Annotated in this window: 60 protein-coding genes, 3 tRNA genes and 1 pseudogene (2 of these 64 cut by a window edge); 25 read left to right on the forward strand and 39 right to left on the reverse strand. The window is 66.6% G+C overall.

The window, feature by feature from the left end; genetic code table 11:
• Positions 1-283: the 5' end (the start) of a type II secretion system secretin GspD gene (gspD, locus tag FHS94_RS11120; protein ID WP_184057767.1), read on the reverse strand. The gene continues 1,919 nt to the left of window position 1, outside the view; 283 of the gene's 2,202 nt are visible here — the first part of the coding sequence; its start codon is at positions 281-283; the stop codon falls past the left edge of the window.
• 11 nt (positions 284-294) lie between these two features.
• Positions 295-1,131, reverse strand: coding sequence for a type II secretion system protein N (locus FHS94_RS11125; protein WP_184057769.1), 837 nt, complete (start codon positions 1,129-1,131; stop codon positions 295-297).
• Positions 1,132-1,246: 115 nt separating this feature from the next.
• Between FHS94_RS11125 and FHS94_RS11130 the strand changes: the two genes are divergently transcribed.
• A complete protein-coding gene (locus tag FHS94_RS11130) occupies positions 1,247-1,903 on the forward strand; it encodes a prolyl hydroxylase family protein (protein ID WP_184057771.1) in 657 nt (218 codons plus the stop codon).
• A 53-nt stretch (positions 1,904-1,956) separates the two neighbouring features.
• Here the strand turns inward: FHS94_RS11130 and FHS94_RS11135 are convergent, their stop codons facing one another.
• Complete coding sequence (locus FHS94_RS11135) at positions 1,957-4,809, reverse strand: TonB-dependent receptor domain-containing protein (RefSeq protein ID WP_184057772.1); 2,853 nt, start codon at positions 4,807-4,809, stop codon at positions 1,957-1,959.
• A gap of 82 nt (positions 4,810-4,891) precedes the next feature.
• Complete coding sequence (locus tag FHS94_RS11140) at positions 4,892-6,562, reverse strand: hypothetical protein (protein WP_184057775.1); 1,671 nt, start codon at positions 6,560-6,562, stop codon at positions 4,892-4,894.
• A 234-nt stretch (positions 6,563-6,796) separates the two neighbouring features.
• Here FHS94_RS11140 and FHS94_RS11145 point away from each other — a divergent pair, with 234 nt between their 5' ends.
• Entirely contained in the window at positions 6,797-7,270 is a 474-nt protein-coding gene (locus FHS94_RS11145) for a DUF4126 domain-containing protein (protein WP_184057777.1), read from the forward strand.
• Here the strand turns inward: FHS94_RS11145 and FHS94_RS11150 are convergent.
• From FHS94_RS11150 to lon, 5 genes and pseudogenes are all read right to left on the reverse strand, one after another.
• On the reverse strand, positions 7,267-8,511 hold the full coding sequence (locus FHS94_RS11150; protein WP_184057779.1) for a metal-dependent hydrolase family protein: 1,245 nt from the start codon (positions 8,509-8,511) through the stop codon (positions 7,267-7,269). The genes FHS94_RS11145 and FHS94_RS11150 overlap by 4 nt on opposite strands.
• A 28-nt stretch (positions 8,512-8,539) precedes the next feature.
• Complete coding sequence (locus FHS94_RS11155; protein WP_184057781.1) at positions 8,540-9,517, reverse strand: NADP-dependent oxidoreductase; 978 nt, start codon at positions 9,515-9,517, stop codon at positions 8,540-8,542.
• A 451-nt stretch (positions 9,518-9,968) separates the two neighbouring features.
• Positions 9,969-10,043: transfer RNA gene (locus FHS94_RS11160), tRNA-Val, on the reverse strand.
• 232 nt (positions 10,044-10,275) lie between these two features.
• Positions 10,276-10,581, reverse strand: a pseudogene (locus tag FHS94_RS11165) (HU family DNA-binding protein); the annotation flags it as partial.
• A gap of 91 nt (positions 10,582-10,672) precedes the next feature.
• Positions 10,673-13,066, reverse strand: coding sequence for an endopeptidase La (gene lon / locus FHS94_RS11170; protein WP_184057785.1), 2,394 nt, complete (start codon positions 13,064-13,066; stop codon positions 10,673-10,675).
• 152 nt (positions 13,067-13,218) lie between these two features.
• Between lon and FHS94_RS11175 the strand changes: the two genes are divergently transcribed.
• The gene (locus tag FHS94_RS11175) at positions 13,219-14,934 is read left to right on the forward strand and encodes a M1 family metallopeptidase (protein ID WP_184057787.1); all 1,716 of its coding nucleotides are present in this window, start codon (positions 13,219-13,221) and stop codon (positions 14,932-14,934) included.
• A 519-nt stretch (positions 14,935-15,453) separates the two neighbouring features.
• On the opposite strand, the gene FHS94_RS11180 is transcribed toward FHS94_RS11175, so the two are convergent.
• The 5 genes from FHS94_RS11180 to FHS94_RS11200 form a co-directional block, all read right to left on the reverse strand.
• Positions 15,454-15,786, reverse strand: a complete 333-nt coding sequence (locus FHS94_RS11180) for a PilZ domain-containing protein (protein WP_184057789.1) — start codon at positions 15,784-15,786, stop codon at positions 15,454-15,456.
• A 36-nt stretch (positions 15,787-15,822) separates the two neighbouring features.
• Positions 15,823-16,419, reverse strand: a complete 597-nt coding sequence (locus FHS94_RS11185; RefSeq protein ID WP_343055254.1) for a GNAT family N-acetyltransferase — start codon at positions 16,417-16,419, stop codon at positions 15,823-15,825.
• A complete protein-coding gene (locus tag FHS94_RS11190; RefSeq protein WP_184057791.1) occupies positions 16,416-16,901 on the reverse strand; it encodes a CPBP family glutamic-type intramembrane protease in 486 nt (161 codons plus the stop codon). Before FHS94_RS11190 ends, FHS94_RS11185 begins: the two co-directional genes overlap by 4 nt.
• A gap of 16 nt (positions 16,902-16,917) precedes the next feature.
• Positions 16,918-18,189, reverse strand: a complete 1,272-nt coding sequence (clpX, locus tag FHS94_RS11195; protein ID WP_184057794.1) for an ATP-dependent Clp protease ATP-binding subunit ClpX — start codon at positions 18,187-18,189, stop codon at positions 16,918-16,920.
• A gap of 107 nt (positions 18,190-18,296) precedes the next feature.
• Positions 18,297-18,986: an ATP-dependent Clp protease proteolytic subunit gene (locus FHS94_RS11200; protein ID WP_184057795.1), complete on the reverse strand. Its 690-nt coding sequence runs from the start codon at positions 18,984-18,986 to the stop codon at positions 18,297-18,299.
• Here FHS94_RS11200 and FHS94_RS11205 point away from each other — a divergent pair.
• Entirely contained in the window at positions 18,985-19,122 is a 138-nt protein-coding gene (locus tag FHS94_RS11205; protein ID WP_184057797.1) for a hypothetical protein, read from the forward strand. The two genes, FHS94_RS11200 and FHS94_RS11205, sit on opposite strands and share 2 nt — an antisense overlap.
• Here FHS94_RS11205 and FHS94_RS11210 read toward each other — a convergent pair.
• The 3 genes from FHS94_RS11210 to FHS94_RS11220 form a co-directional block, all read right to left on the reverse strand.
• The gene (locus tag FHS94_RS11210; protein ID WP_184057799.1) at positions 19,119-20,099 is read right to left on the reverse strand and encodes a glycosyltransferase family 2 protein; all 981 of its coding nucleotides are present in this window, start codon (positions 20,097-20,099) and stop codon (positions 19,119-19,121) included. The genes FHS94_RS11205 and FHS94_RS11210 overlap by 4 nt on opposite strands.
• Before the next feature lie 128 nt (positions 20,100-20,227).
• Positions 20,228-22,003: a trigger factor gene (gene tig / locus FHS94_RS11215; protein WP_184057801.1), complete on the reverse strand. Its 1,776-nt coding sequence runs from the start codon at positions 22,001-22,003 to the stop codon at positions 20,228-20,230.
• 57 nt (positions 22,004-22,060) lie between these two features.
• Positions 22,061-22,145, reverse strand: a tRNA-Leu gene (locus FHS94_RS11220).
• A gap of 120 nt (positions 22,146-22,265) precedes the next feature.
• Between FHS94_RS11220 and FHS94_RS11225 the strand changes: the two genes are divergently transcribed.
• Both FHS94_RS11225 and FHS94_RS11230 read left to right on the forward strand, forming a co-directional pair.
• Entirely contained in the window at positions 22,266-22,427 is a 162-nt protein-coding gene (locus FHS94_RS11225) for a hypothetical protein (RefSeq protein WP_184057803.1), read from the forward strand.
• A gap of 3 nt (positions 22,428-22,430) precedes the next feature.
• The gene (locus FHS94_RS11230; protein ID WP_184057805.1) at positions 22,431-22,628 is read left to right on the forward strand and encodes a hypothetical protein; all 198 of its coding nucleotides are present in this window, start codon (positions 22,431-22,433) and stop codon (positions 22,626-22,628) included.
• A gap of 92 nt (positions 22,629-22,720) precedes the next feature.
• Here FHS94_RS11230 and FHS94_RS11235 read toward each other — a convergent pair whose 3' ends face one another.
• From FHS94_RS11235 to gatC, 7 genes are all read right to left on the reverse strand, one after another.
• On the reverse strand, positions 22,721-23,404 hold the full coding sequence (locus FHS94_RS11235) for a peptidylprolyl isomerase (RefSeq protein ID WP_184058001.1): 684 nt from the start codon (positions 23,402-23,404) through the stop codon (positions 22,721-22,723).
• A 110-nt stretch (positions 23,405-23,514) separates the two neighbouring features.
• On the reverse strand, positions 23,515-23,817 hold the full coding sequence (locus FHS94_RS11240; RefSeq protein WP_184057807.1) for a barstar family protein: 303 nt from the start codon (positions 23,815-23,817) through the stop codon (positions 23,515-23,517).
• Positions 23,801-24,193, reverse strand: coding sequence for a GFA family protein (locus tag FHS94_RS11245; protein WP_184057809.1), 393 nt, complete (start codon positions 24,191-24,193; stop codon positions 23,801-23,803). The genes FHS94_RS11240 and FHS94_RS11245 overlap by 17 nt, the downstream gene beginning before the upstream one ends.
• 1 nt (position 24,194) lies before the next feature.
• Positions 24,195-25,658 carry an Asp-tRNA(Asn)/Glu-tRNA(Gln) amidotransferase subunit GatB gene (gene gatB, locus FHS94_RS11250; protein WP_184057811.1) on the reverse strand — a complete coding sequence of 488 codons (1,464 nt, stop codon included), beginning with the start codon at positions 25,656-25,658 and terminating at the stop codon, positions 24,195-24,197.
• The gene (locus tag FHS94_RS11255; RefSeq protein ID WP_184057813.1) at positions 25,655-26,074 is read right to left on the reverse strand and encodes a hypothetical protein; all 420 of its coding nucleotides are present in this window, start codon (positions 26,072-26,074) and stop codon (positions 25,655-25,657) included. The genes gatB and FHS94_RS11255 overlap by 4 nt, the downstream gene beginning before the upstream one ends.
• Complete coding sequence (gene gatA / locus FHS94_RS11260; RefSeq protein WP_184057815.1) at positions 26,065-27,549, reverse strand: Asp-tRNA(Asn)/Glu-tRNA(Gln) amidotransferase subunit GatA; 1,485 nt, start codon at positions 27,547-27,549, stop codon at positions 26,065-26,067. The genes FHS94_RS11255 and gatA overlap by 10 nt, the downstream gene beginning before the upstream one ends.
• Complete coding sequence (gene gatC, locus FHS94_RS11265) at positions 27,549-27,836, reverse strand: Asp-tRNA(Asn)/Glu-tRNA(Gln) amidotransferase subunit GatC (RefSeq protein ID WP_184057817.1); 288 nt, start codon at positions 27,834-27,836, stop codon at positions 27,549-27,551. The genes gatA and gatC overlap by 1 nt, the downstream gene beginning before the upstream one ends.
• Before the next feature lie 87 nt (positions 27,837-27,923).
• On the opposite strand from gatC, the gene FHS94_RS11270 reads away from it, so the two are divergent.
• Positions 27,924-29,030, forward strand: a complete 1,107-nt coding sequence (locus tag FHS94_RS11270; RefSeq protein ID WP_184057819.1) for a DUF3089 domain-containing protein — start codon at positions 27,924-27,926, stop codon at positions 29,028-29,030.
• Complete coding sequence (ruvX, locus tag FHS94_RS11275) at positions 29,027-29,491, forward strand: Holliday junction resolvase RuvX (protein ID WP_184057821.1); 465 nt, start codon at positions 29,027-29,029, stop codon at positions 29,489-29,491. Before FHS94_RS11270 ends, ruvX begins: the two co-directional genes overlap by 4 nt.
• Here the strand turns inward: ruvX and FHS94_RS11280 are convergent.
• Positions 29,488-29,931: a hypothetical protein gene (locus FHS94_RS11280; protein ID WP_184057823.1), complete on the reverse strand. Its 444-nt coding sequence runs from the start codon at positions 29,929-29,931 to the stop codon at positions 29,488-29,490. The genes ruvX and FHS94_RS11280 overlap by 4 nt on opposite strands.
• A gap of 164 nt (positions 29,932-30,095) precedes the next feature.
• Between FHS94_RS11280 and FHS94_RS11285 the strand changes: the two genes are divergently transcribed.
• Positions 30,096-31,079, forward strand: a complete 984-nt coding sequence (locus FHS94_RS11285; RefSeq protein ID WP_184057825.1) for an aspartate carbamoyltransferase catalytic subunit — start codon at positions 30,096-30,098, stop codon at positions 31,077-31,079.
• A complete protein-coding gene (locus tag FHS94_RS11290) occupies positions 31,076-32,308 on the forward strand; it encodes a dihydroorotase (RefSeq protein WP_184057827.1) in 1,233 nt (410 codons plus the stop codon). Before FHS94_RS11285 ends, FHS94_RS11290 begins: the two co-directional genes overlap by 4 nt.
• Positions 32,309-32,311: 3 nt before the next feature.
• Here the strand turns inward: FHS94_RS11290 and FHS94_RS11295 are convergent, their stop codons facing one another.
• From FHS94_RS11295 to FHS94_RS11305, 3 genes are read right to left on the reverse strand one after another with little or no spacing between them, the layout of a single operon-like run.
• Entirely contained in the window at positions 32,312-33,628 is a 1,317-nt protein-coding gene (locus FHS94_RS11295) for an SPOR domain-containing protein (protein ID WP_184057829.1), read from the reverse strand.
• Between the two features lie 15 nt (positions 33,629-33,643).
• On the reverse strand, positions 33,644-34,270 hold the full coding sequence (locus FHS94_RS11300) for a hypothetical protein (RefSeq protein ID WP_184057831.1): 627 nt from the start codon (positions 34,268-34,270) through the stop codon (positions 33,644-33,646).
• Entirely contained in the window at positions 34,270-34,983 is a 714-nt protein-coding gene (locus FHS94_RS11305; RefSeq protein ID WP_184057833.1) for a ParA family protein, read from the reverse strand. The genes FHS94_RS11300 and FHS94_RS11305 overlap by 1 nt, the downstream gene beginning before the upstream one ends.
• Before the next feature lie 146 nt (positions 34,984-35,129).
• Between FHS94_RS11305 and FHS94_RS11310 the strand changes: the two genes are divergently transcribed.
• Positions 35,130-36,176: an SPOR domain-containing protein gene (locus FHS94_RS11310; protein ID WP_246348550.1), complete on the forward strand. Its 1,047-nt coding sequence runs from the start codon at positions 35,130-35,132 to the stop codon at positions 36,174-36,176.
• 70 nt (positions 36,177-36,246) lie between these two features.
• On the opposite strand, the gene serB is transcribed toward FHS94_RS11310, so the two are convergent.
• Positions 36,247-37,128 (reverse strand): phosphoserine phosphatase SerB, encoded by an 882-nt coding sequence (serB, locus tag FHS94_RS11315; protein WP_184057835.1) that lies wholly within the window; start codon positions 37,126-37,128, stop codon positions 36,247-36,249.
• Here serB and miaA point away from each other — a divergent pair.
• The 5 genes from miaA (at position 37,121) to FHS94_RS11340 (ending at position 42,280) form a co-directional block, all read left to right on the forward strand.
• Positions 37,121-38,056, forward strand: coding sequence for a tRNA (adenosine(37)-N6)-dimethylallyltransferase MiaA (gene miaA / locus FHS94_RS11320; RefSeq protein ID WP_184057837.1), 936 nt, complete (start codon positions 37,121-37,123; stop codon positions 38,054-38,056). The genes serB and miaA overlap by 8 nt on opposite strands.
• A gap of 67 nt (positions 38,057-38,123) precedes the next feature.
• Complete coding sequence (gene ilvB / locus FHS94_RS11325; RefSeq protein WP_246348556.1) at positions 38,124-39,899, forward strand: biosynthetic-type acetolactate synthase large subunit; 1,776 nt, start codon at positions 38,124-38,126, stop codon at positions 39,897-39,899.
• On the forward strand, positions 39,899-40,414 hold the full coding sequence (gene ilvN, locus FHS94_RS11330) for an acetolactate synthase small subunit (protein WP_184057839.1): 516 nt from the start codon (positions 39,899-39,901) through the stop codon (positions 40,412-40,414). Before ilvB ends, ilvN begins: the two co-directional genes overlap by 1 nt.
• A 123-nt stretch (positions 40,415-40,537) precedes the next feature.
• The gene (gene ilvC, locus FHS94_RS11335) at positions 40,538-41,557 is read left to right on the forward strand and encodes a ketol-acid reductoisomerase (RefSeq protein ID WP_184057841.1); all 1,020 of its coding nucleotides are present in this window, start codon (positions 40,538-40,540) and stop codon (positions 41,555-41,557) included.
• Between the two features lie 126 nt (positions 41,558-41,683).
• Positions 41,684-42,280 carry a YceI family protein gene (locus tag FHS94_RS11340; protein ID WP_184057843.1) on the forward strand — a complete coding sequence of 199 codons (597 nt, stop codon included), beginning with the start codon at positions 41,684-41,686 and terminating at the stop codon, positions 42,278-42,280.
• A gap of 7 nt (positions 42,281-42,287) precedes the next feature.
• Here FHS94_RS11340 and FHS94_RS11345 read toward each other — a convergent pair whose 3' ends face one another.
• A complete protein-coding gene (locus FHS94_RS11345; protein ID WP_184057845.1) occupies positions 42,288-42,677 on the reverse strand; it encodes a BLUF domain-containing protein in 390 nt (129 codons plus the stop codon).
• 258 nt (positions 42,678-42,935) lie between these two features.
• On the opposite strand from FHS94_RS11345, the gene leuA reads away from it, so the two are divergent.
• Positions 42,936-44,594 (forward strand): 2-isopropylmalate synthase, encoded by a 1,659-nt coding sequence (gene leuA, locus FHS94_RS11350; RefSeq protein WP_184057847.1) that lies wholly within the window; start codon positions 42,936-42,938, stop codon positions 44,592-44,594.
• A gap of 19 nt (positions 44,595-44,613) precedes the next feature.
• Here the strand turns inward: leuA and FHS94_RS11355 are convergent, their stop codons facing one another.
• Genes FHS94_RS11355 through FHS94_RS11380 form a run of 6 tightly spaced genes read right to left on the reverse strand, consistent with a single transcriptional unit; the run spans position 44,614 to position 48,653 of the window.
• On the reverse strand, positions 44,614-44,964 hold the full coding sequence (locus FHS94_RS11355; protein WP_184057849.1) for a dihydroneopterin aldolase: 351 nt from the start codon (positions 44,962-44,964) through the stop codon (positions 44,614-44,616).
• Complete coding sequence (locus FHS94_RS11360; protein ID WP_184057851.1) at positions 44,957-45,700, reverse strand: SDR family NAD(P)-dependent oxidoreductase; 744 nt, start codon at positions 45,698-45,700, stop codon at positions 44,957-44,959. Before FHS94_RS11360 ends, FHS94_RS11355 begins: the two co-directional genes overlap by 8 nt.
• On the reverse strand, positions 45,697-46,296 hold the full coding sequence (gene folE / locus FHS94_RS11365) for a GTP cyclohydrolase I FolE (protein ID WP_184057853.1): 600 nt from the start codon (positions 46,294-46,296) through the stop codon (positions 45,697-45,699). The genes FHS94_RS11360 and folE overlap by 4 nt, the downstream gene beginning before the upstream one ends.
• A 1-nt stretch (position 46,297) precedes the next feature.
• A complete protein-coding gene (gene fghA, locus FHS94_RS11370) occupies positions 46,298-47,131 on the reverse strand; it encodes an S-formylglutathione hydrolase (protein WP_184058007.1) in 834 nt (277 codons plus the stop codon).
• The gene (locus tag FHS94_RS11375; RefSeq protein ID WP_184057855.1) at positions 47,131-47,529 is read right to left on the reverse strand and encodes a VOC family protein; all 399 of its coding nucleotides are present in this window, start codon (positions 47,527-47,529) and stop codon (positions 47,131-47,133) included. The genes fghA and FHS94_RS11375 overlap by 1 nt, the downstream gene beginning before the upstream one ends.
• Positions 47,530-47,540: 11 nt before the next feature.
• Positions 47,541-48,653 carry an S-(hydroxymethyl)glutathione dehydrogenase/class III alcohol dehydrogenase gene (locus FHS94_RS11380; RefSeq protein ID WP_184057857.1) on the reverse strand — a complete coding sequence of 371 codons (1,113 nt, stop codon included), beginning with the start codon at positions 48,651-48,653 and terminating at the stop codon, positions 47,541-47,543.
• A gap of 68 nt (positions 48,654-48,721) precedes the next feature.
• Here FHS94_RS11380 and FHS94_RS11385 point away from each other — a divergent pair, with 68 nt between their 5' ends.
• Together FHS94_RS11385 and FHS94_RS11390 are read left to right on the forward strand one after the other, a co-directional pair.
• Entirely contained in the window at positions 48,722-48,925 is a 204-nt protein-coding gene (locus tag FHS94_RS11385) for a hypervirulence associated TUDOR domain-containing protein (protein ID WP_184057859.1), read from the forward strand.
• 44 nt (positions 48,926-48,969) lie between these two features.
• Positions 48,970-49,272 carry an SWIB/MDM2 domain-containing protein gene (locus FHS94_RS11390; RefSeq protein WP_184057861.1) on the forward strand — a complete coding sequence of 101 codons (303 nt, stop codon included), beginning with the start codon at positions 48,970-48,972 and terminating at the stop codon, positions 49,270-49,272.
• A gap of 305 nt (positions 49,273-49,577) precedes the next feature.
• Here FHS94_RS11390 and FHS94_RS11395 read toward each other — a convergent pair.
• Both FHS94_RS11395 and FHS94_RS11400 read right to left on the reverse strand, forming a co-directional pair.
• Positions 49,578-49,662, reverse strand: a tRNA-Leu gene (locus tag FHS94_RS11395).
• Between the two features lie 61 nt (positions 49,663-49,723).
• Positions 49,724-50,137, reverse strand: a complete 414-nt coding sequence (locus FHS94_RS11400) for a DUF805 domain-containing protein (protein WP_184057863.1) — start codon at positions 50,135-50,137, stop codon at positions 49,724-49,726.
• Between the two features lie 170 nt (positions 50,138-50,307).
• On the opposite strand from FHS94_RS11400, the gene FHS94_RS11405 reads away from it, so the two are divergent.
• Positions 50,308-50,610 carry a chorismate mutase gene (locus tag FHS94_RS11405; protein WP_184057865.1) on the forward strand — a complete coding sequence of 101 codons (303 nt, stop codon included), beginning with the start codon at positions 50,308-50,310 and terminating at the stop codon, positions 50,608-50,610.
• Between the two features lie 312 nt (positions 50,611-50,922).
• Here the strand turns inward: FHS94_RS11405 and FHS94_RS11410 are convergent, their stop codons facing one another.
• Positions 50,923-52,431, reverse strand: a complete 1,509-nt coding sequence (locus FHS94_RS11410) for a YifB family Mg chelatase-like AAA ATPase (RefSeq protein ID WP_184057867.1) — start codon at positions 52,429-52,431, stop codon at positions 50,923-50,925.
• A gap of 92 nt (positions 52,432-52,523) precedes the next feature.
• Here FHS94_RS11410 and FHS94_RS11415 point away from each other — a divergent pair, with 92 nt between their 5' ends.
• The 5 genes from FHS94_RS11415 to yidC form a co-directional block, all read left to right on the forward strand.
• Positions 52,524-52,823: a hypothetical protein gene (locus FHS94_RS11415; protein ID WP_246348557.1), complete on the forward strand. Its 300-nt coding sequence runs from the start codon at positions 52,524-52,526 to the stop codon at positions 52,821-52,823.
• An 85-nt stretch (positions 52,824-52,908) separates the two neighbouring features.
• Positions 52,909-53,043: a 50S ribosomal protein L34 gene (gene rpmH / locus FHS94_RS11420; protein ID WP_076743215.1), complete on the forward strand. Its 135-nt coding sequence runs from the start codon at positions 52,909-52,911 to the stop codon at positions 53,041-53,043.
• Between the two features lie 53 nt (positions 53,044-53,096).
• Positions 53,097-53,453 carry a ribonuclease P protein component gene (gene rnpA, locus FHS94_RS11425; protein ID WP_425506180.1) on the forward strand — a complete coding sequence of 119 codons (357 nt, stop codon included), beginning with the start codon at positions 53,097-53,099 and terminating at the stop codon, positions 53,451-53,453.
• On the forward strand, positions 53,450-53,662 hold the full coding sequence (gene yidD / locus FHS94_RS11430) for a membrane protein insertion efficiency factor YidD (protein ID WP_184057869.1): 213 nt from the start codon (positions 53,450-53,452) through the stop codon (positions 53,660-53,662). Before rnpA ends, yidD begins: the two co-directional genes overlap by 4 nt.
• A gap of 16 nt (positions 53,663-53,678) precedes the next feature.
• Positions 53,679-54,179: the start of a membrane protein insertase YidC gene (gene yidC / locus FHS94_RS11435; RefSeq protein ID WP_184057871.1), read on the forward strand. It continues 1,200 nt past the right edge of the window; 501 of the gene's 1,701 nt are visible here — the first part of the coding sequence; the start codon lies at positions 53,679-53,681; its stop codon lies beyond the right edge, outside the window.

Consider the following 54,179-nt stretch of genomic DNA (forward strand, 5'->3'; position numbering starts at 1 on the left):
GGATGCGCAACGCCCCGTTGGCGGTCGGCACCGCCACCAGGTTGTTGGCGCGCAGCGTCGACAGGAACACCTCGAAATATTGCGAACGGGACAGCGGCCGGTCGGTCACCACCGTCACCTTGCCCTGCACCCGGCTGTCGATGATGAAGGTGCGGCCCGTCACCTTGGCCGCGTCCGCGATGAACGCGCGGACATCGGCGTCACGGACATTCAGGGTCGTCTGGGCATGAGCACCCGCCGCGAGCGCAAGCGCCAGGGCGGAAGCAAGAAGGGTCTTTGTCATCGATCTCTGCGTCATTTTATGGGCGTGACCGGGATACCGAGCGGCATCGTCTGACCACCGCGTTCCACTGTCACGGGAATATTGCCACCGGCGGAAAAGTCGGCCGCGACCCGCTCGATATCGCCCGGACCGTTCACCGGGCGGCCACCAATGGCCGTGACCACGTCGCCATCCCGCAGGCCCGATCGCTGAAACAAGCCACCCGAACCCTGCGACCGTACCACCAACCCGCTGACCCGGCCATCGTCGATCCGCGGGATAAAGCCGATCTCGCTTCGGATCTGCGCGGCGATCTTTCCCGCCGGGCCCGCCGCCGGCGGCGGAGCGCCGGCCGTGGCGACGGCGCCCCCATCTGGCTGCACGGGCGTGACCGAACTCGACTGGTCAAGGAACAGGTCCTCGGTCGTGCCGCCGCGATCCAGGGTGACGTGATCGAACGCGACCGACTTCAGCCTTACGCCGAGGGCGACCTCCTCGCCCACCTCGATGCTCTTCTGCACGCCATCGGGCCCGGCAACGATCGCAGAGCCGCGCCCCATCGCCTCGTCCAGCCGAGTCCCGAACAACGTCAGCTGGAGCGACGTGACCGCCGCAGCCGACGCCTGGCCCGCAGACAACCGGAAAAACGGGTCAAAGCTGCCCAGCACATCCGCGGCCCCGCCAGGAAGCGCTATGTCGAGCGGGCGCCACTCGCCAACCGGGGACACGGGGGTCACCACCGCCCATACCAGCCGCGCGCCCTGCGTCGCGACCAGCGCCATCAGCGCGAGTTCGGCCACCGAGTACACATTGACGCGGGGCAGCCGCCGCAAGATGCGGCGCGCACGCGCGTCCATCATCAATCGCATCGCGTTTCACCCCACCGTCGCGGTGCCTACGCATGGCATGTTACGCTTCTGCGTCAATGCTCTGCGTTGGTGCCGGCACTGGCGCACGGTCGAGCGGGCTGGCAAATCGGACGGCATGAGCATCCTTCCCCTGCTAGGTAGCGGCCATCCGTCGGAGCCGATCGTGGACCGCATCCTGTCGCACCCGGGCGTTCAGCGGGTGCCCAGTCCCAAGCTGACCTTGTTCATCAACCGCGCCTTCCTGTCGCCCGACCTGTGTGAAGGCCTGGTGGAGCGCATCGATGCCGTGCGCCGGCCCTCGACCCTCAGCGACCCAAACGGGGACGCCAGCTACCGCACCAGTGAAACGGGCGACCTTGCCGGGACCGACCCGCTCGTGGCGGAGGTGGAAGCGCGCATCACCGGGCTGACCGGCCTGGACCCTGTGTTCGGGGAACCGATCCAGGGCCAGCGCTACGCGGTCGGGCAGGAGTTCAAGGGGCACACCGACTATTTCGAGCCCACCGGGATCGACTTCGACCGATATTGCGGGGTCGCCGGCAACCGCACCTGGACGGTCATGATCTACCTGAACGAGCCAGAGGCCGGCGGCGCTACCCGGTTCAAGAGCATCGACAAGATCGTGCAGCCAGAGGTGGGCAAGCTGCTCGCCTGGAACAATCGGCGGCCGGATGGAACGTTGAACCCCGCCACCCTTCATCAGGGAATGAAGGTGCGCAGCGGGACCAAATACGTCATCACCAAATGGTTTCGCGAGCGGCCCTGGCGCTGATCCGGCACCGAGCATCAAGGGGTGAACCACGCAAGTCCACCCCTCGCGCCTTCCTAGAAGGTCGTGCTCACCCCCAGGGAAAAGGTGCGACCCTGGATGTACTTGTTGATGAAGACCTGGTTGCCGCCCGGAAACACCTGCCGCTCGTTATAGCGGGTGCGGGTCAGGTTGCGCGCCTCCGCCTTGATCTCGAAACGGCCGCCAAAGGCCTCGATCCCCTGCCGTGCCACCACGTCCAACCGGATGCCGGGCCGCTCGATGATGTCCGGCTGGAACCCGACGCCCGACAGGTTGGTCGGCCCACGGTTGGTCACGCGATCGCTGGCATAGTTGAACAACACGGTCAGCTGCGACAGCCGATCCGTGTCATCGATCCCGAGTTGCAGGTTTACCAGGTGATCGGACTGCCCCGTCAACGGCGCGCCGTCGCGGAACTGGGCGCTTGCCGGGCCATAGCCGGTCGGGCACGCGCCCAGGGTCTGGTTGGTCACGTTCGGAACGCACCCGCCCGACGCGTTGATGCTGGACTGGGTGTAGGTGTAGTTGGCCAACGCGAACAGGCGGCGGGTCGCAAAGGCATCACCCAGCCCGCGCAACGGCAGATACTTCTGCACCTCGACCTCGCCGCCATACAGCGTCGCGCTCGGCAGGTAGCTGAAGCCCGTCTGCAACCGATCGTCGGACCCGGTGTAGAAGCCGACCTGCTCGATCGGATTGTCGATCCGCTTGTAGAAGCCCGCCAGCGTGAAGCGCTGGTCCCGACCGAAGAACCACTCGTATCGCGCTTCCAGGTTGTATAGCTCCGAATCCTTCAACAGCGGGTTGCCGAAGAATAGCCGGTCCGAATCCGGATCACGGAACTGCTGAGGCGCAAGCTCACGGAATTGCGGCCGCGAGATGGTCTTGGAGAAGGACGCGCGCGCCTGCATGTTGGCCGCGAAGTTCCAGGTCAGCGTCGCCGCCGGCAGGAAGTAATCGTTCTTCAACCGGGTGGGCGCCGTTCCGATCGGGGTAACGATCTCCCGGCCATTCTCGTACCGCACGCCGATGACCGCACGCAGCCCGTCGCTCGCCTCGGCCTCGGCCTGGACATAGCCTGCGTGGATGATCAGCCCGGCGTCATAGCGATATGCGCCCAGCGGCGTGTTGAACTGCAGCTCGATGGTGCACAGGTTTGCCGCGATCTGCGGGCATGCATTGTTGAGCGCGTCCGGACCCAGCAGGAAGTCTGGCCGCAACAGGTTCACCGGATACCCGGGCGCCGTTCCGCCGCCCAGGCTGGTCTGGTAGTTGAACTGCAGCCGGCTCGATGTGCGGTTCGTTTCCGAATAGAAATAGCCGGTCGACAAGGTGAACGGCCGTTCGGTGTCGAGCTTGTAGGAAAGGTCGCCCTGCCCGCTCCATAGGTTCTCGTTCAGGTCGCTGAAGATGATTGACGCGAACGGTGAGAAACGCTGGCTGACCTGGAACGCGCCGTTGCAGACGAACAGGTCCTGCCCGGACCCGGCATCGTTGTTCACGATCGCCTGCCCGGTCGTGGTGCGGTCCGAACAAAGATAATCGAACTGCCGCTCATACGGGGCCTTGCGCTTGGAATTGGCAAAGGCACCACGCGCGTCCAGGTGGAGCTGGTCGGTCAGCTTGAACTCGCCCACCAGCTGCGTTTCGACCAGCTGCCGCTCGAACCAGTTGGTGTTCTGCTGAAAGCGGAGCCCGCTCGAGTTGACATAGTTGGTCGCTGCCGACCCGCGACCCTGCTTCAGCGTGTCGTGCACATACACGTTGGTCCAGCGGATCGTGTTGTCGCCGAACTCGAAACCGACACCGATCAGTGCATTGGCAACCACGCGGTTGTCGGTCAGCAACGTCAGGAAGTCGTTGCGAAGCGCGCCGTTCTGCGCCGTGGTATCCTGCTGGGTGGACAGGCGCGACCGCCATGTGTTGCTTGCGGACAGAGACGCGACGACGCCCAGCCGGCTGCCGCCCAGGTCAAAGCTCGATCCGCCAGAGATCTCGCCCGACCAGTTGGCGGGCAGGTGGTTGTTACGCTGCAACAGCGTCGTGGACGCGTTCGACAGTTGCGCGACCTGCTCGACGGGGATCAGGCCATTGCTGTTCGGCGCGTTGCGGATGAAGCCCGGCACATCGCGCGTGCCGCTGTCAAAGCCCGTCCAGTCGGACTTGCTGCCGTAATAGGTATAGCCGAGCTCGCTGGTAGTGAAATCGTCCCCGCTCACGGTCGCGCCGGCGGACAGGAAGTTCTTGGTCGGGATCCCCTTGGTGGTCAGGTTGATGACGCCGCCGCCGAACTCGCCGGGGTAGTTCACCGAATAGGTCTTCTGCACCAGCGCCGACCCGACGATCGTGGTCGGGAAGATGTCCAGCGGTACCGACCGACGCAGCGGCTCCGGGCTCGGCAGCGGCGATCCGTTGAGCAACGATGAGGAGTAGCGGTCGCCCAGGCCGCGCACGAAGACGAATCCGTTGCCGACCACCGACAGGCCGGTGACCCGCGTCAGCGCGCCGGCGATGTCGCCCTCGCCCGTTCGCGCGATGTCGGCGGTCGACAGCACCGACACGATCTGTGCGGTGGCGCGCACCGTGTTGGGGATGTTGCGGCCGACCACGACCACTTCCTGCCCGGCGCTCGGGTCGGCACCCGGCGCGGACACCTCCACCGGCGCCTCCGCGCCCTCGGCAGCAGTTCCGCTCTGGGTGGTCGGGGTCTGCTCGTCCGTCGGCTCGCTGCCGGTCGGCGAACTGGTCGCGGGAGTGCTGGCCTGGGGCGGCGACTGCGCGCCTGCCGTGCCAGAGGTGCCGGCGCCGTTCGTCTGGGCCAGAACGGCCGGTGCGACGAGCTGCGACGTCAGGAGGAGAAGGGTGGCATAGGCGAGACGTCGCTGCATGGCCGGATCACTCAACGCAAATAGGGAAACGGACCGGAGCGGCTGTGACACCGCCCCGGCCGGGCTAGCCGAGGCGGGTGCCTCAGCGGCCGTTGCAGGCGAAGTAGACGGAGTTGAAGATCGGCGGCCCGTTGTCCTGGCGGCTCGCGTCCGCCGCACGGATGGTCGACCGATCGCCGGCACTCGCTTCCTGCGCGATCAAGTTCACGCAGGCGACGTTGGCCGGCGACTTCACCACGCCGTTGACGAAGCGCATGTCGGCGCCACCGCGCAGGCGGATGGCCGCAGGCGCCGCCGCGGTCTGGATGAAGGTGAAGTTGGCGTAGTTGCCGAACGTACGCGGCAGCAGGTCTTCGTTGAGGTTCGAGTCGATCTCGGTCGAGAAGCTGTCCGCGGTCGCGCCAATGGTGCGCTGGGCGGCAACCATGAACTGGATGAACCCGCGATAGCCGTTGTCGATGTCGAAGCCGTCGTCATCCGCGCCGGTCGCGACGAAGTACTTGATGTTGGTCGCGCCGCCAAAGATCTCGACCCCGTCGTCGGCGGAATTGTGGCTCTGGACGTGGTCGATGGTGGTGCCCGAACCCGTGCCGCCCAGCGTCAGGCCCTGCAGCTCGTTCCCGTCGGAGATCGCGATGCCCGAATAGCGGATCTGGACAAAGCTCATCCGGCCGCTCGAATCGGCAACGGTCGGGCCACCATAGAAGCGTCCGGTCACACCCTCGATCTGCTGCTGGCAGGTGGGTGAGCTGCCCGCGGCGTTGTTCGGCCCCGTGGTGCCCGCGCACACTGCCGTCGGCGCACGGCCCAGCAGGATGATGCCGCCCCACTGGCCCTGGCTCGCGTCGGACACGCCATTGTTGTTCAGGTTCTGCTGCGAGGTGATGATGATCGGATTGTTGACGTCGCCCACCGCGTTGATCTTCGATCCACGGTTGACCAGGATCAGGTCGTTGGTCGGCTCGTTCGCGTTGGCGAACAGCACCACGCCCGGCTCGATGTTCAGCGCGATGCCCGAGTCGCCGCCGGTCTGCCCCACGTCTGCGCCGACTTCCGTCTGGCCGGTAAAGCGATAGGCGATGCCGGGGATGCGCGGCAGGGTCAGGCTGGTGGTGATCTGCTGCGGAATGTCGCACACCTTGAACCCGCCCTGGGTGGCGGAGGTCGCCGTGGTGGCTGCGCCGGTCGGGGTGGTGGTGCCGGCCGGGCAAGCCGCGCCGGCCGCCAGTGTGCCAACGGCCGGAACCGCGGTGCAGCGCGCGCCCGAACCGCCGAATTCGGCCGAGCTCGAATTGCAGGTCCATCCCTGGAAGGACGTGTCCGTCGGGCCGTTCAGCGCGCCAACATAGTTGGTGGAGGTGAAGAAGCTGTTGATCGTGGACGGGTCAACCGCGGCCGCCAGCGACGTGCCGCCGGTCGGGTACACGCCGTTGAGCGTCGAGCCGGCGCCGTTGACGTTGTTGTTGCTCCCCGCGTTAACGATCGCCAATTGCTCGTCGGCGGTGATCGTGAACTGCTGGCTGACGCCGCCCGCGGTGAACGACTGGCCCGACGTGGACGCGAACTGCGCGGCGGTGATCGCGGACGGGGTCGGCGTGCTGGTGGGGGCCGGCGTCGGGCTCGGCGTGGGCGCACCGATGATGATGGTGCCCGCGCCCGGCGAAGCGACATTGTCGGCGCCATTACAGCCCGCCAGCGCGAGAACCGCACTGCCCGCGAGAAGACGCGCCGCCTTTTGCGTGAGGATCGCCATTGCCCAAAACTCCCTGTTCCGTGTCGTGGCGGGCGATTGCCCGGTTCGGTCGACCCAAAGGTTCCCCCCTCGTTCGACCCACGACAGGGCCGGTAGGCGCGCCGTGTGACGGCTACGTGCGACTTTGGAGACAGCGCCGTGACGCTTTCGTTGCGGTTACGTGACGGTCCCGGTGTGGGACCCGCCTGGGCTGCCAGCCGTTGTGGGAATACCTGCTGTGAAAGGATAAACCTGTTGATCCGTTCGGCCCTGATCGGCGCACTCGCCGGTGCCCGCGCCATCTCGCCCCTTGCCGCCGTCAGTGCCGCTGCATGGCGTGACGAACTGCCCCGCGACAACGGCGCGCCGCCGTTGCTCGGTCATCCGCTGCTCGCGGCGGGGACGCTGGCGCTGGCCGCTGGCGAAATGGCGGGCGACAAATGGTCGGAGGCGCCGGACCGGATTGTTGCGTCGGGCATGGCGGCGCGGATCGTGACGGGCGCGGTTGCCGGCATGGCGCTCGCGCCAAAGCACCAGCGGGTCGCGGCCGGGCTGATCGGTGCCGCTGCCGCCGCGGGTGCTGCCTATCTCACCTTCTCTGCCCGCATGGCGGCGCTGCGCCGCTATGGCCAGGTGACGACCGGCTTCGTCGAGGATGCCCTGCTGCTTGCGGGCACAGCAGCCGTGGTTCGCGGCGCCAAGGATCAGGCGACCACAACCAAGCCTTAGGGGCGGACGACGGCTCCGCCCTTCATCACCAGCCTGACCCGGCGCAGGGCGGACAAGTCGCGCGCCGGGTCGCCCTCGACCGCCACAAGGTCGGCCAGCAGGCCGGGCTTCACCGTGCCGACGCGATCGGCGATGCCGAGCACGCGGGCATTGCCTCCCGTCGCGATCGACAGGACGCGCGCTGGCGACAAGCCCCACGCGCTCATCAGGTCCAGCTCGCGCGCATTGTCGCCATGCGCGAACACTCCCGTGTCGCCGCCCACGCACAGCGTGACGCCGGACGTGATCGCGGCGGCATAGCTCGCCCGCTTGGCGGTAATCCGCGCAGGTTCAGGCGCAGCACCGTTCGAACCGGCGTAGCGGCTGGTCGCGTCCGTCGCGGCGAGCGTCGGGCAATACGCGACGCCACGGGCCTTCATCAGCGCGAAAACCTGCGCCGTGCCCTCATCGCCATGCTCGATCGTGTCGACCCCGGCCTCCGCCGCGCGGCGCATCCCCTCGGCGGTGCCGGCGTGAGCGGCGACGTGACGGCCGGCATCATGGGCGGCCTCAACAACCGCCCGCATCTCGGCGACGGAGAAGGTCGGGTGGGACGGCTCGCCCGGGCCCCAACGGTAGTCGGCGTACAGCTTCACCCAGTCCGCGCCCTCGCCCATCTGCCGGCGCGCGGCGGCGACCAGAGCGGGACCGTCCGCCTCCTCTGCGCCCTGCGGTACGGGAAAGGCATAGCCCTTGGGCCCGTATGCTCCCGACGCGACCAGCGCGCGGTTGGCGATCAGCAAGCGGGGACCGGGCACGATCCCCTGGTCGATCGCTTGTTTCAGGCTGCGGTCGGCATCCCCCGCCCCCTCGGTCCCAAGATCGCGGACGGTGGTGAACCCTGCGAACAGCGTCGCGCGGGCCGCGGCCACGGCGCGTGCGGTGCGCAGCGGCAGTGCCTCCTTCAGCACTTGGTCGTTCCAGCTCGCCTCGTCATAGGGATGGAGGAACAGGTGAACGTGCGCGTCGATCAGCCCGGGCAGCAGCGTCGTGCCCGGCAGCGGGACCGTTTCCGCTCCGGCCGGCGCGGTGACGGCCGGGCCGACGGCGGTGATGCGGTCGCCCGTCACCAGCACGCGCCAGCCGGGATGCCGCGCCTCCCCGTCGAACACCGCATCCGGCACCAGCAGCACCGCTCGGGGTGCAGCCTCGGCAGAGGCGAACAGGGCAATGGCGAGCAGGGCGAACAGGCGGCGTAGCATGGACGCCACCCTGCCCCGCGCCGCGCGGCTAGTCGAGCAGCAGCACGATCTTGCCGCTCGGATGCCCCTCCTCCTGCTCGCGATAGGCGGCCGCCGCTTCCGTGATCGGGAATGTCCTGGCCACGGTGACCCTGACATTGCCCGCTGCCATCAGGTCGGCGACCTGGCCGAGCTGCGCCGCATTGGGCTGCGCCATGAAGCGCGGCGCGATACGAACATCGCGGCCAGCCTTCTTGTCGTCGGATGGCGGCTGGACCGTGGAAACGAGAATGCCGCCTTCGCGCAGCACGGCCAAAGATCGCTCGCCCGTATCGCCGCCGATCAGATCGAGCACGAGGTCGACGTCGCTGACCTGATCCTCGAACCGCCCCGCCTTGTAGTCGATCACTGTGTCGGCGCCGAGCGAGCGGACAAAGTCGACGTCCTTGGCGGACGCCGTCGCAATCACGCGGGCGCCCTTCCATTTGGCGAACTGCACCGCGAGGTGACCGACCCCGCCGGCCGCCCCATGGATCAGCACGGTTTGCCCGTTGTCCAGCCCGCCCTGATCGAACAAGCCCTGCCATGCCGTCATGGAGGCGAGCCCGGCCCCGGCGGCCTCGGGAAAGTCCACGCCCTCGGGGATCGCGATGAACTCGACCGCCTTGGCGACCACGAACTCACTCTGCGCGCCGCGGTCGATGCCGATATGCGCCATCACGCGGTCGCCGTGGCGGACCATGTAATGAGCGCGCGTGCCCATCGCTTCCACGGTGCCGGCAAGGTCGCGGCCAAGGATCAGGGGCAGCTTGTCCTCGCCGATCGGCGGGAACTTGCCTTGCGCGATCTTGTAATCGACCGGGTTCACGCTGGCGGCGCGAACACGGACCAGCACCTCGTCATCCTGCGGCTGCGGAATGGGCATGCGCTGCACTGACAGCGCGTCCGCGCCGCCGAAACGGGACAGCACGACCGACAGCGCGGCGGTGTCATCGTCGGACAGGGTCTGGTCGGCGGCGTCGGTCATGCGGAGCACTCCTGATGTCTCCGGTGACAACGGCCCGCTCACGCTTGCGCTCCCGCCTGTCCCAAAGGAGGTGGACGGAATACCGCGATCGCACGGGGAACGCGAAGCCATCGCCGTACTTCGCGCGCCACCACCGATCAGCGCACGCACAACCGCAACGTGGCGCTGCGGCGACCCCGACACGCAACTGCGCTTCCACGCGGGCGACACCTGCCAGCCCGAGACGATCCGTGGGCGTCGCATCGAGCCCACTCGCGACAGGGTAGCAACGCTCATCGAAATTCGCTTCGGGGGCGGCAGCCCACGGATGAGCGCAGCGGCCACCACTACGAAGAACAAAAAGAGAATCGGCCATTGCATCGCGGCAGCCTGCATCAGCGCAGCGGCTGTAGGACAGCAAAAAAGCACAACAGCAAAAAGGCCCGCTGCCGCCGGGCAACGGGCCTGTTCATGGTGGGCGCGACAGGGATTGAACCTGTGACCCCACCCGTGTGAAGGGTGTGCTCTACCGCTGAGCTACGCGCCCGATCTGAAATCGGAAGCGGGCCTTTAGGCGGCGTCGCGCAGCCTGTCCAGCCCGGATTTGTGAGTGCAAAGGCGGCCGTGCTGGCGTGATCCGCTGTGAAAGCGCTTGCAGGACCTGCCGGAGCTTTGAACCTCGGCCGCAGCCGCCTGGATGGCCCGCGTCTGCCAGAATGGCCCGCATGTGCCGGGCCGCCGGCCAAGGCGCCCCGGCTCATCGCCAGGGCGCCGTTGGGTCAAACGTTGACCGAATCCTTCAGGCCCTTGCCCGCCTTGAACTTGGGCTGGCTCGATGCCTTGATCGTCATCGGTTCGCCCGTACGCGGGTTGCGCCCGCTGGACGCCTTGCGCTTGGAAACGGAGAAAGTGCCGAAACCTACCAGGCGCACTTCGTCGCCCTTCTTCAAGCTGGCCGAAATCGCGTCGAACACCGCTTCCACCGCCTTGACCGCGTCACCCTTGTTAAGGCCCGACGTGTCCGCGACCGTGGCGATCAGCTCCTGCTTGTTCATTGGCAACCCCCGTTGTTGAGCACGCGCGCGGACCCGCCGGGGGGACTCGCACGACGAAAAGAAGCTGCCAGTAAGGCGAGGGCGCTGACCTGAGTCAACAGCCCTCTCCTAACCTAGGTGATTAGTGGTGGAGCTCGCCACCCGCCGGAGCGATCGGCGTGGGCGGAAACGCGGCCAGTTCGTCGGCATCCGTCCAGTCGATCGCCTCCAGCGGCGCCGTCAGGGCGAGGCGCAAAACCTCGTCGACGTGCGAAACTGGGACAATGGTCAGCCCCTGCTTCACGTTCGCCGGAATGTCGGCCAGATCCTTCTCGTTCTCCTGCGGGATCAGCACCGTCTCGATACCGCCACGCAACGCCGCGAGCAGTTTCTCCTTCAGCCCGCCGATCGGCAGCACCCGGCCGCGCAAGGTCACCTCGCCCGTCATCGCCACCTCGCGCCGGATCGGCACGCCCGTCAGTGTCGACACGATGGATGTCACCATGCCGATGCCCGCCGATGGCCCGTCCTTGGGCGTCGCGCCCTCGGGCAGGTGGACGTGGACGTCCTTGCGGTTGAACACGCTCGGCTTGATCCCATAGCTCGGGGCCCGCGCCTTCACGAAGGAGAAGGCGGTCTCGATCGACTCCTTCATCACATCGCCCAGCTTGCCGGTCACCTTGGCACTGCCCTTGCCGGGCACCGTCACGCTTTCGATCGTCAGCAACTCGCCGCCGACCTCGGTCCAGGCAAGGCCCGTCACCGCGCCGATCTGGTTCTCGGTCTCGGACAGGCCATGGCGGAACTTCTGCACACCGGCGAACTCGTGAAGGTTCTCGGGCGTGATCGTGACGCTGGTGACCTTGCCCTCCAGGATCTGGCGCAACGCCTTGCGGGCGAGCTTCGCGATTTCCCGCTCCAGCGTACGTACACCGGCTTCCCGGGTGTAGCGCTGGATCAGCGCGCGCAGCCCCTCATGGGTCAGCGTGAACTCGCCATCCTTCAGGCCATGCGCCTCGATCTGCTTCGCGATCAGGTGCCGCTCCGCGATCTCGACCTTTTCGTCCTCCGTGTACCCTTCCAGCCGGATGATCTCCATCCGGTCGAGCAGAGGCTGCGGCAGGTTGAGCGTGTTCGCGGTGCACACGAACATCACGTCAGACAGGTCGACGTCGATCTCGAGATAATGGTCGTTGAACTTGGCGTTCTGTTCGGGGTCCAGCACCTCAAGCAGAGCGGACGCCGGGTCGCCCCGGAAATCCTGGCCAAGCTTGTCGATCTCGTCGAGCAGGAACAGCGGGTTCGCCGTGCCAGCCTTTTTCAGGTTGGTGACGATCTTGCCCGGCATGGAGCCAATGTAAGTGCGGCGGTGGCCGCGGATCTCGGCCTCATCCCGCACGCCGCCCAGCGACTGGCGGATGAACTCGCGCCCGGTCGCCTTGGCGATCGATTCGCCCAGGCTGGTCTTGCCGACGCCCGGCGGCCCGACGAGGCACAGGATCGGCCCCTTCAGCTTGTTGGTGCGCGCCTGCACGCCAAGATACTCGACGATCCGGTCCTTGACCTTTTCCAGCGCATAATGGTCCTGGTCCAGCGTCGCCTGCGCCGCCGCGATGTCGCGCTTGATCTTGGACTTCTTGCCCCAGGGCAGGCCCAGCAGCACGTCCAGATAGTTGCGCACCACCGTCGCCTCGGCGCTCATCGGCGCCATGGTCTTCAGCTTCTTGAGCTCGGCCGTCGCCTTGGTCCGCGCTTCCTTGGAAAGCTTCAGCGTCGCGATCTTCTGCGTCAGCTCGGCGAGTTCGTCGCCATCGCCTTCCTCATCCGAATTACCCAGCTCGCGCTGGATCGCCTTTAATTGCTCGTTGAGGTAATACTCGCGCTGCGTTTTCTCCATCTGGCGCTTGACGCGGCTCTTGATCTTCTTCTCGACCTGTAGGACGCCGAGCTCGCCTTCCATCAGGGCGAATGCCATCTCCAGCCGCTTGGCAGGATCGGTTTCGACCAGCAGCGCCTGCTTGTCCGCGACCTTCACGTTGATATTGGCGGCGACCGAGTCGGACAGCTTGCCCGCTTCGCCAATCTCGGCAAGCTGCACGGCGGTTTCGGCCGGCAGCTTCTTGTTGAGCTTGGCATAGCTTTCGAACTGGCCGACGACCGACCGCATCAACGCCTCGATCTCGACGCCCTCAGTGATCACGTCCTCAACCGGCAGAACGGTTGCGGTCAGGTGGCCCTCACCCTGGGCCAGCTCACCCAGGCGTGCACGCGCCTTGCCCTCCACCAGCACGCGCACGGTGCCGTCGGGCAGCTTCAGCAGCTGAAGAACGGTGGCAGTCACGCCCATTTCGTACAGGTCTTCGCGCGAGGGATCGTCCTCGGCCGGGTCGAGCTGCGCGACCAGGAAGATCTCCTTGTCGCCAGCCATCGCAGCCTCAAGCGCAGACACGGACTTGTCGCGGCCGACGAACAGCGGAACGATCATGTGCGGGAAGACGACGATGTCGCGCAACGGCAGAACGGGATAGGTTGTCATGCAATCTCCGACGGACGCCTGATGGGGCGTCCAGTTGAACTGTATATGGGGAGGTTTGCGCATCCATCAATCGGTTCAAACGGTCTGCCAGCACGGAAGGATGAGGTGTTGCGGTGCTTGACGCGTAAGTATTTTCCCGCCGACACGCTCCTATGCGCCCCGCCCTGCTCCCCGCCGCCCTCCTCCTCACTGCCCTGCTCACCACCGCTGCCGCGCCGCTGCCCAAAAAGGGGGAACCGGCAATCACCGCGCAAACGCAGAAATCTGGGGGCGTCCGCCCGGCGGAGCAGCTGGCGCTTCGTTTCGATTCGGCGGACCTCGATTTCCAGGTGCTGCCCGCGACGCAGCAGTTGAAGGGCGTGGCAACGCTGCGCTTCACGGCCAGGGCGCCCGTGTCCCGCCTGCTGATCGACCTCGACCGCAATCTGCCGGTGTCCGCGATCAGCATCGACGGGGTGGCCCTCCCGCGGGGGGGCTGGAGCAACCCCGACGGTCAACTTGTCGTCACCCTGCCTCGCCCGCTCGGCACCGGGCAGTCCGTCACCGCGCGCCTCACCTATGGCGGCACGCCGCACGTCGCGGTGAACGCGCCATGGGATGACGGCACCGTGTGGTCCAAGACCCCGGACGGGCGCACCTGGTTCGCGACCACGGCGGAGGGCTATGGCTGCGACCTGTTCTGGCCGTGCCTCGACTTCCCCACCGGGGAGCCGGGCGTCGTCACGCTGCATATCACCGTGCCCAAGGGGCTGAAGGCGCCCTCCAACGGCGTGCTTCTGGGGGTCGACCAGCTCGCGGACGGTCGCTCGCGGTGGAACTGGCGGGTGAAGAACCCCAATACCTATGCCATCGCGCTGAATGTCGGCCCGTATGAGGAGATCTCGGGCACCTACAAGAGCCGCTATGGCAACTCGTTCCCGATGTTCTACTGGTACCTGCCGGGTGAGAAAGCCAAGGCGGAGGCGCTGTTCGCGGAGTTCGCGCCGACGCTCGACTTTTACGAAAGCGTCGTCGGCCCCTACCCATTTGGCGACGAAAAGGTCGGGGTAGTCAAAACCCCGCACAAGGGCATGGAGCACCAGACCATCAACGCCTATGGCAATGCCTATGCCAAGGCGCCCGAGGGGTTCGACTGGCTGTTCCACCACGAATTCGGCCACGAATGGTTCGGCAATCAGCTGACGGCCGGCAACTGGGACGATTACTGGCTGCACGAAGGCTATGAAAGCTACATGCAGCCGCTCTACGGCCTGTGGCGAGAGGGGGACGCCCGCTACGCCACCATGATGGACACCCAGCGCCGGCCGATCGCGAACAAGGTGCCGATGGTGCGCGGGCGCGTGGTGACGGAGGAGGAGGTGTACGAGCCTTCCAAGGGCGGTCCCGGCCAGGACATCTACTACAAGGGCGCGTGGATGCTCCACACGCTGCGGTGGCTGATCGGCGACAAGGACTGGGGCGATGTTACGCGTCTGGCGGTGTACGGGCGCACGGACCCGAAGCCCGGCAACTTCCGCCCCCGGTTCGGCTCCACGGCGGAGTATGAGGGCTTTGTCCGCCAGGTGACGGGCAAGGACTATCGCTGGTTCTTCGACGTTTATCTGCGCCAGGCAGCTTTGCCGGAGTTGGTTCAGACCCGGACGGGCAACACGCTGTCCCTTCGCTGGGCGGTGCCGGGCGGCGGCCCGTTCCCCATGCCGCTGGAGGTCAGGATTGGCGATGACCTGCGCCGGGTTACCCTGCCCGCGACGCTGACGGTGCCCGCCGACACGCATGTCGTGGTGGACCCCTCCGCACGCATCCTTCGCCGCAGCCCTGCCATCGAGGCATATCAGGCGTGGCAGGCGGAGCAGAAAGCAAAGAAGTGAGGGACGACGCCCGGCCGATCCCGGTCGCCGACAGAGGGGCGTGGACTTCCGACCGAGGGAGCTTGCAGCGCTTCTGCGACGCAGAGCCTGCGACTGCGCTCCGGGCAAGGGGAAGCTGAGGAGACACACACTCGTCCAACCCGTTCGCGCTGCGCGTCGAAGCACCTAACTGACACTCCTCCACCCCGTTCGTGCTGGAGAAACTCGAAGCGCCGCGAGATTCAGGTGCGAACGCCCCTCCGCTCCGAGGATCGCCGGCCTTCAGCCCCGCTCGTGCCGAGCGCAGCCGAAACACCTCGCGCGACCCAGCTACTTAGAACTGCGAACGACGCCCTTCGTTCACCATCCGTGGCCGCCTCTCCCGACCGTTCTAGCTGAGTGCAGTCGGAGCACCCCGCCGGACCTATGCTGTAGGTTTTCGGAAGCGCCCCGCCGTTCGCCGTCGGTCGATCCCCCTACACCCCGTTCGTGCTGAGCACAGTCGAAGCACACGTCCACGCCGGACCCGGACCGACTAGCTCAGTGAACGGGCCGGATCAGCGTCCGCATCAGCCGCGGATCAATCGGCTGGTCAAATCGGCACCCGACGACTCCGCCCTCGCACCACATCACCGTCGCGGCGATGGGCATGCTTCCGGCCAGACGCAGCCAGAGCCGCGTATCTTCAGGGTAGCTTTCCGTGCACGCGATGCGGCACCCGAACGCGGAAACGTCAGTCAGCTTGGCATCGACGGGCTGTGCCCCATGCTGGCGGGCGGAAGCGCTGGTGATCACCACGGGATGCCGCTCCTCTCCGCGCCGGTTGGCGGGCGAGAGCCGTTGGCGACGCGGTGCGATGCTGTGAGAGGCCATGGGTGTGCAGCTTGGCAGGAGTTGGTTGACGAGACGTTAAGAGTTCCGGTCGGGCGAGCGGAGCATCGACCAGAAGCGCGGGCCACCGTTTGGCACGAGCCACTCGCGCGTCACTTCGAAGCCCAGCCCGGCGTAGAAGCCCAGGTTCGCCTCCGTCGCGGTCTCGAGATAGCATGGCGTCCGCCCCGCTGCACGGGTAAGCCCTGCCCGCACCGCTGCACCGCCCAGCCTCTTGCCCTGCGCCACCGGATCGCAGCCCGCGACGTGAAGGTACCAGAAGTCGCCCGATGGCATATGCGCCCCGATCGCGTCCGAGAGCGCCAGCGCGCGGGGCAGCGCCCGGCCAAAGGCCGCGAGCATCGGTACGGCGTTGCGCAGCATCTCAAGCCGGCCGGTATGAACGCGACCCGGCCCACGCCACAGCGTTGCCGCCTCCCCGCCCGCCGTCACCAGCCGCATGCCCGTGGCGCGGTCGCTGTCGAACAGCAGCGCGAACAGCCGGGGCAAGCGCCGGGCGCGATCGGCGGGATCTGGAAAGATGAAGCTCATCGCCGGATCGTCGGCAAAGGCGCGCGAGAGCATCTGCGTCACCGGCGCGCGGTCGGCCCCGGCGGCGACGCGCACCTCGCTCACCCTCGCGCGATCAACAGGGCAGGACCGACATTGTTGAGCAGGTGGATCGTCGCCGCTGTCGCGATGCCGATCCAGTATCCCTTCTCGCGCCAGGTCAGGAACGCGGTAGAGAAGATCAGGAACGGCCACCAGATCGCGACACCCCAGGTGGGGGCGAGCAGGCTGTGGAGAACGCCCCACAACATCGCGCTGCCGACCACCGCGACCCAACGGCCGCCCAGCCGATTGAGCAGCAAGACCGGCCCGCTCATCAGCAGCGTTTCGATGACCGGAGAGACGATCGCGATCAGCACGACCAGCGTGCCCGCCGACACGCTGCCCCCGCCCAGGTCAGGGGCCGGCGCCTCGGGGAACAGCAATCGCGCCAGCGCGGCAAGCGGGATGGCACCTGCCAACGACAACGCCGCGGCAACCAGGACGTAAAGGACCCAGCGCCGCGGCGTGAAGAGAAGGTCGGTCGCCCGGGAAGAAGCAGTGTTCATGCCCGGGCGTTATGTGTCAGGCAGCCGCCTCGCCACCCTTCTTCTTTTCGGCATAGACCCGGATGGGCTCGCGACGGCCCTCCACCACGTCCTTGTCGACCATCACCTCATCCACCCCGTCCATGCCGGGCAGGTCAAACATGGTGTCGAGCAGGATGCCTTCCAGGATGGAGCGAAGGCCACGGGCGCCAGTCTTGCGCTCGATACCCTTCTTGGCGACCGTCACCAGCGCATCGTCGGTAAAGCCGAGATGCACCTGCTCCATGTCGAACAGCTTCTGATACTGCTTCACCAGCGCGTTCTTCGGCTCGGTCAGGATCTTGACCAATGCGTCCGTGTCGAGGTCCTCCAGCGTCGCGATCACCGGCAAACGGCCAACGAACTCGGGGATCAGGCCGAACTTCAGCAGATCCTCAGGCTCGGTCTGGCGCAACACCTCGCCCGTCCGCTTCTCCTCGGGAGCCGCGACATAGGCACCGAAACCGATCGACTTGCCCTGAAGCCGGTCGCCGATGATCTTTTCAAGGCCGCTGAACGCGCCGCCGCAGATGAACAGGATGTTGGTCGTGTCGACCTGCAGGAACTCCTGCTGCGGATGCTTGCGGCCACCCTGCGGCGGCACGGAAGCGGTGGTGCCTTCCATCAGCTTTAGCAGCGCCTGCTGGACGCCCTCACCCGACACGTCGCGCGTGATCGACGGGTTCTCCGCCTTGCGGCTGATCTTGTCGATCTCGTCGATGTACACGATGCCGCGCTGCGCCCGCTCGACATTGTAGTCAGAGGCCTGGAGCAGCTTCAGGATGATGTTCTCGACGTCCTCGCCCACGTAACCGGCCTCGGTCAGCGTGGTGGCGTCCGCCATGGTGAAGGGCACGTCGAGGATGCGGGCCAGCGTCTGCGCCAGCAACGTCTTGCCGCAACCGGTCGGGCCGACGAGCAGGATGTTGCTCTTCGACAGCTCGACGTCCGCACCCTTGGCGCCGTGGTTGAGGCGCTTGTAGTGGTTATGGACGGCCACCGAGAGCACGCGCTTGGCCCGCCTTTGGCCGATCACATAATCGTCCAGGACGTTGCAGATTTCCTGCGGGGTCGGAACGCCGCCGTCCTTCTTGGACACCAGCGCGGACTTGGTTTCCTCGCGGATGATGTCGTTGCACAGTTCGACGCACTCATCGCAGATGAACACGGTCGGCCCCGCAATCAGCTTGCGGACCTCATGCTGCGACTTGCCGCAGAAGGAGCAATACAGGGTGCTCTTGGAGTCGCCGCCGGTCAGCTTGTTCGGCATTCAAACCATCCTTTGTGCGGGGGATCCCCGCTTGTGGGCCGGGCATCGTAGCCCGGCCGTTACGCAAATCACAATCACGAAACGCTGCGACCGGGCGTCCCGACGGCTCAAGCCGCCGCGGCGACGTCGTCCGCAGGTGCCGGACGCTTGTCGAACACCTCGTCGATCAGCCCGAACTGGCGGGCATCCTCGGCGCTCATGAACTTGTCACGGTCCATCGCGCGCTCGATCTCTTCAAGCGGCTTACCCGTGTACTTCGCATAAAGCGTGTTTAGGTCGTGACGCATGCGCAGGATTTCCCGCGCCTGGATCTCGATGTCCGCAGCCATACCCTGTGCCCCGCCCGACGGCTGGTGGATCATGATCCGGCTGTTGGTCAGCGCGACGCGCATCCCCGGCTCACCGGCGGAAAGCAGGAAGCTGCCCATCGACGCGGCCTGGCCGATGCACACCGTGCCGACGCGCGGGCGGATGTACTGCATGGTATCGTGGATCGCCATGCCCGCCGTGACGACACCGCCCGGCGAGTTAATGTACATGAAGATGTCCTTCTTCGGGTTCTCGGACTCGAGGAAGAGCAGCTGCGCGGTGATCAGCGAGGCCATGCCGTCCTCGACGCCGCCGGTGACGAACACGATGCGCTCACGAAGCAGGCGCGAGAAGATGTCAAAGGAACGCTCGCCACGGTTCGACTGCTCGATCACGATGGGAACGAGGCTGGACTGCGACGGGACGAGACCGATCCCGGCCTGGGCAAGCGGTGCCGCGAAGTCGCCGGTCTCGAACGGATTGTGCATGGATGAACTCTCTTATGCCCTGAAGAACCCCTATGTCGCGCGGGCGTTGGGTGACTTCAAGCCCCGCCTTGCAGCTCGCCTTAGCGGGCGCGCCTCACGGCCGATGCTGGGCGGCGACTCCGCGGCACCCTTCTAGGGCACTGACCGCAGCGCAGCCGCACCCTGGTCGTTCTCCTTCGCCCCTGCGCGGGTCGGCGCAGGCGCCGGTAGCTGGAGGTAGGCCAGCCTGCGCACTTCGCGTCGGCCGCGCACCACCGTGTCGAGGATCAGTCCCGAGAACAGGCACAGCGCCGCCAGGATCACCAACCCCGTTGCGCCGATCGCGGTCGGGAAACGGGGCACCAGGCCGGTCTCGACATAGGTCAGCACCAGCGGGATCGCGAGCAGCACCGCCAACAGCGCCAACGCGCCACCGATCGCGCCAAAGAACAGCAACGGTCGCTCGATCCGGTACAGCGTCAGGATGGTGCGCGTGATCCGCCACCCGTCGCGATAGGTCGACAGCTTTGATGCCGAACCCTCCGGCCGCTCGAAATATGGTGTCTCCACCTCGCCTACCGGCATCCTGAGCTCGAGCGCATGGACGGAGATGTCGGTTTCGATTTCGAAGCCGGTCGACAGCGCGGGATAGCTTTTGACAAACCTGCGCGAAAACACGCGATAGCCGGACAGGATGTCGGAAAAGCTGCGGCCGAACAGGCGGGCGAGCATGCCGGTCAGCAATTTGTTGCCGAACACATGACCACGCCGATAAGCCGTAGTCGCCTGGCTTACCCGGCAGCCTACGACCATGTCGAGCTGCTCGCCCAGCAGTCGGTCCACCATTGCGGGCGCGCTGGCCGCGTCATAGGTCGCGTCGCCATCGGCCATGACATACACGTCGGCATCGACGTCTGCGAACATGCGGCGCACGACCGCGCCCTTGCCCTGCACCCGTTCGCGCCGGACAATCGCGCCCGCCGCCGCGGCGATCTCCACCGTGCGGTCAGCGCTGTTGTTGTCGTAGACGTAAAGGGTGGCGCCCGGAAGTGCGGCGCCGAATGCCGCCACCGTCTGGGCGATGGCCGCTTCTTCATTGTAGCAGGGCAGCAGAACGGCGATGCGCGGGGTCATGCCGGTGATCCTAGCCCGGAACGGTTAGCAATCGATGCTCAAACTCGGGCGCACTCATGGCGCACCGATCCTGGTCAAACGGCCACTGGCGGCCGCCCCCGTCCAGGTAAACGGGGGCGGCTGTCCGATCAGGCTTCAGTCGCTTTGGCCTTCTTCGCGCGCGGCTTCTTGGCGGAAGCGTCGGCGGCGCTGGTGCCCTCCGCAGCTTCAGCAGCGACCGGCGACGACTCAAGCACCTGAGTTTCTTCGGTCACCGGGGCAGCCTTCTTGGCGCGCGGCTTCTTGGGCTGGGCGTCCGCAGCCGGCTCGACCTCGGCGCCGGCGTTCTGGTCCTTGGCGACCGGCTTTGCAGCCTTCTTCGCCTTGACAGCCTTGGCGGGCTCAGCAGCAGGCGCCGCGTCGCTGTTCACCTCGGCCGCGGTCGCGGCGGCCTCGACCGGCGCGGTATGGGCGTGGTCGTGGTCGTGTCCATGATCGTGACCGGAATGATCGTGGTCGTGGTCATGGTCATGCCCGGCGTGGTCATGGTCATGATCGTGATCATGGTTGTGGACGTGAGTGCCGGTCGCGAAGCCGTCTTCGCTCTCGATCGCGCTTTCCAGCTCCTCGCGGGTGGTTTCGCGGTCGGTGATCGTTGCCTTGCCGAACAGGAAGTCGACGACCTTGTCCTCATACAGCGGCGCGCGCAGCTGGGCGGCAGCCATCGGCTCCTGCTGGATGTACTGGATGAAGCGCTGGCGGTCTTCGGTGCCATACTGCTGCGCAGCCTGCGCGATCAGGCGGTTCATCTCCTGACTGGTGACCTCGACGCCATTGGCCTGGCCGATCTCGGACAGGAGCAGGCCCAGGCGCACGCGGCGCTCGGCGATCTTGCGGTAGTCCTCGCGCTCGGACTCCATGTCGGCCATCGCCTTGGCGGGATCGGCCTCATGGGTCGCTTCATGCTCGAGCTGCTGCCAGATCTGGCTGAACTCGGCCTCCACCATCGAGGGTGGCACTTCGAAATCGTGACCCTCGGCGAGCTGGTCGAGCAGCTTGCGCTTCATGTGGGTGCGGGTGAGGCCGTTCAGCTCCTGCTCGATCTGGCCGCGCAACAGGCCCCGCAGCTGCTCCAGGCTCTCAAGGCCCAGATTCTTGGCGAGCTGGTCGTCGATCTGGCTCTCGCCCGCGGTCTTCACCGACTTGACGGTGAGGTCAAAGGTGGCGGGCTGGCCGGCCAGCTCCTTGGCCTGGTACTCGGTCGGGAAGGTGACGGAGATCTGCTTCTCGTCGCCAGCCTTCAGGCCGACCATCTGCTCCTCGAAGCCGGGGATCAGGCGGCCCGAGCCGATTTCCACGGCCATGTCGGTGCCGGTGCCACCGTCGAACGCGACGCCGTCAGCGGTCTTGCCGACAAAATCGACGGTGACGAGGTCGCCCTGCTCGGCCGCCTTGTCGCCGGCATCATCCCAGCTCTTGGACTGATCAGCGAACTTCTGCAGTTGCTCGTCCACCTGCGCGTCGGCCACCGGCACGGTCAGGCGCTCAAGCGTCAGGTTGTCGATCGCGGGCGCGGGCACCTGGGGCAGCACTTCCAGCGAAACGGTGACCACGGCGTCCTTGCCGCGCTCATAGCCGTCTTCCAGCGCTACCGACGGCTGCATCGCCGGACGCAGCGCGTTCTGCTGCATCAGGTCCTGCACGCCCTGCTGGATCGCGGAGTTCAGCGCGTCCGCGGCCAAAGCCTCGCCGTGCATCTTGCGCACGAGGTTGACGGGAACCTTGCCCGGGCGGAAACCGGGCATGCGCACCTGCGGCGCAACCCGCTTCACCTCGGCATCGACCTTGGCGTCGACCTCGGCGGCGGTGATGGTCAGCGTGTAGGCGCGCTTCAGCCCCTCGTTCAACGTCTCGACAGTCTGCATGATCGGCCTTTGATCAGAGAAAAATCCTGTGGTGGCGTCCGCCTGCCGACGGCGGACTGGTGCGGGCGAAGGGACTCGAACCCCCACATCTTGCGATGGCAGGACCTAAACCTGCTGCGTCTACCAGTTCCGCCACGCCCGCATCTTGGACCCGCCGTTGGGCGGGCGTCTATACCAGCCCATGCGTCAGGAGCAAGCGGCGCTCATAAAAGGGCAACCGGGAGGCGCGCGGGACGTTGAAAGGGGCGAAGGAGACGCATTCATGGCTACCCAGCCTCCCCCCGAAAGCCCCACCCCGTCGTCCCAGCCGGTCCAGCCGGATTCGCCGCCGCCAGAGATTTCGCCGACCGGCCCCGACTTCGACCAGCCCTCCCCCGGCATCTCGCCCAGCGACCCGGGCACCAGCCAACCTGCGGAGATCTGACCCATGCCCAGCACCGATCCCAACCAGCCCGACCGCGAAGACGACCGTCCCGACATTCAGCAGGAGGTGGAGGCGCGCTCTGACGCCGTGAACCGCGGCGAAGGCGGTGGCGAGCCCGCGATGTTCACCGACGCCGGAGAATTCGACGGCAACAGCGGCACCGGAGGCGTGGTCAAGAACCAGGACCTGACGCAGCAATAAGCACGTGCGATCGTCACCCCTGCAGTCGGGGTGACGATCGAGTATCATGCCGGCCTTGCGCTACCCCAGCCGGGGCATGATGCGCCCGCCGATCAGGACGGCTTCACGCGCCGTGCCGTCACGATCTTCACCGGCGCAACGGGCACCTCGCCCTTGAACGATCCGCGCAGGGTGGCCGTTGGGGAAACGGGTGCGTCCAGGATCCTGGTCACCACGTCCATCCCCTCCACGACACGGCCGAAAGCCGCATAGCCCAGATTGTCACCCGGCTTGGTCGGGTCGGCATCCAGGCCGGGCTGATCGCCGACCGAGATGGTGAACTCGCCCCGTGCCGTACCGGGCGCGAGCCGGGCGGTGGAAATCGTGCCCGACAGGTGCTTCAGCCCCGTCCTGGTCGTCGGTTCGTGCTTGATGGGCGGCAGCGAGCGCTTCGGGTCGCCATTTGGCCCGAACTGCACAAAGCCGAAGTTCGCCTGCACCTTGACGTCACGGTAGAAGGTCAGGCCATCCAGCCGCTTCTGATCCACATAGCGCAGGAAGTTGCCCGCGCTGATCGGGGCGTGCTTCGTGTCCGCCTCGATCACGATTCGCCCCGCACTGGTATCGAGCGCGACGCGGGGTAGCGGCGGGCCTGAGGGACTCGGCGCGGCGGCGGGCACTGGCGGGGCGGCGGGTGTTGCGGAGGCGGGGGCAGCCGGGGCTGGAGCCGCAGCGGGCGAAGGAACAGATGGCGGGGCTTGCACCTGTCCCGTGATGGCCAGCACCTCCAGCAGCATCGTCAACAGCATCGCTCATCTCCCACGCGCTTTACCTGTGCCGGGCGAACGCCGGCGCCTTCTTTGTCGCCTGCCCCGCGCCGTTGGGCAATGGCCGGCCCGCACGGCAGCTACTCGAAGCGAAGGCTCACCCAATGGCCAAACTCGGCGCGCGCGTCGGCAAAGACCTGCTCGGCACGGCGTATATAGGCGAGTTCGGCCGGCGGCATTGCCTTCAAGCCATGCACGACGACATCATAGGGCGGCGCCAGTGTGTTGTTGCCCGCAAAGCTGTCGAACAGCGCGTCAAGGTTGCCGCCGACCCATTCAGGCGCGCCAAGCCTGGGCAGCAGTGCAGCATAGAAGTCGGCCCTGCCCGTCCAGCGGCTCGCATCGAAGTCGATCCGCTGAACGGCTTCAGTGCTGATGCTCAACCTCCGTGCCGGTGATCTGAACCCAGGGCCGCCGGCGTTCCTCGTACACGGAGATGGTCGGGGCCGGCATCTCATCAGCAAAGGCGGACAAGGACAGCGCGATCGAATCGGGGTAGCCATCGCTGCCGTACGCGATCGTGGTGCCGCAGACGGGGCACCAGCGGTCGTACCCTGTGTTACCCTCGTCCGTGGTGCGATCCCAGGACCGCCACTCACCCGCAAAGGTCACGTCGTCGATCGGGAAACGAGCCTGTGCGCCGAACGCGCTGCCTGTCCGGGCCTGGCAGTCGCGGCAATGGCAAACCGACACGCGCGCCGGTTCGCCCCGGCAGGTCGCCGTCAGCTGCCCACAGCGACAGCTGGCGACCCGCTCCATCTCAGCCGAGCGCCTTCTTCAGCAAGTCGTTGACGACGGCCGGATTGGCCTTGCCGCCCATCGCCTTCATGGTCTGGCCGACGAAGAAGCCGAACAGCGCGACCTTGCCGCCGCGATACTGCTCCAACTGGCCGGGATTCTTGGCCAGCACATCCGCGATTACCGCCTCGATCGCGCCGGTGTCGCTGGTCTGCTTGAGCCCCCGTTCCTCCACGATCGCGCCCGGCGCCTTGCCGGTGTCGAGCATGATCTCGAACACCTGCTTGGCAAGGCTGCCCGACAGGGTGCCATCGGCTACCAGCGCGAGCAGCTCTGCCGCCTGTTCCGGGCCAACGGGGCTCTCCTCGATGCCCTTGCCCAGGCGGTTGAGAGCGCCGAACAGCTCGGAGGCGACCCAGTTCGATGCCTGCACCGGAGCGGCGCCCGCGGAAAGCAGCGTGTCGAACCAGCGCGCGGTCTCGACCTCCGCGGTCAAAACGCCTGCATTGTAAGGGGTTATTCCCGCATCCTCATACCGCTTGCGCTTGGCGTCGGGCAGTTCGGGCAGGCTTGCGCGGCAGTCGTCGAGAAACGCCTCGTCCAGTTCGAGCGGCAACAGGTCGGGATCCGGGAAATAGCGATAGTCGTGCGCGTCTTCCTTGGACCGCATCGATCGCGTCGTGCCCGTGTCCGGGTTGAACAGGCGGGTCTCCTGGACGATCTTGCCGCCCGCCTCCAGCACGTCGACCTGACGGTTCGCCTCATGCTCGATCGCCTGCATGACGAACCGGACCGAGTTCACATTCTTGGTTTCAGTGCGCGTGCCGAACTCGTCGCCGGGGCGGCGGACGCTGACGTTCACGTCGGCACGCATGGAACCTTCCTCCATGTTGCCGTCGCATGACCCGACATAGCGGAGTATGGCACGCAGCTTTCGAAGGTAAGCCCCTGCTTCTGCTGGCGAACGCATGTCGGGCCGGCTGACGATCTCCATCAATGCGACGCCCGAACGATTAAGGTCGACATAGGAGCGTGTCGGGTGCTGATCGTGCATCAGCTTGCCCGCATCCTGCTCGACATGGATGCGCTCGACCCCGATCACCTTGGTCGCGTCCGGGTTTTTCTCGTCAGGCGCAACCTCGACCGATCCCTCGCCCACCAGCGGGTGGTAGAGCTGGCTGATCTGGTAGCCCTGCGGCAGGTCGGCGTAGAAGTAGTTCTTGCGGTCGAAGCGCGACCAGCGGTTGATCTCCGCACCGATCGCCATGCCGGTGCGTACCGCCTGGCGGATGCACTCACGGTTGGGCACGGGCAACATGCCGGGCATGGCCGCGTCGACCAGACTGACCTGGGTGTTAGGCTCCGCGCCGAAGGCGGTCGCGGCGCCGGAGAAGAGCTTGGCGTTGCTCGTGACCTGGGCGTGGACCTCCAGGCCGATCACGACCTCCCACTCGCCCGTCGCACCCTGGATACGGTAGTCGCTCATTTGACGTTCCGATGATGAAGATAGTTGATCGCGGTCAGCACCGCGTTGCTGCCGATCAGCGCGCCGACCCAGCAGCCCGTCAGCAGCCGAAGCACGACGACCTCGAACCCCAGCCCGCGGCCGACATGATGCGCCCACATGGCCGACACGAGCGCCAGGACCAGGAAACCGCCGCCGAGGCGAAACTCGCCCCGCAGCAGCACGCTGTTGCCGACGCAAAGCCCTAGAATGAACAGCGCTACTGCTATGAAGAAGCGGGCCAGCGCCGCATGGTCGAACGGCCTGTTGTCGATTTCGGCCAGTGAATTGCCGACATATGCGCTCAGGATCGCGCCAAACGCCACGTTGAGGGCGTTCTGCGCTTCCCGCAGCACCTGGGTGTTGCGGGTCCGAAATCGAGCGTCGGTTACCACCATGCTTCCGGCCGAGCAGCAAACCCGGCGCGCTCCTCGATCGCAAGGCCGGCGTTCAGCACCCCTTGCTCATCCAGCGATCGGCCGATGATCTGAAGCCCCAGTGGCAAGCCATTAGCGTCCAGCCCGCCCGGCACGCTCATCGCCGGCAGCCCGGCAAGCGAGGACGGCACAGTGAACACGTCGTTGAGGTACATCGCGATCGGGTCGGCCGACTTTTCGCCCAGCGCAAACGCGGCGGAAGGCGCCGTGGGGGTGAGCAGCACGTCGCAGCTCGCCCAGGCCCGCTCGAAATCGCGCGCAATCAACGTCCGGACCTTTTGCGCCTGCGTGTAATAGGCGTCGTAGAAGCCGGCGGAGAGCACATAGGTGCCGATCATGATGCGGCGCTTCACCTCCGTCCCGAAACCATCGGCGCGGGTCGCGGCGTACATGTCCTGCAGCCCGGCACCATCCGGCAGGTCGCGAAGACCGTAGCGAACGCCGTCATAGCGGGCGAGGTTGGACGAGGCCTCCGCCGGCGCGATGATGTAATATGCGGGTAACGCGTATTTGGTGTGCGGCAGCGATACCTCGACGATCTCCGCGCCCGCGTCGCGGAGCCAGTCGATGCCCTGCTGCCACAACGCCTCGATCTCCGCGGGCATGTTGTCGACCCGATATTCCTTGGGAATACCGACCCGCTTCCCCTTCAGATCGCTCGACAAGCCGCGCTCCCAGCCAGGCACGTCGAGCTGGAGCGAGGTCGCGTCCTTTTTGTCGAAGCCGGCCATCGCCTCGAGCATGATCGCGCAGTCGGTAACGTCCCGCGCCATCGGCCCGGCCTGGTCCAGGCTGGAGGCGAAGGCGATGGTACCCCAGCGCGAGCAGCGACCATAGGTCGGCTTGATGCCGCTGATGCCCGTGAATGCCGCGGGCTGGCGGATTGAGCCGCCGGTGTCGGTGCCCGTCGCGCCCGGGCAAAGCCGCGCCGCAACTGCTGCCGAAGAGCCGCCGGACGAACCGCCGGGCGCCAACGGAGCGTTGCTGCCGTCTGCACGCCGCCAGGGCGAGATCACGTTGCCGAACGCGCTGGTCTCGTTCGACGAGCCCATGGCGAACTGGTCCATGTTGAGTTTGCCCAACATGCCGGCGCCCGCATCCCACAAATTCTGTGACACCGTCGATTCGTAGGGCGGCGTGAACCCGCCCAGAATGCTGCTGGCCGCCGTCGTGGTGACACCGTTGGTGCAGAACAGATCCTTCATGCCGATCGGCACGCCAGCAAGCGGCTTCAATGTTTCACCGGCGGCACGCGCGGCGTCGGCGGCACGGGCGGCCGCCAACGCATGCTCAGGCGTTTCCACCAGAAAGGCGTTCAAGGCCTTGGCGCGGCTCACCTTTGCGGTGAACGCGTCGGCAACATCGACGGCAGAGAAGCTGCCCGCGCGCACGCCGTCGCGGATCTGCTTGATACCAAGGTCGGTCAGGTCGGTCATTATTCGATCACCTTGGGCACGGTGAAAAAGCCATGCTCTGCCTGGGGTGCGTTGATCATCAGCGCGTCGCGGATGCCGCCGTCGGTGACGACGTCGTCGCGCAGGCGCAGGCTGTTGGGGATCACCGCGGTCATCGGTTCGACCCCGCTGGTGTCGACCTCCCCCAGTTGCTCGATCCAGCCAAGGATCTGGCTAAGCTCGGGCGCCAGGCGCTCGGCATCATCATCGGAGATCGCGATGCGGGCGAGGCTCGCGACCTTTTTGACGGTTTTCGTGTCTACGGACATGGGTGTGCGGCTACCGCCTGCCTGCTCTGCGTGCAACCATTGCCTGCCCCTTCCCTTACGCGCGGCGGTGCGGCAGGGCGAGCGGCGATGGCCCGCAAATTTCTCTACGTGATCGTGGTGCTGATCGCGCTCGTGCTCGCCGCCGCCGTGGCGTACCGACTGTTCGGTAATCAGTTGCTGCGAACCTATCTCGTCCCGGCCGAAGCGTTTCGAGAGCAGGCTGCGGTGCAGGAAAGTGCCTATCGCGATCCGAGGATGTGGTTTGCGCGGCCTGGCCTTTCCAACGATCCAACCCGCTGGACTCCCGCCGGGCAGACTGCGGCAGGCAAGCCGCGCGCGGCGGTCTTCTTCATCCATCCGACATCCTATATCGGCCGCGATCATTGGAATGCGACGCTCAACGATCCGGAGACCAACGCGCGGGCAGCTATCTTCCTGCGGGGACAGGCCAGCGCGTTCAACGAGGTGGGAGATGTCTGGGCGCCACGTTATCGTCAGGCGACCTTTGGCGCTTTCCTGACCAGCGCAGCGGACGCGAACCGGGCGTTGGCACTGGCGTACGGTGATGTGCTGACCGCGTTCGACGACTTCGTGGCCGAGGTGCCCAAGAACACGCCCATCATCCTCGCCGGGCACAGCCAGGGTGCGCTGCACCTGACACGCCTGTTGCGGGAACGCGTTGCGGGCAAGCCCCTCGCCCGCCGCGTGGTGGCCGCTTATGTCGTGGGCTGGCCGGTGTCGCGCACCACCGACCTTGCAGCGTTGGGCCTGCCCGAATGTCGCGCGGCCGATCAGGCGGGGTGCCTGTTGTCCTGGCAGAGTTTTGCCGAGCCGGCCGACCCGTCGCTGATCTTCGACACCTATGACGCGACCACCGGCTTCAACGGCCAGGCACGCCGCGACACCCCCATGGTATGCACCAACCCGCTGACGGGAACGCCCGACGCGACTGCACCGGCAACGGCGAACCTTGGCACGCTGATCCCGAACGGTGCCCTGACCGATGCCAGCCTGGTCGCAGGGCGCGTGCCGGCACGGTGCGAGGGGCGCGGTCTGCTGTTGATCGGCGAAGGGCCGGAGGTCGGGCCTTATGTCCTGCCCGGCAACAACTATCATGTTTATGATTACAGTCTGTTCTGGGCGAACATTCGAGCCGACGCCGAGCGGCGGCTCGCGAGCTTCGAACGGCGATGATCACGCAGGACGCAGCCGAGTTCCGAGCGGCGCTGCCCGAAGGCGGGCGACTGATCGGGCTGGATGTGGGGACACGCACGATCGGCACCGCGCTGTGCGATGCCGGGTGGAGCTTCGCCAGTCCTGCCGTGCTGGTGAAGCGGACCAAGTTCACCGCCGACAAGGCCAAACTGGCCGAGCTGATGCGCGCGCAGCATGTTGTCGGACTGGTCATCGGACTGCCGCTCAACTTGGATGGCAGCCAGAGCCCGCGCTCCCAGTCGAGCAGAGCCTTTGCCCGCAACTGCGCGGACATGGCCCCGATCCTGCTGTGGGATGAACGCTGGTCGACGGTAGAGGCCGAACGCGCCCTGATCGCGCAGGACATGAGCCGGGCGAAGCGCGCCGAACGGATCGACAACCACGCCGCCGCCGTGATCCTGCAAGGCGCGATCGACGCGCTGGTGTCGGTGAAGCCCTAGGACAGCGGCGCTGGCTGCAAAGCGGCGTCGGGCACTTCGGGCGGGGTGACGGCGTTCACCGCCTCTAGCTCCGGATCAGGTTCGACGTCGGCCTCGGAAGTCGGCGAGGGTTGCTCGATCGAGGCCTGCCGGGTTCGGTATTCCTTGTCCCAGCGAGCTTCCCACTGGCGCGATTCTTTCGCCAGTTGGTCGGCCGAGGAAAGCGCCGGGACGGCGTCAGCAGCGGTGCGGTACGCCGGCGGCGACTCGACATAAGGGAGCCCCGGCCCGGAACCCGGCATGGAGGAAAGAGAAGCAACGGCCGGTTCGTCCGGGAAAGCCGGTCGTGCCTGGGGCGGGCTCACTGGCCAGTGGTCGTCGGATACCAGGCTGCGGTAAACCGGATCGACCTGCCCCACGGTCAACGACGCGACCGCGACGCCGGAGCCGACCCCCGTCACGGCAAGAACCCCTGCGCACGCCCATAAACGTGCCTGCCTGTTTCCACGAACAACCGGCAAGTTACGCCTCCGAAACTGTTCAAACTCCGTAACGACAAGCAAAGCGACCAGTTCCGCCGCACCCGGCTTGAGCGTGCGCCACAGTCGCGCTACCCGGCGCGGCCATGGCGCCGTCCGATCATCGCCCCGCTTCGCTGATCCCGGGCGGGGCCGTGTTCCCGCATCGGCACCTTACCGGCATTGAGGGGCTGCAGCCGCACGAGATCACATTCCTGCTCGACGAAGCGGAGAATTGGGTCGAAGCCAACCGGCGCCACGCCAAGCCCGACAAGCGGCTCGACGGCCTGACCCAGATCAACGCTTTTTTCGAGAATTCGACCCGAACGCTGCTGAGCTTCGAGATCGCGGGCAAGCGGCTGGGGGCGGACGTGGTCAACATGCATGCCGCCCAGTCGAGCGTGAAAAAGGGCGAAACGCTGATCGACACCGCGCAGACGCTGAACGCGATGCGCGCGGACGTGATTGTCATTCGCCACATGAGCTCGGGCGCGGTGCGGCTGATCGCAGACAAGGTGGACTGCCCCGTGCTCAACGCGGGCGACGGGCGGCACGAACATCCGACTCAGGCCCTGCTCGACGCGCTGGCCATTCGGCGGCGGCGGGGAAGCGTCGCGGGGCAGCGGGTGGTGATCTGTGGCGACATCCTGCACAGCCGGGTCGCGCGATCAAATATCCTGGCGCTGACCGCGTTGGCGGCGGATGTTCGGGTTTGCGCTCCCTCCACGTTGATGCCGCCCGCCATGGACCGGATGTTCGTGACGCCCTTTACCGACTTCGACCAGGCGATCACGGACGCGGATGTGGTGATGATGCTGCGCGTCCAGAATGAGCGGATGGACGGCGGCTATATCCCGTCGAGCCGTGAGTTCCGCCTTCGCTATGGCCTGACGCCGGAGCGGCTGGCCCGCATCCCGGACGCGCTGGTCATGCATCCCGGCCCCATGAATCGCGGCGTGGAGATCGATTCGGCAGTGGCGGATGGTGCCCAGTCGGCGATCACCGAACAGGTTGAAATGGGCGTCGCGGTGCGGATGGCGTGCCTGGACGTGCTGACCCGGCGCGCGCGCGGCGTGGAGGGTTGGGCATGAGCCGCCTTGCCTTCACCAATGCACGGCTGGTCTGCCCTGTGGGCGGCGTCCGCCAAGGTACGTTGCTGGTGGAGGGTGACCGGATCCTCGGAACGGCAGACGAGGCGCCGGCAGACAGCATTTCAATCAATTGCAATGGCCGCACGCTGGCACCGGCGCTGGTGGACCTGGGCGTGTTCCGCATCGACCGCGCCGCCTTTCGCGCCGGCGGGATCGCCAGAGTTGCACTGATGCCGGACACAGTGCCTGTGCTCGACGAGCCGGGCATCGTTCAGCGATCCGCGCTGATCGGCAAGCCGGACCTGTGGATCCACCCGATCGCGGCCGCGACTCGCGGACTGGCGGGCACGGACCTGGCGGAGATGGCGATCTGCGCTTCTGCCGGCGCCAGGGCGGTCGGCACGGGCCGTGGCTGGATCGCCGATTCGGCGGTGATGCGCCGGGTGCTGCTTTATGCGCGCGACCTCGACCTGGCGGTCGTCGCGCACGCCGAGGACGGCGGCCTCTCCCGCGGCGCGGTCGCGACGGAGGGGGAGACGGCGACCCGGCTGGGCCTGCCCGCCGCCCCTGCCCTGGCAGAGGTGCTGGCGGTTGCGCGCGACCTGTTGCTGGCCGAGGAAACCGGCGCACGGTTACATCTGCGTCAGGTCACCACGGCGGCGGCGTTCGAGCTGATTCGAGCAGCCAAGCGGCGCGGCGTTCAGGTGACCTGCGGTATCACCCCTGGCCATCTGCACCTGTCCGACCTGGCCATGAGTGATTTTCGCACCTTCGCCCACCTGTCCCCGCCCCTTCGCGACGAAGCGGACCGGCAGGCGGCGCGTGAAGCGGTGCGGGACGGCACGGTGGACGTGATCTGTTCGGGCCATGACCCGCGCGGCGCCGAAGACAAGCGGCTGCCCTTTGCCGACGCGGCGCCGGGCATGGCGGGGGCGGAAACGCTGCTGCCGCTGGCGCTGGCGCTGGTGCGCGATGGACTGGTCGGGCTCGACCGGCTGTTTGCGCTGCTGGCGCTCAACCCGGCACGGCTGTTGAACGTCGATGCGGGCACGCTGGCCCCCGGCATGCCTGCGGACCTGATACTGTTCGACGAAGGCGCGCCCTGGCGCATCGAGGCGGAACGCCTGGTCGCCAGCGCCGGCAACACGCCGTTCGACGGGCTGCCCGTACAGGGCCGCGTGCTGCGGCTGTGGAAGGGCGGACGCGAGATCGGCGCGCCCGCCGCCTGAACGTCAGCGAGAGGCGAGCTGGATCCCGCCACTGCGCACCCATTGCGCCATCTGGTCGCCGGCGGCCGAACGAACAAAGCAGGTGCCGCCGATGTTGCGGTAACGGCGACACAGGTCATCCGCCTCGTCCCGGGCGAACCCGCCCACCGACAAGCGATAGAACTGGCTGCCACGGGCGCGGATGGTGGCGCTGCTCGGCCCATGCGCGGCGAGAGCTGGCATGCGGCGGGTGGCCCGGCCCCACGCGTCACGCGCGACGCCCGGCGAATCGAACGCGCCGATCTGAACGAACCACGTCCCCGATCGCGCGGGTGTCGCTGCGGACGCGAGCTCGCGACCCAGCACGACCTTGGTCGGTGAGTAGCCGGGGCGGATCAGCGATGTGGGTATCGCTTGCACGACCTCGCTACGCGGACCGAACTGAATGGTCGGATGCTGTGACGGCGCCACGACAGCTGCCGCGACCGCGATCGGCACCAGGGCCGGCTCGCTTGGCGGGGCGGCGGCAGGCGCTGCGACCAGGGCGGGCGCCTTGACCACGTCAACGCCCTGCACCGCCTGGGCGATCTGGACCGGGGCGTTGAGCGCCAGGGCGACCGGCTGGCCGGTATCGTCGCTGACCCGGACGCCCAGCAGGCTCGCGACCTGATCGGACGCTCCCCGCGGCTGTACGAACTCAGCCCATTGCGCCAGGCGAGCATCGACATCGGCAGGCGACATATCGGCGGACGCGACCACGCGCGCGCCGGCCCATTGGCCGCCCATCGCAAGCACAAGGGCCAGGTTCTGGCGTGCCTTGACCGACGTTTCGGGCGATCGCACCACCCGCGTCAGCAGCGTGGCGCCGCTGGCCGGGTCGCCGGCCAGCGCAAAGGCCAATCCACGATCGGCCGCAGGGATCACGGCTGCGTTGCGGGTCAGCGTGTCACGCGCCGCTCCCCAGTCGCCGGTCGCGATCTGCGACAGCGCCAGGTTCAGCGCCGCCTTGGCATCGCCGGGGTTTAGTTGCAGCGCGTCGGCAAAGGTGGTGCGAGCGGACGCGAAACGGCCCGCCTGAAGATAGCTTTGCCCAAGCAGCAGGCGATAGCCGGCATCGCGCGGTGCAGCCGCAACCGCGCTTTCTGCAAAGCCGACGGCGCCGAGCGCATCGCGCCGCGCCAGCGCCTTGGTTGCCTTGGCCGCATCGCTCGAAGGATTGGCCCGGACCTTGGTGCTACCGGCCGACGCAATGCCGCCGCCGCTCCCCGCCGTGCAGCCCACCACGGAGCCGCCGAGCATCAGCGCAGACAAGCTGCCTATCACCAGAAGACGCGAGTTCATCGTGATTTCCCCAACTTAACGGCTGGACTTCTTGAGCGCCGGCAACTGCGCGACCAGCATTTCGACCTCCGGCATCTCGGCGATCAGCACGTCCACGGCGCCGGTTACGAGTTGCTGTGCCGACCGCCCGGTCAGCGCGCTCGCGAGGCGCAGGCGCAGGTGCCGCTCAGCATCAAGGCGGAGAGTAAAGGCGGCCTTGCCACTCTTGCGGGTCTGCTGGGCCGATTCGCGAGCCAGGCGCGTGGCAGTCGCAACCGACACCGGCCGTTCGACCCGGGGCGCCTCAATGGCAGCAGGTGCGCCCTCGATCTCCTCACGCAGCGCCTCACGTTCGGCGAGTACGGGAGGCGGCGATACCGGTTCGATGGGAGCCAGCACGGCTTCGGACACGGGGATTACCGGCGCAGGCTGCGGTTCAGGCCGCGGTTCAGGCCGTGGTTCAGGCTGGGCGGCTTCCGGCGCAACGACCGGCGCAGGCGCTGCTTCGGCCTGTCCCATGTCGTTCCAGCCCAGATCCTCCAGCGGCGCGGCCATGCCGGCGAGCGAGGCAAAGCCCTGCGGTCGCATCGCGGGCCGTGCCTGCCCCTTGCGGGCGAGCAGTCCAGACGACAGCGATGCCAGGGGCTTGGACGCGGCGAACATCAGCCCATCACCCTCCGGCCGAAGCCGGCGGCACCCGGTCGCTGGCCGAACCCCGGCGGAGCCGCGGGAACGGAGAACACGGTCCGGCGGAAATTCTTCTCCAGCCGGTCATAGATATAGGTCCACAGCGCAGCGACTTCGGCGGCGGACTTACCGTTCGGATCGACTTCCATGACCGTGCGGCCGTCGATCATCGACGCCGCAAAATCGGTGCGCTGGTGAATGGTGATCGGCGCCACCGTGCCATGCTGCGACAAGGCGACTGCCGCTTCGGAGGTGATGCGCGCCTTGGGCGTGGCGGCGTTGACCACAAAGATCAACGGCTTGCCGGCGCGGTCGCACAGGTCGACCGTGGCACCCACGGCGCGCAGGTCGTGCGGGCTGGGACGGGTTGGCACCACCACCAGTTCGGCGACCTGGATCACGCTTTGGATCGCCATGGTGATGGCTGGCGGCGTGTCGATCATCGCCAGCTTGAAGCCCTGCTGGCGCAGCACCTCCAGATCCGCCGCGAGCCGTGCGACAGTGGTCTGGGCGAAAGCGGGATATTCCGCATCACGCTCATTCCACCAGTCGGCAAGACTGCCCTGGGGATCAATGTCGATCAGCACCACCGGCCCTTGTCCAGCCAGCTGCGCCTGCACCGCGAGGTGCCCGGACAACGTGGTTTTGCCCGATCCGCCCTTCTGCGATGCCAATGCGAGGATGCGCATATGCCCCCTGATCTCCTTCTTCACCGTCGGGATCGCATGGGGGTCGATAAGAAGCGGTTAATGCCGTCCGGGCGACGGCGCTGTGCCCTTTGCCACGTTCGCGATTTGCGCCATGGTGAAGACTGGAAAGCGGACCGGGGTAGACGATGCGGCAAGCGATGGTGTGGGGCATGGTGGCGGCGCTGGTCGGGACGGCGCCGGCGTTGGTCTGGGCTTCTCCCGCTGGGGCTGACGTTAAGACCGGGGTCGATGCCTGGGCCAAGGGCGACTACCGCACCGCCGTCGAGGAATGGCGCGGACCGGCGGTCGCGGGGGACGCCGATGCACAGTTCAACCTGGGCCAGGCATATAAGCTCGGCCGTGGCGTGCCGGTCGACCCGGCGCTGGCGGAAAGCTGGTTCCGCAAGGCCGCACTGCAGAAACATCCGCAGGCGGAGGACAATTACGGGCTGGCGCTCTATCAGTCGGGGCGGAAAGCCGATGCGGTGCCATGGCTGGAGAAGTCCGTCGCTCGCGGAGAGCCGCGCACGCAGCTGGTGCTCGGCACCATGTTGTTCAACGGCGACGGAGTGCCGCGCGACGTGCCGCGTGCTTATGCCTTGATGACGCGGGCGAGTGGTGCCGGGCTGAAATCGGCCTCCGAGACGCTGGCGCAGATGGACGGCTATATCTCGCCGGCCGATCGCGAAAAGGGCACGGCACTGGCACAACGCTATGCCGCCGAGCAGCAAGCGGTGGCCGACGCCGTCGTTGGCCGCACCGTGGTCGGCAGCGACGCCCCACGACCGGTCCAGGCAGCCGCCGCATCCGCACCTGCGCCGCGCGGTCGCAAGCCGGCCACCAAGCCGCCGGTCGAGAAAGAAGCGCCCGTAGTCGCGGCGGCACGGGTCGAACGACTCGTGCCCGCTCCCAAGCCGGTCTTGGCCAAGCCCACGCCCGCAAAGCTTGTCGCAAAGCCCGTGCCGAAGGCGGCACCGGCAACGACCGGGCGCTATCGGGTCCAGCTTGGCGCGTTCAAGGACGCGAGCAATGCGCGCGAGCTATGGGCGCGCGTTGGCGGAAAGATCGGCGGCACCCCATCCTTCACCAAGGCCGGCGCCTTTACCCGGCTGGTTGGTGGCGCCTTTGCCAGCGCGGCGGACGCTCAGCGCGCCTGCCGGGTGGCGGGGGTCAGCTGCATCGTCACTCGATAGGGGTCGGGACGGGCGAGCTGGCGTTTCCGGCCTTCATCGGCCGCTGAACGATTACGCCAGCACAAAAGGGCTAGGCCACGATCCAGTCCCGCCGCGCGATCCCTTGCGCCCACAACAAGGCGGTAAGGTCACCATTGTCGATGCGCGCGGCTGCCGCCTCCGCCACGATCGGCTTGGCGTGGTAAGCGACGCCCAGCCCCGCGCGGCGGATCATCGCCAAGTCATTGGCCCCGTCCCCGACCGCCATGCTCAATTCGGGCGCGAGGCCGCGCTCTGCGAGGCTGGCGAGCAGCGTTTCTTCCTTGGTGGACGAGCCGACGATGGGGCGAGCAACCGTGCCGGTCAGGCGGCCATCCTTGATCTCCAGGACGTTGGCGATCGCGCGGTCGAACCCGATCTCGGCTGCCACAGGTTCAGCGAAACGGGTGAAGCCGCCCGATACCAGCACCGCCGTTCCGCCGCGTGACCGCATTGTGCGGACGAGTTCGCGGGCCCCGGGCATGATCCGAACGCGTTCGGCCAGACAGCGGTCGATCGCGCCAGCATCCAGCCCCTTCAACAGCGCGACGCGGGCATCCAGCGCGCCCTCGAAGTCCAGTTCACCCCGCATGGCGCGCTCGGTGATTGCCGCGATCTCTGGCTTGAGGCCGGCGAAGTCGGCGAGCTCGTCGATGCATTCGACGGTGATCATGGTGGAATCCATGTCCGCGACCAGCAGCACTTTCGCGCGGCCCTCCATCGGCTGAACAACCACGTCTGCCCCGGCGAACACGCCTTCAAGCGCGACGCGGGCGGCGTCGGGCGCCAGGGCAAAAGGGAAGTCGGCGGCGCTGCCTTCATCCAACCAGCCGCCCACGACGGGCGCGCAGCCCGCGTCGGCGAGCCGGTCGGACACTGCCGAAATGTCGCCCTGCACCAGCCGATCCGCTGCTATCAGCGTCGCAATGAACATGCCGGTCCTGCCCTCTACCCGTCCTATCGTCGCGCTCATCGCAGGGCCGACCGCCAGCGGCAAGTCGGCGCTGGCGCTGGAACTGGCCGAACAGGCGAACGGCACGATCATCAATGCCGACTCGGCACAGGTGTATCGCGACCTGCGCGTGATGACGGCGCGTCCTTCGTCGCGAGAAGAGGCGCGCGTGCCGCATCGCTTGTTCGGGAATGTGGACGGGGCTGACGCGGGCTATTCGGCCGCGCGCTGGGCGGCGGAAGCGCGCGTGGCCATCGACGACACGGTGGCGGAGGGCCGGCTGCCGATCCTGGTCGGCGGCACCGGCATGTACCTGCGCACCCTGCTGGAAGGGATCGCACCCGTGCCGGCGATCGACCCCGACGTGCGTGCCGCCGTGCGTGCCCTGACGGTCGAGGCAGCGTATATTGCGCTGACGCAAGAAGACCCGGCTGCCGCGCAACGTCTCGCCCGCGCCGACGCTCAGCGGATCGCGCGGGCGCTGGAAGTGGTACGATCGACCGGCCGACCGCTCCGCGAGTGGCAAGCGGCACGTGAAGGCGGGATCGGGGATGAGATCGACCTTCGCCCCGTGATCCTTCTGCCGCCGCGACCCTGGCTCAGTGAGCGGATCGATGCCCGGTTCGCGGCCATGCTCGAAGCCGGCCGCGAGGAAGTGGCGGCGCTGCTGGCCCGCGAAGACCTGCCAGCGGATGCGCCGATTCGGCGCGCGATCGGGGTGCCGGAGGTGGCGGGCTGGCTGTCGGGCTCCTTGTCGCGCGCGGAAGCCGTTGCCGCCGGAGCGCTCGCGACCCGGCGCTATGCGAAGCGGCAATATACCTGGCTGCGCCATCAAATGCCCGCCGGTTGGGTGCGGGTCGAGGCTATCGAGGCACAGCAACGCTATGCGGCAACAAAATTACAGTTTTGACGGTTGACCTGTCATTTTCGTGCGGGTAGCAGGCCCGACCACATTAATTAACGAGGGAGTGCATGTGATGGCGGCCGAGATGGGCGGCGCGGAAATTCTGATCCAGGCGCTGGTCGACCTCGGTGTAGAGGTGGTGTTTGGCTATCCGGGCGGCGCGGTGCTGCCGATCTATGACGCGCTGTTCCGCCACAACGAACTTGCCGGCAACGAGGGGCGGCGCATCCGCCACATCCTGGTCCGCCACGAACAGGCCGCGACGCACGCGGCGGAGGGCTATGCGCGCTCCACCGGCAAGCCGGGCGTCGTGCTGGTCACCAGCGGCCCGGGCGCGACCAACGCGGTCACCGGGATCACGGACGCCCTGATGGACTCGATCCCCATGGTGGTCATCACCGGACAAGTGCCCACGGGCCTGATCGGCACCGACGCCTTTCAGGAGGCGGACACGGTTGGCATCACCCGGCATTGTTCAAAGCACAATTACCTGGTGAAGGACCCCGCAAACCTGGCGGAGGTCGTTCGCGAAGCGTTTCACATCGCGACCACCGGGCGTCCTGGCCCGGTCGTGGTCGACATTCCCAAGAACGTGCAGGTCGCAACGGCGCCCTATTCGGAACCGGGCCCGATCCGGCACAAGACCTATCGTCCGCAGACCGAGCCCGATCCCGCGCTGATCGAGCAGGTGGTGGACATGCTCGCCGCCGCCGAGCGCCCCGTCTTCTATACGGGCGGTGGCATCATCAATGCAGGGCCGGCAGCATCGGCGGCCCTGCGGGAGATGGTGGCGCTGACCGGCGCGCCCGTCACCTCGACCCTGATGGGCCTGGGCGCCCTGCCCGCCTCCTCACCGCACTGGCTCGGCATGTTGGGCATGCACGGCACCTATGAAGCAAATCATGCGATGAACCAGGCGGACCTGGTGATCGCCGTCGGTGCTCGCTTCGATGACAGGGTGACGGGCCGGCTCGACGCGTTCAGCCCGACAAGCCGCAAGGTGCACATCGACATCGACCGCTCGTCGATCAACAAGACGGTGCGGATCGACCTGGCCGTTGTCGCGGATGCCGGCCGCGCGCTCGACGCGATGGTCGCGGCCTGGAAGCAGCGTGGGCACCCCCGCCCCGACCTGGGCGACTGGAACGCGCGGATAGCGGGCTGGCGCGCCAAGCAGTGCCTCGGTTTCCCCGAGGACAGCGCGACGGAGATCATGCCGCAGCGCGCGGTGCGGGCGCTGCATGATGCGACCGCTCACCGCCAACCGATCATCACTACCGAGGTCGGCCAGCACCAGATGTGGGCGGCGCAGCACATCGGCTTTGAAGAACCGAACAAATGGCTGACCTCCGGCGGACTCGGCACCATGGGCTATGGCCTGCCTGCCGCCATCGGCGCACAGCTCGGCAACCCCGACGCGCTGGTCATCGACGTGGCTGGCGAGGCCTCGATCCAGATGAACATCCAGGAGCTGGCTACGGCCGTTCAATACCGGCTGCCGGTCAAGGTGTTCATCCTCAACAACGAATATATGGGCATGGTCCGTCAGTGGCAGGAGCTGACCTACCAATCCCGCTATGCCGAAAGCTATTCGGACAGCTTGCCGGACTTCGTCGCGCTTGCCGAGGCTTATGGCTGGAAGGGCATTCGGATCGAGACTCGCGACCAGCTGTACGACGGCATCGCCGCGATGATCGAGCATGACGGGCCGGTGTTGGTCGATTGCCGGGTGTCGAAGCTGGCCAACTGCCTGCCCATGATCCCGTCAGGCGCGGCACATACGGAGATGATCCTGTGGGCGAATGAGGTATCGGGCGAGATGACCGATGAGGCGCGGGCGCTGGTCTGATGCAGATTGCACCTGAAGCTGCCGAGCAGCACACGCTCGCCGTCCTGGTCGACAACGAGCCGGGCATCCTTGCCCGGATCGCCGGCCTGTTCACCGCGCGCGGCTATAACATCGAGAGCCTGACCGTGTCGGAGATCACGCAGGACAAGGCCGTCAGCCGGATCACCATCGTCACCAGCGCCTCGCCCTCGGTGATGGAACAGATCATCGCGCAGCTCGACCGGCTGGTGCCCGTGCACAAGGTAGTCGACCTGACCACGCAGGGCGACCATGTCGAGCGCGAGCTGGCGATGGTGAAGGTGGCGGGCACGGGCGACCATCGGATCGAGGCGCTGCGCCTGGCCGAGGTTTATCGCGCGCGCGTCATCGACGCGACGACCGGCTCCTTCGTCTTTGAGGTCACCGGCGGGCGCGGCAAGATCGATAAGTTCATCGAGCTGATGGGGGAACTCGGCCTGGTAGAGGTCGCCCGCACCGGCATCGTCGCCATCGCGCGTGGGCGCGAGGCGGTCTAAGAACTCAACCAATTACAACCAACCGCCACCCCGGCGACGGCCGGGTCCAGAGCCGTAGCTGCTGCACGCGGCAAGCCTGGATCCCGGCCTGTGCGGGATGACGATCAAGGGAAGGACGACAACATGCGTGTGTATTACGATCGCGACGCCGATCTCAACCTGATCACCGACAAGAAGGTCGCGATCGTCGGCTATGGCAGCCAGGGCCATGCCCATGCGCAAAACCTGCGCGACTCCGGCGTCAAAGAAGTTGTGGTTGCACTTCGTCCAGGCTCCGCGACTGCGCAGAAGGCGACGGAAGCAGGCTTCTCCGTCAAGAGCACGGCCGAAGCAGCGGCCTGGGCGGACCTGGTCATGATCCTTGCCCCCGATGAGCATCAGGCGGCAATCTGGGATGCGGACATCAAGGCTCATATCCGTCCCGGTGCCGCGATCGCCTTTGCGCACGGGCTCAACGTCCACTTCGGGCTGATCGAACCGCCGGCAGAGATCGACGTGATCATGATCGCGCCCAAGGGCCCGGGCCACACCGTGCGATCCGAATATGTCCGCGGGGGCGGCGTGCCGTGCCTGATCGCGATCCAGCAGGATGCGAGCGGAAATGCCCATGACGTCGCTCTCGCCTATGCCAGCGCGGTCGGCGGCGGCCGGTCGGGCATCATCGAGACGAATTTCCGCGAGGAATGCGAAACCGACCTGTTCGGCGAGCAGGCCGTCCTGTGCGGCGGCATCACCCACCTGATCCAGGCGGGCTTCGAAACGCTGGTGGAGGCCGGCTACGCGCCCGAAATGGCGTATTTCGAATGCCTGCATGAAACCAAGCTGATCGTCGACCTGCTGTACGAGGGCGGCATCGCGAACATGCGCTATTCGATCAGCAACACCGCCGAATATGGCGACATCACCACCGGCCCGCGGATCATCACCGAGGAGACGAAAAAGGAGATGAAGCGCGTTCTCGCCGACATTCAGGGCGGCCGTTTCGTCAAGAACTTCGTGCTCGACAACCGCGCCGGCCAGCCCGAGCTGAAGGCTGCGCGCAAGGCCGCAGCCGCTCACCCGATCGAGAAGGTCGGCGCGGAGCTGCGCGCGATGATGCCCTGGATCGCCAAGAACAAGCTGGTGGACAAGGCAAAGAACTGACGGCCGGGCGTCCGTCCTGCCGGGCCAGTCCCGGCAGGACGGGTGTGGGAACGATCCGTTTCCGGAACGATGCTTCCGAACCGGACGGAGATGTGGTTCAACCTGCGCAACAACAGGAGAACTCCCATGCGCTTCGTTCTTGCCGCCTCCCTTCTAGTCGCCCCGGCCATTGTCGTCGCCCAGCAGCCGGGCGTCGCCCGTGCGGCCGCCATCACCGCTGGCACCTACAAGGTTGATCCGAACCACACCCAGGCAACCTGGCAGGTCAACCACATGGGCTTTTCCATGCTGCAAGGTCAGTTCGGGGCGTCCGGTGGACAGATCACCATCGACCCGGCCAAGCCAAACGCGACCAAGGTGGACGTGACCTTCGCGGTCGACCAGCTTTCCACCACCAGCGCGCCGTTCGCGACGCACCTGAAGTCAAAGGACTTCTTTGACGCAGGCACCTATCCCACCGCGCGCTTCGTCTCGACCGCGGTTCAGGCAACCGGCAACACCGCGACCATTACGGGCAACCTGACGATCAAGAACGTGACGAAGCCGGTGACGCTGCGCGCGACCTTCGTCGGCGCAGGGCCGAACCCGATGAACAAGAAGCTGAACTTCGGCTTCCGCGCGACCGGCACTATCAAGCGGAGCGAATTTGGCGTAGGGAACTATGTTCCCGTCGTTTCCGACAATGTTGACCTGGTAATCAACGCCGCCTTCGCGGCCGAGTAGGAGTCGATCAGGCGGCGCGGCGAACCCGGGCGAACCCTTCAAAGGTCGCCCGGATGTTCGGGTCGACGCGCGCGATCAGTTGGTCAATACGGCTGAGAAACGCCTCGCCGTCCTGATCCGGCGTCCGCGCCGCCATCTCCCACATGCCGAACTCGCGATCAGCGACGATGCGCCGCGACAGCACGACCATGGCGCGGTGGCGCTTGTCTTCCTGAATGCGCCTGAACGCCTCCTCCACCTTGTCCTCAGGCCCTTCGAGCGCTTGCAGGAACCGCTTTCCATCGGCGTAGAGAAGCCCGGTGATGCTGTCCCGGCCGTTGTTGCGTCGCGAAACGGCCAACACCGGGCCGACATCGATAGTGCCCACGGCAGAGCTGATGTACACGAGTTGCAGCACGTCCGGTTCTCCACAGGGGCTTTCGGCCCGTTTGCCTCGATCTAGCGATCAACCCGTTTCGGTCGGGTAAACAGGGTCGCCACCTCGATCGGCGTTGCCGGCTGGACATGAGCGGCCGCTATGGCCATGAGGGACGGCATGAACCGGATCGCGGCCCTGCTACGACTTAGGCGCCCTTAGGCCTGCGCGCGCGCGTCCGGCCGGCCTAAGGATCCACCGCACCGACGCCCGTTTCCAGTGAAGATCATAGGCCGCCCCATGCTCCGCGACCCGTCGACCAAGTACCGCGCCTTTCCACCAATCGTCTTGCCCGACCGGCAATGGCCATCACGCACCATCACCCGCGCGCCGCGCTGGCTGTCGACCGACCTTCGCGACGGCAATCAGGCGCTGATCGATCCAATGGATGCCGAGCGGAAAACCCGGCTATTCGACATGCTCGTCCGCGTCGGCCTGAAGGAGATCGAGGTCGGTTTCCCGAGCGCCGGCGCGACGGAGTTCGACTTTATCTCCGGCCTGGTTCGCACGGGCCGGATACCGGACGACGTCACGGTCCAGGTACTGACCCAGTCGCGCCGCGACCTGATCGAGACGAGCTTTGCCGCTCTCGAGGGCGCACCGACCGCTATTGTGCACCTGTACAACGCGGTGTCTCCGGCGTGGCGCAACATCGTGTTCGGCATGTCGCGCAGCGAGGTGAAGGCGATCGCGGTTGAGGGGGCAACGATCCTCGGCGACCAGGCAGCCAAGTATTCCGGCACCGATTGGCGGTTCGAATACAGCCCGGAAACCTTTTCGACCGCGGAACTCGACTTCTCCGTCCAAGTCTGCGCTGCGGTGATGGAGGTTCTGCGGCCCACTCCCGACAAGCCACTGATCCTGAACCTGCCCGCGACGGTCGAAGCGGCGACGCCCAATGTCTATGCCGACCAGATCGAATGGTTCTGCCGTCACATCCCGAACCGCGACAGCGTCGTGATCAGCCTCCACACTCACAACGACCGTGGCACCGGCGTCGCCGCGGCGGAACTGGGGCTGATGGCTGGTGCGGACCGGGTGGAGGGCTGCCTGTTAGGCAATGGCGAGCGCACGGGAAATTGCGACCTCGTCACCATGGCGCTGAACCTCTACACGCAGGGGGTCGACCCGGGGCTGGACCTCAGCGACATCGATGCGGTGATCAGCACGATCACGCACTGCACCAACCTGCCCGTTCATCCGCGCACGCCATACGCAGGCGACCTGGTGTTCACCGCCTTTTCGGGCAGCCATCAGGACGCGATCAAGAAGGGCTTCGCTGCCCGCGAGCAGCAGAATGACGAACTTTGGCAGGTGCCCTACCTGCCGATCGACCCCGCCGATCTTGGCCGCAGTTACGAGGCGGTGATCCGCGTCAACTCGCAGTCCGGCAAGGGCGGCGTCGCATGGATTCTCGAGCAGGACCAAGGGCTAAAACTGCCCAAGCGGTTGCAGGCCGATGTCAGCCGCCATGTTCAGGCGCTCGCCGACCAGACCAGTCGTGAGTTGAATGCGGAGGATATTTGGGGCCTGTTCCAGGCGACCTATCTGCCCGGCCAATCCGACAGTTATGTGCTGGTGGACTATCAGGAGAGCGGCCCCGCGGGGGACCGGCTGTTCGTCGGCCGGGTTGAGGTTGGTGGGCAGGCACGCTCGATCAGCGGACGGGGCAATGGCCTGATCTCAGGCGTGGTCGCGGCCCTTGCAGAGGCGGGAGCGCCGGCGCTGGACGTGATCGACTACGCCGAGCACGCGATCGGCCACGGCGCGGATGCGCGCGCGGCCGCTTATTTGGAATGCCGCACCGCCGATGGTCGCACGGTGTGGGGCGTTGGCATCGATCCCGACATCGCGACCGCAAGCGTGCGCGCGGTGCTGAGTGCCGCCAACCGGGCCTGATCGACGGGAACGTCCGGGGTCAGCGGCGCCGGACGATTTCACACCCGACCGTCGCGTCGGGATAGATGTCAAGTTTCGTGGAGCGGACGCGGACCTCCGTCACTCGCGAGTCGGCGAGGCACAGGGCCGCTACCGCCTCCACCAGGCTTTCCTGAAGCGCGAAGCCCTCGCCTGCGGCCATCGCACGCACGCCCTCACGCACGAAGTCATAGTCGAGCACCTCGTCGATCCGATCTGCGCTGGGAGCATGGGGGTAGCTGACGGTCATGTGAACCGACAGGGATACCCGCTGGGGTGCTGCCTCATGCGGGTAGATGCCAAGGCGCATGTCCACCTCCAGCCCGTCGACGATGGTGGTGTAATCAGGCATCGCGGTCCTCGAACATCACATCGCCGTCACGCCGGACGAAACGCTGGCCGGAATCAACAAACAGCGTCTGGCCGGTGACGCTTTCCGCCTCGATCAACCAGCGTACCGCGTCCGCCACAGCCTCTGCGCCGACGGGACGCCCGAGCAGGTTCTGTCGCCCCGTCCGTTCGAACTCCGCCGCACTCTGGTCACCGCTGGGCAGCGTCAGGCCGGGCGCCACCGCGTTGACGCGGATGCCGGGCGCATGGGCCTGGGCCATCAGCACCGTCGCCTCGGCCAGCGCGGCCTTTGACAGCGTGTAGGAGAAGAAGTCGGGGTTGGGATTGGCGAGCTTCTGGTCGAGCAGGTTGACGACCACCCCGCCTGCGCCCTGCCCCGCCAGCGCCTGGGCCAGCAACACGGGCGCAGTGCAATTAACGGCGTAGAGCCGTGCCGAGAGCGCGGGGTCGATCGCCTCGGGTCGGTCGAACGCAAACTCGCTCGCCGAGTTGACGAGGCCGGTGATCGGCTCCCCCGCGATCTCGACCGCGCGCGCCCACAGGTCGCTGATCGCGCCCGTGTCGGCCAGGTCGCCGACCACCGTGCCCGCCGCGCCGATCTCCTCCGCCAGCGCCGCCGCCTCGTCGCCCGATCGGCCGTAGTGGATCACCACCCGGTGCCCCGCGTCCGCCAACCGGCGCACGATGGCACCACCCAGCCGTCTGGCGCCCCCGGTCACCAGAACCGTTCGGCTCACCCGGACAGGCCCATCAGGCTCAGCACCTCCTTGCGGCTACGGTCGTCGTCGCGGAAGGCGCCCATCATCCGGCTGGTCTTCATCACCACGCCGGGGGTACGCACTCCGCGCGCGGTCATGCAGGCGTGGGTCGCCTCGATCACCACCGCCACGCCGATCGGGTGCAGGTTGTTCCAGATGCAGTCAGCGACTTCCGCGGTCAGCCGTTCCTGCACCTGCAGCCGGCGTGCGAAGCCATGCAGGACGCGGGCGAGCTTGGAAATGCCAACCACATGGTTGCGAGGCAGATAGGCGATGTGCGCGCGGCCGATGATTGGCGCCATGTGGTGTTCGCAATGCGACTGGAACGGGATGTCCTTCAGCAGCACGATCTCGTCATAGCCGCCGACTTCCTCGAACACACGCGACAGGTGATGCGCGGGATCTTCGGCGTAGCCCGCGCAATACTCCTTCCAAGCCTTCGCGACGCGGCGAGGCGTGTCGATCAGTCCTTCGCGCGTGGGATCGTCCCCCGCCCAGCGGATCAGCGTGCGGATCGCGTCCGCGACGTCGTCGGGAACGGGCGGCGTCTCGGGTGAGGCAACCAGGTCACTCATGTCAGTTCCTCAGCCGTTCGCCGTGCCAGGCGATGTGGTCAGCCATGAAGGTGGAGATGAAGTAATAGCTGTGGTCATAGCCCGGCTGCATCCGCAGCGTCACCGGTATGCCGGCGGCGCGGCATGCCTTCTCCAGCAGCCAGGGCTTCAGCTGTTCATGGAGGAAGCCGTCGGCGTCGCCCTGATCGACCAGCAGTTCCGGGACACGCGCACCATCCTGGATCAGCGCCGTCGCATCGTACGCACGCCAGGTATTGCGATCCGGGCCGAGATAGCCAGTGAGCGCCTTCTCACCCCAAGGGCAGCGCAGCGGCGAGACGATTGGGGCGAAAGCCGACACGCTGCGAAAGCGCTCGGGATTGCGCAGTGCGACCGTCAACGCGCCATGGCCGCCCATCGAGTGGCCGGCGATCCCCTGCCGTGTCATGTCGACGGGCAGGTGCTCCGCAATTAATGCGGGCAGTTCCTGTTCGATGTAGGTCCGCATCCGGAAATGCCCGGCCCAGGGCTGCTCCGTTGCATCAAGATAGAATCCCGCGCCCTGGCCAAAGTCCCACTCGGGCACATCCGGCACGCCGTCTCCCCGCGGCGACGTGTCGGGCGCGATGAAGATCACCCGCTGCTCGGCACAGGCGCGGCGGTATTCACCCTTGTCCGTGGCGTTGGCATGGGTGCAGGTGAGGCCAGACAGGTACCACAGGACCGGCAGCCGCTTCCCCTCCGCATGGTCGGGAACGAAGGCGGAGAACACCATGCCGGTACCGGTCGTAGTCGAGTGGTGGCGCAGGACGTGCTGCGTTCCGCCAAATGCCCGGGCGGTCGAAACGGTCTCGATCACGCCGCTGCCGTTGCAGCTGGAACGCGGTGCACGCCGCAGAGCTTGTTGCCGTCCGGATCCCGCAGATAGGCAAGATAGAGCGTGCCGAACTCGCTGTCCCGTCCGCCGGGCGGGCTCTCGATCGCGGTGCCGCCAGCCGCCACCCCCGCTTCGTGCCAGGCATGGACCTGCTCGGGCGAGCCCAGGGCGAAGCCGATCGTGCCGCCGTTGGCGTGCGTTGCCGCTTCCCCGTCTATTGGCGGCACGACCATGAAGCTTGCGCCTTTCTGGCGATAGATCAGCCGGCCGCGCTGGTCGACGACGCCCGACCTGCCGCCCATCGCGGCGAACAACGCGTCATAGAAGCGGCGCGAGCGCTCCAGGTCATTGTACCCGACCACCACGTGACTGAACATGCGCCCCTCCCTTAGTAGATCACGACCGAGCGGATCGATTCGCCCGAATGCATCAGGTCGAAGCCCTTGTTGATCTCCTCCAGCGTTAGCCGGTGCGTGATCATGGGGTCGATCTCGATCATCCCTTCCATGTACCAATCAACGATCTTGGGCGTATCGGTGCGACCGCGGGCGCCGCCGAACGCAGTTCCCCGCCAGACGCGGCCGGTGACAAGCTGGAATGGGCGGGTCGCGATCTCCTTGCCGGCTTCCGCGACGCCAATGACGATCGACTCGCCCCAGCCGCGGTGGCACGCTTCCAGTGCGATCCGCATCACCTCGGTATTGCCGGTGCAGTCGAATGTATAATCCGCGCCGCCGTCGGTCATTGCGACCACCTGCTGGACTACCTCGTCCCGGCTCATTCCCTTGGAATTGAGGAAGCCGTTCATGCCGAAGCGGCGTCCCCAGTCCTCGCGATCGGGGTTGATGTCGACGCCGATGATCCGCTGGGCACCGGCCAGCTTCGCTCCCTGGATGACGTTCAGGCCGATGCCGCCCAGGCCGAACACCACCACGCTGGCGCCTGGCTCCACCTTGGCCGTGTTGACCACCGCGCCGACCCCGGTCGTGACGCCGCAGCCGATATAGCAGCTGGTGTCGAAGGGCGCGTCCTGCCGGATCTTCGCCACCGCAATCTCCGGCAGCACGGTAAAATTCGAGAAGGTTGAACAGCCCATGTAATGAAAGATCGGCTGCCCCTTGTAGGAAAAGCGCGTGGTGCCGTCCGGCATCAGCCCCTTGCCCTGCGTCGTGCGGATCGCGGTACACAGGTTGGTCTTGCGGGACAGGCACGACTTACACTGGCGACATTCGGGGGTATAAAGCGGGATCACATGGTCGCCGACGGCAACGCTGGTCACACCCGCGCCAACCTCCCGCACCACGCCCGCCCCCTCGTGGCCAAGCACGCTGGGGAAAAGCCCCTCCGAATCCAGCCCGTCGAGCGTATAGGCGTCCGTATGGCAGATGCCGGTCGCCATGATCTCGACCAGCACCTCCCCTGCCTTAGGGCCCTCCAGGTCAAGCTCGACGATCTCGAGCGGGCGCTTCGCTTCAAACGCGACGGCGGCTCTGGTCTTCATGAATCAGCTCCCGGTGCAACCAGCGGCGCTTTCGCGCGATTCACCCGGCGACGTAAAGGAGAGAAGCGATGGCGGAGCCCAAAGTCGGCGACAAGGTGACCTGGAAATCGCACGGCGGCGAGGCGCACGGCACCGTCGAGAAGAAGCAGACCAGCGACACCAAGATCAAGAGCCACACCGTCCGGGCGTCCAAGGAGGATCCCCAGTTCATCGTAAAGAGTGACAAGGGCGGAAAGGCAGCGCACAAGGCGGACGCGCTGAAAAAAGCGTGAGTCCGTTCCGCTAAGGACGGAAAAGGGAAACAGGAAGGAATCCGATGGCCACTGCCAAGCAGGAAGCCGGCGCCAAGAAGGCGGCCGCCAAGCAGACCAAAGCCGGCACCGGCATCCACGCACCCGTGCAGCCCTCACCCGAGCTCGGCGCAGTGGTGGGCGAGGACAAGCTGCCGCGCAGCGAAGTGATCAGCAAGGTGTGGGAGTATATCAAGTCCAACAACCTGCAGAATCCTGAAAACAAGCGTGAAATCCTGGCCGACGACAATCTGAAGAAGGTGTTCGGCAAGGACAAGGTCACCATGTTCGAGATGAACAAGTACATCTCGGCACATCTGAAGGCCTAACGTGCACCGGCGCCGGCGATCCGAGCCGGCGCCGCCCTATGGTCGCACAGCCGCCGCGCGGACCCGCCATGCGAGCCGCCGGGTTGCTCCGTGGAGTCCTGAAGCAGGACCGGCCCAACCAGCCTAAGGTTGCGAACCGATACCAGGGCGCGAATCCCCGTTTCAGCTTGGGAATCGTGGCTGTTAAGTCGCTGGCGCAGTTGATACCGACAAGCCAATTGCGGTTGCCAGATTTCTGGATGCACCGGTCGGGGCTGCAGAGAGTTCCGCCTCGCCCGCCTGTGTATAATGGCGCGGAAAGCGCTTGGTGCCCCTGGCCGGACTCGAACCAGCATGCCTTGCGGCGTTCGATTTTGAGTCGAATGCGTCTACCAATTTCGCCACAGGGGCCCCGCGACGCCGGGGTCGGTACCCGACGTCGCTGTTCCCGGCAAGAGCCGCCGGCGCAGGTTTATCCGAATACCTCCACCAAATTCTCTCCCTTGGGATCGGGGCCGAACCGGTTGGTCCCGCGAGTGCCCTCCTGGCAGTAGAATACGAGCAGCGCGATCCAGCCCAGAAGCGGCAGAAAGACGAGCAGCAACCACCAGGCACTGCGATCGGTATCGTGAAGCCGCCGAAATCCGACAGAAAGGCTTGGGATAATCAATGCCAGCGATACGAGCGCGTTAACCGGGCCATTGCTGGATGCGCCTGCGGACACGGAAGTTTCAGTCACGGTACGAAAGGACGATCCGTATCCAAGTAGGTTGTCGATAATGCCAGCCACCAGGCTGAGCATGATCGTGAACAGAAAAAACATCCAATATTCGCGTCGGCGCGATCGACCGCCGAAATCGAAATACCGCTTCAGCGGCAGAACCATCCAATCCGTGTTATCACCCCCGTTTGTTTCAGGCCAAAGGTGCCGCGCCGATCCGAGCCGCACAAGCGGTAACGTCTTATACGACCGCTCTGCTGGCTTCCCCGCTCCGATAGCGCCCGACGCCATTGCCGCGCTTCCACAGGACAAGTCGCTCGGCTAGGCGGGCCCGCATGATCGATCCCGAACAATGCGAGACAATGGTTCAGGTGCGGGCCGGTGTTGATGAGCTTGACGAGCAGATCGTCGCGTTACTCGCCATCCGCACCCGCTTCATGGACGCCGCCGCCCGCATCAAGCAGCATCGCGATCAGGTCCGTGACGAGCCGCGCAAGGCGGCGGTGATCGCCAACGCCTGCGCCGCCGCGTCGCGAGAAGGCATGCCGCCCGAGATCGTCGGCGAGGTCTTCGAAACGCTTGTCGAAGCATCAATCGCGTATGAAATGTCGCGGTTTGACCAGCGCGAACTGGGCTGAAAGGCGCGGAACCGAACGCGGCCGCCATTGCGCCCCTCTCTGCTCGGCTACTGGTTAACGCGGTGACTGCAACCTCATCTTTGCGACAAGAAGACTTCGCCGCTGCCCTCCAACCTTCACAGCCGCTTGTCCCGCATGGATCAGGTATAAGGGCAATTGCAGGCTGAACGCTGCGAAGGCTTCAGTCCCAAGCGGCACAGGATCGAGATGGTGGGCCACGATCAGCACGGCGGGTGACGAGCCGCTGGATCATTTCGGCCAAGGTCCGGAAGCCTTCGTTCACGTCAGATGGTGGAAGCAGCTTGTCGTCGATCAGTTGACGGGCGAGCGTCGCCGGTAGCTCAAGGCTTCCGCGACATGGACCCGGCCCACCGTCTCCGCGCCCGCCAGGTCGGCCACCGTACGCGCCACGCGCAGCACGCGGGTGTAGCCGCGGGCCGTGAGCCGCATGGAAGCCGCCGCTTGGCTGAGCAGCGCTCGGCCAGCCTCGTCGGGTGTCCCAACGTTTTCCAGCAACGGCCCATCCGCCTCTGCATTGGTGCGGGCCGCAGCGTCGCGATACCGCTCCGTTTGTAGTGCCCGTGCCGCGGCGACCCGCGCCCTGACCTCTGCCGATCCCTCGGCGGGCGGCGGGAGCACCAGGTCGGCGGCGCTGACGGCCGCGACGTCCACGTGCAAGTCGATGCGGTCTAGCAGCGGGCCCGATACCTTCGCCTGATAATCCGCCGCGCAGCGCGGTGCGCGGGCGCAGGCCAGCCCCGCGTCGCCCAGATGCCCGCACCGGCAGGGGTTCATCGCCGCAACCAGCTGGACGCGGGCCGGAAAGGTGACATGCGCGTTGGCCCGCGCGACGCTGACCGTGCCGGTTTCGAGCGGCTGGCGAAGCGAATCGAGCACGGCGCGGCCGAACTCGGGCAGTTCGTCCAGAAATAGGATGCCGAGATGCGCCAGGCTCACCTCGCCCGGCTTCACCCGAAGCCCCCCGCCGGTCAGCGCCGCCATCGACGCGGAGTGGTGCGGGCTGCGGAACGGGCGCACGCGTGTCAGCCGCCCACCGGCCAGCGTGCCGGCGACCGATTGCACCATGGACACCTCCAGCGCTTCGCTCGGGTCGAGCGGCGGCAGGATGCCCGGCAGGCAACTCGCCATCAGCGACTTGCCCGCACCCGGGGGACCGCACATCAGCAGATTGTGACCGCCGGCCGCGGCAATCTCCAGCGCCCGCTTGGCCACCTCCTGGCCCCGCACCTGGCGCAGGTCGGGGCCGTGGACGCCCTCTTCCACATCGCCCGGTTCGGGCGCGCGAAGCAGCTGCTGGCCCTTCAGGTGATTGAGAAGCGAGAGCAGGTCGGGCGCGGCGAGCACCTCCACCCCGCTCGCCCAGGCCGCTTCGGGGCCCTGCACGGCAGGGCAGATCAGCCCTCTGCCCGTCTCGGCCGCATGGAGCGCGGCGAGCAGCACGCCGGGCGATGGCGCGATGGGCGCGTCCAGGCCGAGTTCGCCGACGATGACATAGTCGGCCAGCGCCTCTGCATCGACAACGCCCATGGCGGCGAGCAGGCCCAAAGCGACGGCGAGGTCATAGTGCGACCCTTCCTTGGGCAGGTCGGCCGGGCTCATGTTTACAACGATCCGCTTGGGCGGCAGCGCCAGCCCCATCGCCGCGATCGCGCCACGCACCCGCTCACGACTCTCGCCGACCGCCTTGTCCGCAAGGCCCACGACGTTGAAGGCGGGCAGCCCGGCGATCAATTGAACCTGTACCTCGACCCCGCGCGCTTCCAGCCCCAGATACGCCACCGTCGAAACAATTGCCGTCATTCACGTTCCCCCGGCCGCGTCATCGGTTGTTCACCGATGCTTGTCCATGGCGCCCCTTGCTATCGACCACGCGCAGGGGCACTTCGACATTCATGGCGACCACGCCCCACCACCCGGCCAAGCGCATAATCATGCTGGTGCTGGGCATCATCTTGATCCTGCTGGCGCCGGTGGTGGGCGCCTTGCCTGGGCCAGGCGGTATCTTCGTCTTCGCCGGTGGGCTCATCCTTGTCCTCAGGGCATCGCGCTGGGCGCGATTGCGCTGGGCGCGATTGAAGCGGCGCTGGCCCCGGCTGGGCCACCTTGCCGACCGGGTCATGCGGCGGCGCAGCGTCCAGCGGCGCATGGCGCGGCTTCGCGCGTCTGACGCCGAAACGCTCGGGACCAATTGACTGGGCCGACCTGTTCGCTTATGCGGCGCCGATGTTGCGGCCGTCCCCTGGGCGGCCCATTTTCGTTTGCACGAGGTTATGAACAATGAAGCGGACCTTTCAGCCCAGCAATCTGGTGCGTGCTCGCCGTCACGGCTTCCGCGCGCGGATGGCGACTGTGGGCGGCCGGTCGGTGATCCGGGCGCGTCGCGCGCGCGGTCGGAAGAAGCTGTCGGCCTAATCCATACGAAGGGCTGTCGGACGGTCACGACGCTCGTTCGCAGGAGCGACTTCGTGGCCGCCAATGGCGGCAAGCGCGCGCCGATGCCGGGCTTTGTCCTGCTGGTACGCGATCGCGGTGATGGCGACCCTGCCATGCGGGTCGGCTTCACCGTTACCAAAAAGATCGGCAACGCCGTTGTCCGCAATCGGATGAAGCGGCGTTTTCGCGCGCTTGCCCGTGAACTGCTGCCCGCTGGCGGCATTGGCGGCGCCGACCACGTGCTGATCGGGCGAGAGGGCGGGATCGAGCGTCCCTTCGAAGCGCTTCGTGCCGAGCTTACAAAAGCGCTGGCGCGCATCGCCTCTGGCCAGTCGGCGCCGCCGCGGCCGCCACGGGCCAAGGGCGGCAAGCCCAGGCGTGGCCGGTGATCGCGCGCTTTCTGATCCTGCTGGTTCGCGGCTGGCAGCTTGGCCCGTCCGCGGTGATGCCGCCAACCTGTCGCTATCAGCCATCCTGTTCCGCCTATGCAATCACTGCTCTTCGCCGCTATGGGGCGTTGAAGGGCGGGTGGCTGGCGGCAAAGCGCCTGGCGCGCTGTCATCCATGGGGCGGACACGGCCCCGATCCCGTTCCCTGATTGGGGTTTGCCTTTTGTGACCGAAGACCGCCGTAATATTGTGCTGTTCGCGCTGATCGCGATGCTGATCCTGTTCGGCTATCCGTTGATCCAGCAGCGCTTCTTCCCGACGGCCAACCCGCCGGTCACGAAGATCGAGGGGGGCAAGACCAAGGTGCTGCCCAACGGCGCCGCGGATCCGACTGCCGACAGCCCCGCCGCGGTCCGGAGCCGCACGGCCGTGCTGGCCGACAGCCCACGCGTGCGTATCGAGACACCGCGCCTGCGCGGGTCGATCAGCCTGAAGGGCGCACGAATCGACGATCTGGTCTTGGTCGATCACAAGGAAACGATCGCCAAGAACTCGGCACCCATTCGCCTGCTCTCGCCCGCTGGTGCCCCCGACGCCTACTTCGCCGGCTTTGGCTGGCAGAACAACGGCCTGACCCCGCCCGCAACCGATGTGGTATGGCGCGCGTCGGCCCCCGTGCTGTCGCCAGGGCACCCGGTCCAGCTGGACGCGGCCAACGCGGCCGGC

Source organism: Sphingomonas aerophila, from assembly GCF_014199305.1.
Lineage (GTDB): Bacteria > Pseudomonadota > Alphaproteobacteria > Sphingomonadales > Sphingomonadaceae > Sphingomonas > Sphingomonas aerophila.

Bases quoted from the DNA above. Each gene is read 5' to 3' on its own strand.
- FHS94_RS11125 (WP_184057769.1), bottom strand. From the start codon at position 1,131: ATGCGATTGATGATGGACGCGCGTGCGCGCCGCATCTTGCGGCGGCTG.
- FHS94_RS11130 (WP_184057771.1), top strand. From the start codon at position 1,247: ATGAGCATCCTTCCCCTGCTAGGTAGCGGCCATCCGTCGGAGCCGATC.
- FHS94_RS11135 (WP_184057772.1), bottom strand. From the start codon at position 4,809: ATGCAGCGACGTCTCGCCTATGCCACCCTTCTCCTCCTGACGTCGCAG.
- FHS94_RS11140 (WP_184057775.1), bottom strand. From the start codon at position 6,562: ATGGCGATCCTCACGCAAAAGGCGGCGCGTCTTCTCGCGGGCAGTGCG.
- FHS94_RS11150 (WP_184057779.1), bottom strand. From the start codon at position 8,511: ATGCTACGCCGCCTGTTCGCCCTGCTCGCCATTGCCCTGTTCGCCTCT.
- FHS94_RS11155 (WP_184057781.1), bottom strand. From the start codon at position 9,517: ATGACCGACGCCGCCGACCAGACCCTGTCCGACGATGACACCGCCGCG.
- lon (WP_184057785.1), bottom strand. From the start codon at position 13,066: ATGACAACCTATCCCGTTCTGCCGTTGCGCGACATCGTCGTCTTCCCG.
- FHS94_RS11175 (WP_184057787.1), top strand. From the start codon at position 13,219: ATGCGCCCCGCCCTGCTCCCCGCCGCCCTCCTCCTCACTGCCCTGCTC.
- FHS94_RS11180 (WP_184057789.1), bottom strand. From the start codon at position 15,786: ATGGCCTCTCACAGCATCGCACCGCGTCGCCAACGGCTCTCGCCCGCC.
- FHS94_RS11190 (WP_184057791.1), bottom strand. From the start codon at position 16,901: ATGAACACTGCTTCTTCCCGGGCGACCGACCTTCTCTTCACGCCGCGG.
- clpX (WP_184057794.1), bottom strand. From the start codon at position 18,189: ATGCCGAACAAGCTGACCGGCGGCGACTCCAAGAGCACCCTGTATTGC.
- FHS94_RS11205 (WP_184057797.1), top strand. From the start codon at position 18,985: ATGGATGAACTCTCTTATGCCCTGAAGAACCCCTATGTCGCGCGGGCG.
- FHS94_RS11200 (WP_184057795.1), bottom strand. From the start codon at position 18,986: ATGCACAATCCGTTCGAGACCGGCGACTTCGCGGCACCGCTTGCCCAG.
- FHS94_RS11210 (WP_184057799.1), bottom strand. From the start codon at position 20,099: ATGACCCCGCGCATCGCCGTTCTGCTGCCCTGCTACAATGAAGAAGCG.
- tig (WP_184057801.1), bottom strand. From the start codon at position 22,003: ATGCAGACTGTCGAGACGTTGAACGAGGGGCTGAAGCGCGCCTACACG.
- FHS94_RS11225 (WP_184057803.1), top strand. From the start codon at position 22,266: ATGGCTACCCAGCCTCCCCCCGAAAGCCCCACCCCGTCGTCCCAGCCG.
- FHS94_RS11230 (WP_184057805.1), top strand. From the start codon at position 22,431: ATGCCCAGCACCGATCCCAACCAGCCCGACCGCGAAGACGACCGTCCC.
- FHS94_RS11235 (WP_184058001.1), bottom strand. From the start codon at position 23,404: ATGCTGCTGGAGGTGCTGGCCATCACGGGACAGGTGCAAGCCCCGCCA.
- FHS94_RS11245 (WP_184057809.1), bottom strand. From the start codon at position 24,193: ATGGAGCGGGTCGCCAGCTGTCGCTGTGGGCAGCTGACGGCGACCTGC.
- gatB (WP_184057811.1), bottom strand. From the start codon at position 25,658: ATGAGCGACTACCGTATCCAGGGTGCGACGGGCGAGTGGGAGGTCGTG.
- FHS94_RS11255 (WP_184057813.1), bottom strand. From the start codon at position 26,074: ATGGTGGTAACCGACGCTCGATTTCGGACCCGCAACACCCAGGTGCTG.
- gatA (WP_184057815.1), bottom strand. From the start codon at position 27,549: ATGACCGACCTGACCGACCTTGGTATCAAGCAGATCCGCGACGGCGTG.
- gatC (WP_184057817.1), bottom strand. From the start codon at position 27,836: ATGTCCGTAGACACGAAAACCGTCAAAAAGGTCGCGAGCCTCGCCCGC.
- FHS94_RS11270 (WP_184057819.1), top strand. From the start codon at position 27,924: ATGGCCCGCAAATTTCTCTACGTGATCGTGGTGCTGATCGCGCTCGTG.
- ruvX (WP_184057821.1), top strand. From the start codon at position 29,027: ATGATCACGCAGGACGCAGCCGAGTTCCGAGCGGCGCTGCCCGAAGGC.
- FHS94_RS11285 (WP_184057825.1), top strand. From the start codon at position 30,096: ATGGCGCCGTCCGATCATCGCCCCGCTTCGCTGATCCCGGGCGGGGCC.
- FHS94_RS11290 (WP_184057827.1), top strand. From the start codon at position 31,076: ATGAGCCGCCTTGCCTTCACCAATGCACGGCTGGTCTGCCCTGTGGGC.
- FHS94_RS11295 (WP_184057829.1), bottom strand. From the start codon at position 33,628: ATGAACTCGCGTCTTCTGGTGATAGGCAGCTTGTCTGCGCTGATGCTC.
- FHS94_RS11300 (WP_184057831.1), bottom strand. From the start codon at position 34,270: ATGTTCGCCGCGTCCAAGCCCCTGGCATCGCTGTCGTCTGGACTGCTC.
- FHS94_RS11305 (WP_184057833.1), bottom strand. From the start codon at position 34,983: ATGCGCATCCTCGCATTGGCATCGCAGAAGGGCGGATCGGGCAAAACC.
- FHS94_RS11310 (WP_246348550.1), top strand. From the start codon at position 35,130: ATGCGGCAAGCGATGGTGTGGGGCATGGTGGCGGCGCTGGTCGGGACG.
- miaA (WP_184057837.1), top strand. From the start codon at position 37,121: ATGAACATGCCGGTCCTGCCCTCTACCCGTCCTATCGTCGCGCTCATC.
- serB (WP_184057835.1), bottom strand. From the start codon at position 37,128: ATGTTCATTGCGACGCTGATAGCAGCGGATCGGCTGGTGCAGGGCGAC.
- ilvB (WP_246348556.1), top strand. From the start codon at position 38,124: ATGGCGGCCGAGATGGGCGGCGCGGAAATTCTGATCCAGGCGCTGGTC.
- ilvN (WP_184057839.1), top strand. From the start codon at position 39,899: ATGCAGATTGCACCTGAAGCTGCCGAGCAGCACACGCTCGCCGTCCTG.
- ilvC (WP_184057841.1), top strand. From the start codon at position 40,538: ATGCGTGTGTATTACGATCGCGACGCCGATCTCAACCTGATCACCGAC.
- FHS94_RS11340 (WP_184057843.1), top strand. From the start codon at position 41,684: ATGCGCTTCGTTCTTGCCGCCTCCCTTCTAGTCGCCCCGGCCATTGTC.
- leuA (WP_184057847.1), top strand. From the start codon at position 42,936: ATGCTCCGCGACCCGTCGACCAAGTACCGCGCCTTTCCACCAATCGTC.
- FHS94_RS11355 (WP_184057849.1), bottom strand. From the start codon at position 44,964: ATGCCTGATTACACCACCATCGTCGACGGGCTGGAGGTGGACATGCGC.
- folE (WP_184057853.1), bottom strand. From the start codon at position 46,296: ATGAGTGACCTGGTTGCCTCACCCGAGACGCCGCCCGTTCCCGACGAC.
- FHS94_RS11375 (WP_184057855.1), bottom strand. From the start codon at position 47,529: ATGTTCAGTCACGTGGTGGTCGGGTACAATGACCTGGAGCGCTCGCGC.
- FHS94_RS11380 (WP_184057857.1), bottom strand. From the start codon at position 48,653: ATGAAGACCAGAGCCGCCGTCGCGTTTGAAGCGAAGCGCCCGCTCGAG.
- FHS94_RS11385 (WP_184057859.1), top strand. From the start codon at position 48,722: ATGGCGGAGCCCAAAGTCGGCGACAAGGTGACCTGGAAATCGCACGGC.
- FHS94_RS11390 (WP_184057861.1), top strand. From the start codon at position 48,970: ATGGCCACTGCCAAGCAGGAAGCCGGCGCCAAGAAGGCGGCCGCCAAG.
- FHS94_RS11400 (WP_184057863.1), bottom strand. From the start codon at position 50,137: ATGGTTCTGCCGCTGAAGCGGTATTTCGATTTCGGCGGTCGATCGCGC.
- FHS94_RS11405 (WP_184057865.1), top strand. From the start codon at position 50,308: ATGATCGATCCCGAACAATGCGAGACAATGGTTCAGGTGCGGGCCGGT.
- FHS94_RS11410 (WP_184057867.1), bottom strand. From the start codon at position 52,431: ATGACGGCAATTGTTTCGACGGTGGCGTATCTGGGGCTGGAAGCGCGC.
- FHS94_RS11415 (WP_246348557.1), top strand. From the start codon at position 52,524: ATGGCGACCACGCCCCACCACCCGGCCAAGCGCATAATCATGCTGGTG.
- rpmH (WP_076743215.1), top strand. From the start codon at position 52,909: ATGAAGCGGACCTTTCAGCCCAGCAATCTGGTGCGTGCTCGCCGTCAC.